Genomic DNA, 57,671 nt, shown 5'->3' with positions numbered 1-57,671 from the left:
AGGCACATTTTATTCAAAATTTAAATACAATGTAACCGTGTGCGTGGACAATTTATTGATCCCGGTCCCTAATGAATTTTTAGAAGGGTTGAAAACATTGGTTAACCCATGAGAAAACCGCAGTTCTGGCGCGAATTTGAAAAATTCGAAAAACTGCTCGTAGCCAATGCCGTAGTCAAGCGAGAAATCACTCGATTTTGTATCCAGCTGGCCGCCGCCCCGGTTTCGTTTTACATTGGTTTCCAAACCCAAAGTAAAGCCGGCAAGCATATACATTCTGGAATTTACCCTGCGTAAGGATTTGTATTTCAACAACAAAGGAATCTCAATCCAGGTCGATTCACGCTTTTCAATCTTTTCGATGCCATTAGGGTAACTGTACTTGACATTCCGGTCGTATAGGGAGACCGAAGGCGTGGTGCGGATGTCGAAATGGTCCGTCAGAAATGCATTGACGATAAAGCCCATGCGGAATGCCGCGTTGGTTGGGGATTGGATTACGAAAGCGGAGTCTTTGGAGACAAAATCGTTGCTGTGCTTGATATTGAAGCGGGTGAATGGCACGCCGAAAAGGATACCGTAATGGATAGGCTTGTCATCGTAAAATTCCAAATGACGGCGCCTATACCCTATTCCCTGTGATTTCACTTCCTGAGCCGCCATCAGCAGCAAAAGAATGCCTAATATTATTTTTGCCCTATGTAAATCGAACAAATCCCGAAGGTAAGTGTAATGCATTTGGTATTGATAAAACCTGCTTTTTTATAGATTTCAAGAAAAGCTTCCCCATCCGGAAACGCCTGAACAGACTCGGGCAGATATGTATACGCCGAACTGTCTTTGGAAACGCTTTTACCGATCAATGGCAATATATATTTGAAATAAAAATTATAAAACTGCTTGAAAGGAAAGGCGCGCGGCTTGGAAAATTCAACCACCACACAAGTTCCGTTTGGCTTCATCACGCGGTTCATCTCGCTCAGTCCGACCAGCAAATTCTGGAAATTGCGTACTCCAAACGAAACGATGATTGCATCGAAATAATTGCTCTCGAAAGACAAGTTTTCGGAATCGCCGCTTTGTAATGTAATGATGTCCTGCTTCCCGAGTTTGGCGATTTTTTCCCGGCCAACAGCCAGCATTCCTTCCGAAATATCAACGCCTATGATCTTTTCGGGCTTTAATGCCAATGCTTCTATTGCGAAATCACCGGTGCCCGTTGCAATGTCCAAAATCACTTTCGGCGCCTGTTTTTTGAGCAGCTTAATGGCCCTTTTACGCCAATAAATGTCCACTCCCGCGCTAAGCAGATGGTTCAGCAGATCGTATTTTGGTGAAATATTGTCAAACATTTCGGCCACTTGCTCCCTCTTGCTGCCCTCTTTGTCCTTATATGGTACTACACTCATTTCGCTCTGCTGTTGATATAACAATTAAACAAAACTAACAGATAAATGTTGTTATTCTGACTGCCTGAATGAGGTTATTCAAATGCCATAGTGACCGAAACCAAAAACCTGCGTCTAAACGGAGAATCAACTCAGGACTAATAGTTAATCGGTTGTCAATCATGCATCAATATTTACTCGCTGCCCTGCTGGTAACGGCCACATTAGCGGCAGAAGCGCAAACGCGGCGCGTGGCTTCGTCCAATGGCATCAGCCAGAAAAAAACTTACGACAGGAATGATTATCAACCCTTTACATTAAGTTGTAATGCCGGATTAACACAGTTTTTTGGGGAAATGAATGAGCAGGATATGCGCAGCATTTCGGGATTTGGTATTGGCAGGGCTTATAACAAACAGGTTTCCCTGCATCTCGATTACCATTCAGGCAAACTGGGCGGTCAGAACACGTATTTTTTTAATTCCTGGTTTGTCAATGCTTTTAATAGCGTGGAAGTGTTTGTAAAATGGAATCTGACGGAACAATTCAGCCATTTTGAGCCGGGTAATGCTGATTTCAGCGTTTATGGAGGGTTGGGTCTTATTCATTTTAATGCCAATGCTTTTGATCTTGACAACAATCAATTGCTCCGTTTTACCAATAGCAAACTGAGCGCACGCAATCCGCATTTCCTGAGATGGGGAAGGCCCAAAAGCCTTCGTAACATTAAAAAAACACGTGAAGGGATGTTGCCATTAGGCACTTCCCTCGATTACAAATTGTTTCAACATTGGAAGATCGGCATTGATTATCGTTTTTATTTTGTGAGGACAGATAAGCTCGATGCAACTTCCGGCGTGCGGCTGATCAATGCGGAGGAAAGTGAATCATATAGTGATACACCCAATGACAAATTCAGTTTTATTGCCGTAACATTGGCCTATCGTTTTAAATTATCCCACTAGCAGAAGTCCATAATGTTCTCAAACGCTGTCAAATACAAACTTTATCCAACATTACTTAACCGTTTCGACCGATTCGAAAAGGGCTATATCACTGAAACGGAGCTTCTTAATAGTGTGAACCGCCTGCCAGTCCCGCAAACGGAAGCGCAGCGGAAAGGTGTTTCATTCGAGGAAGCGGTGATCAAAGGCATTGACGAAGAGGAATTTGACCCTGAAATCCTTTCTCGCGTACGCGCACTCCTGCCCCGGCCGATGCTGAAAACGCAGGTGTATTGCGAATATCAGGTTGAGGATGTGCTGCTTTATGGCTATGTGGATGTGCTTGGCAAGATGGTTGCTGTCGACATTAAAACAACAAGTAACTATCAGCCAGGGTGTTATGCAGCAAGCCATCAGAATTTTTACCTTCCTGCATTACGCGGCAAAGGAATCCGCAGCCTGAAATATGTAATTACGGATTTTAAAGATGTTTATCAGGAAGAATATGATCATTCAATGGATTTTTCCGCTCAAATGCTGCAAATCAAGTCCTTCTGCGAGTTTTTGGAAACTCACCGGGGTGAAATTACGGATTTGAGGATTTTTGGAAATTGAATTTTCTTATTCTTACAAGTTTTCCTGGTCAAAGATGAGGCAATACGCCCACTATGCTTGATCCTGGGAGAATGTAAGGGTAACCGTTGTTACCTGCTCCACGGATTCCATCAACAGTCTGATTTTCAGAAGCGACGTAATTTCCTTCACAAGAATCAGTCCGATTCCCAGTCTCTCGGCCATACCCAGCGGCGGGTATGCACCATCTGAACCTGCATTAGAATTCAGCCATTGCATAATGTTATCGGGGACAGTATTACCGGTGTTTTGAAGCATGACCAGGGCTTCGTTCCCTTTTACCGAAGCGGCAACCGTTATTTTCCCGTTTAGCGTGTGTTTGTTTGCATTGTCAATCAAATTATGCAACACAATCCCCAAAAGATTCGGGTTACTGGATATGTGAATGGATGGGTCAACATCTATATCAAGCCCATTGCCATGTGTCCTGATAATTCCCTCGAACAAATCCGCCTTATCCTTTACAAGCTGTGCAAGATTTACCTGTTCGGTTATAGCCAGCTTCTGATGAACTGGAAGCTTGGTAAAGTCCAGCAGGTTTTCCACAAAACCCATCATCGTTTCCAGTGATTTGTGCAGTTCGGTGCTATATTCATGTATAGGCGCGTAATCTTTCGCGTCCGCCAAACGGGAAATTTCTTTGGAAACAACTATCAGAAAGCCAAATGGCCCGCGAATGTCATGGGTAATGGAGGCGACCAGGCGTGATTGGATATATAACTGATGTTCAAGATCTTCCTGCGATTTTTCCAACGAGATTAATGCTTGCTGAAGAGCCTGGGTGCGTTCCATAACGGCCTGCTCGAGAAGGCGGTTTTCAATTTTAACTTTTTCAATAGCGAGCCGCTCAAGTTCCTTCCGCTGAAAGCGCGTTTCCGCGTCTCTTTTAAGAAAATAGGCCGCCGGGATCAGGATAACGCTCATAAGAATGCCACGGCTGCAAAGCATGAGGATTTTGATCCCTAATGGGTTTGGCGCTGTCCTGAATGGAAAATCTTTGAAAATGGGGTTGAATGTAAAATAAAACACATTCGAAAGCACACAGCAGCATAGCAATGAAAGAACTAACCCTGCCCAGCGCCCTTGTTTTTGTTGGATATAATTGATGCAATACCAGCAAGCGAGGCTCATAAAGAAGATGACAATTTCCGAGCCGATCAGGTTTACCGGGTCATTCCACTGCCCTTCTGACAGGCGGGCAGGCAAAATAAAAACAGGGATTGAAGCCGCAACGATTATGCCTGCCTTGTGAAGATTTTTATGCATTCAAAAATGACTAATTTACTTACGCCAACTTTGACCGTGTTCTACGATCGGGACCAAAGTTAGCAATTACACCCAGCGGTTGTACGATTCCGGCTGGATGCGGAGCGGCTTACGTAAATCGGAGAGGGATTCCTTATGGGCGGCTACCGTCTGGCGGCTGCTCATAAGGCTTCCCTCTCCGATAATTAATGTTTAAAAAACAATCAGTTATAACCTGGATTCTGTTTGAACTCGTCTTTATTCGTAATCGCATCCAATTGCACTTGCGGAATCGGGCGGAGATTATGGGTTTCTTTAATGTTCGCTTTGGCGTCCATGTTGTATTTCTGAACATAGCTTACCAGTTTACCAGTCCGTTTCAAGTCGTACCAGCGGAGCAGTTCGCCTGCCAGCTCGCGGGCGCGTTCGTCGAGGATGAAATCAATGTTCAGGTCTTTGGCTGCGACCGTCATACTCGCTTCTTTACCCGGAATCGCACGTTTTTTGCGCAGATCGTTAATGTAAGTCAGCGCTTCGGCAGGATTTGTCTTCATCAACGCTTCCGCGGCAATCAGATATAGTTCGGCGATCCGGATCACAAACCCGTCGCGTGCGCTCCATTCCTGGTTGGCCGTCAGGCGGGTTGGGTCCATTAATTTGCTCATTTGAATAAACTGAGACCTTAACAGCAGCGATCCGTCTTCCTTATACATGGTGTTGCGGTCGAAGATTTTGTAACGACCTGCCGCGTTTGCAATTTGTGCGGGCGTAGCCACCGTTTTCATGAAAACCATGGATGTGTCGCCAAAAGCCATCTTAGGATAACCATTCACCGTTCCGGCTTTCAGATTGGCCATATTAGCAAGCCAAACCGTCTGAAAAGTGCCTGCATAGCGCTGATCGACCTTTTCGTCAAACAAATCGAGCAAATGCAATGTGGGCACATAGCGCTGGTAAGGACGCCCGTACGCAACCGACCGCTCCATCCCGGGCTGCTTATCGTACACCATAATGTAATGCAAATGGCTGTTATTGCCCTTGCCCGCGGCCGCATCATAATCCCCGTTCATGGTGTCGTCATTGGTGTAATTCACGTAGTAAACGACCTCGGAATTAGTGCCGCCTTCGGAATTTTTCATATCCCAAAGCGATTTAAAATCAGAAAATAAGGCATAGCGACCCGATGCAATCACTTCCTTGGCCAATGTGGCCGCCAACGCATACATCTCAGCATTGTTGGTCGAACTCGCACGGGTAAGGGCCATTCTGGCTTTGAATGCTTTTGCCACGTCCTGCGTAACGCGGCCGTTTGTCGATTTCGCGGGCGCCAGATTTGCGATTGCAATGTCCAGATCAGCAAAAATCACCTTATAAAAATCCTCTACACTCGACCTCTTTGCAGTAGTAACGGCACCTGCAGTTGGCTCTGTTTGCAGCACTACATCGCCCCAGGTTTCGGTGATGAGCCACAAGTAATGTGCCCGCAAAAAGCGCACTTCGCCTTCATATTGCTTGTTCATCGCTTCCGACAAAATCGGCGCGGGGAGCAGCTTCAATGCTGTGTTACAAGTGTTTAAGGCTTTATATAAATGTCCCCAGTAATCCTTCAAATTCGTTTGAGCACCATTCAGATCGACAGTATAATCCGAAATCTGATTGGCCTTGTTATCACCGCCGCGCAGGAAGAGATCGGTGCCGGTTTCGGCAAATGCGGATGGAAATTCTTTGCCATACCAGAGTCTTGTACCTGAATAAGAAGCATTTACGGCTGCTGTTATCCCCAGTTCCGTCTGGAAAAAAGGGTCTTCGGTCAGGCCGCTTTTATTGGTTTCGGAAAGATAGTCTTCGCAGGAAGTGAGCCCCACGAGCGAAAAAGCCACGAGTAAGGCCGTTAATTTTATTTTCATTGGAATGTCTGTTTTTGAATTAAAAATCAATGTTTACACCAAAGATCATCTGCTTCACCAGCGGGAAATCCAAATTGCCGCCGCGCTCCGGATCGTAATCCTTGATCTTGCTGAAAGTGAAATAGTTTTGCAGCGTTCCATAAACCCGAACCCGGCCCACTCCGATCTTTTTGGTCAAAGCCGAAGGAATGTTGTAGCCCAACGACACATCCCGGATTTTCACGAACGAGCCTTTGACATAACCCAAAGTGGACTGATACAAATAATTTGTGGTTGAGTATGAGCTGTTTGGCCTTGGAAAAGCATTGGTCGGATTTTCCGGCGTCCAGTAATCTACATTCGAAGAGTTTTCCAGTGCACTCGGCTTGTAAGCGCCAGCATTATATTCGTAATTGATATAATGTCCGATGCGGCCGTAGACGAACACGCTGAGGTCAAAGTTTTTGTATTCAAAATGGTTATTGACCCCGAAAGAGAATTTTGGCACATTCGAGAATGTCGTGCGGTCACCCGGATCCACCACGCCGTTGCCGTTCATATCGGCCACTTTTACATCGCCCGGCTTATTTTGTCCAAAATCCAAGGCAGCTTCCTCCTCCCCTAACTGCCAGATGCCGATCTTTTTATAATCGAAAAACACCTTCGTAGGCTCGCCCACAAACCACTTATTAGCTTCATTGCGTGTTACGCCATTATTTAAGGCAATGATCTTTTCGCGGTTCAGCGTGAACGTCCAGTCCGTAGACCAGTTGAATGCGTTGCCGGCAATATTTTGCGTCGTTATTGCAAGCTCAATCCCCTTATTTTCAACCTGACCAATGTTTTCGAGGATTTCGCTGTAACCCGTGTGCGTCGGCAGCAAGCTGGGCAGCAGCAGATCACGCGTCCGTGAGCGGTAAACGTCGATCGTTCCCGAAATCCTGTTTCCGGCCAACCCAAAGTCCAGACCGGCATTCCAGGTGCCCGTTGTTTCCCAGGTTAATGCTGGATTCGGGATCACGCTTGGCCAGTAACCAAATGCCGCGCTCGTCCCGAAAGCATACGCAGAAAGTCCCAAACCGCCTTTTGTAGCATAAGGATCAATGGTCGAATTCCCCGATCTTCCCCAGCTGACGCGCAATTTAAGGTCATTGAAAACCTTGCTATCCTGTAAAAACGGCTCCTCGATCACGCGCCAAGCTCCCGACACGGAAGGAAAATAGCCCCATTTGTTCCCTGCGGCCAAAACCGAAGATCCATCCGCACGCAGCGACGCCTGGAAAATATATTTGTTGCTTAACTTGTAATTAACCCTTCCGAAAAACGATGCAATGGTCGTTTCCCGCAACCGGCTGCCGATGGCTTTGGAAATGGTGTTGGAATTGAGGTCGTGGTAAGAAGTGATCGGCGACGCCTGGTTGTTGCCGGAAGATGTGTATTCCTCATATTTGGTCCCCAGCGAACTCGTTCCTAACAGGCCCTGGATCTGATGATTACCAATGGTTTTGTTGTAATTTAATGTGTTCTCCCAGGTGTAATTGAAGTAATTATTGATCTCAACCCCCGAGTTCGAGTTACGGCCCGCATTCGCAACCGTGTTATAACCTTTGTAATATCCGCGACGGAAGTCCCTGAAATCCAGACCGATCGTTGATTTCAAAAACAGATCATTCGTAATTTTCACATCCAGGTAAGCCGAAGAAAACAGGCGTTTGTCCACAATGTTGTTTACAAAAACGCCCGGCTGCTCGTCGGCCAGCGGCGTAAATTGCGCGCTGTAACCAGGCGCAGGGTTCAGGATCAACGTGCCGTCATCATTAAAAGCCTTCGCAATAGGAAGAATTTTGTTGGCCATATTCAGCGGATTATCGCGCTTATCCTGATTTTTGTAAGAATAAATCGCGCTTAACCCCACCCGAAAACGGTCATTCAAGCGATGATCCACGCTGATCTTACCATTCAATCTGCGATATACATCATTGAGCAGCAGGCCCTTATCTTTTTGATAACCAAATGACGTCGAGAATGTCGTTTTTTCGCTGCCGCCAGTGAGGTTGATCTCATAATTCTGCATTAAGCCGTTGTGGAAAATGTAGCTTTGCCAATCTTCAAACTGCTTATCCTTAATGTATTGCAATTCGGTAACCTGGAAAATATCTTCATCCTTCCGGTAAACATCGCCGTTTGTGGTCCGGTAAGCCTCCCGTTTTTGCTGCGCATATTCCTCCCCGTTCATCATCCGCGGATACAGCGCCTTTTTGTTCATCGACACATAGGAATTAAACGACAGCGTCGACTTGCCCGACGAGCCCTTTTTCGTGGTAATAATGATGACCCCATTCGCACCGCGCGTTCCATAAATCGCAGTTGAAGCCACATCTTTCAAAACCTCGATCGACGCAATGTCCGTGGGGTTAATGTCAATAAAAGAACCGTAAGGAATCCCATCCACCAGCACAAGCGGCTTATTATCAGCCCGTAACGACCTATTTCCGCGTAAAACAATGTTAATATCCGCACCCGGCTGACCAGAGCTCTGCGTAATGTCGATCCCTGAAACCTTCCCCTGCAACGACCTCAGCGCATTTGTAGTCGGAATCGCCGTAATATCCTTCGCCTTCACCGACGTAATCGCCCCCGTCACATCACTTTTCTTCATCGTTCCGTAACCCACGACCACAATTTCTTCCAGCGCCTTCGTATCCGCCAGCAGTTTCACATCGATCACCGAGCGGTTACTCACCTCAATTTCCTGACTGATATAACCCACATAAGAAAAAACGAGCGTCGCGTTTCCGGCTGGGATCGTGATTTTGTACAAACCATTTGCATCCGTCGTAGCGCCCGTCGTCGTTCCTTTCAGCAAAATACTGACGCCAGGAAGCTCTTCTCCATTATCCCCCGTCACTTTGCCCGAAATGTCCAAAACAGCATTCGGCCCTTCCTTCCCAACTGTCAAAACCACCGGATTTGCCGCGATATGGGCATGGCTTCCCGCATAAACCTGCTGACTACCAACCGGTAAGACTCCATACATGAGCACCAGCCCCAGGGCCGATACGCTTTGTAGTTTTCTAAACATACATCATAACAGTTTATATTATTCTATTTATTAATGCAAAAGTGACATTCAAAAACGGGTACAATTCTGCCGAAAAAAGCGGTTCGAAGCGTGTGTCTGGAAATGAATTTTCAGGTGAATGACGAAGCGGATCGGAATATTAATAATCGAAGAAATTATTGATTATCTTTTTCACGGACGCCGCCTTCGCTAAAAGGAAGGTTAGCGTTTAGCAAGAAATGCCAAAGGTTTTGGACAAATATATTTATGCAAACGATGTCGGGAACGATGCCAAAATAGAATCGAACCGTTTTTTTGTTGGACAATTCACGATTTTTTAATCAATTTTTAATGAAGGCAGGCAGTTTGTGTCCGGAGGTAAATTGGATTAAATTGATAATAGCCGAGCAAAATGGAAATCCCAGAGGGATGCAATATTGGTAGTAACAAAAATAATGGCGATGCAAAGTCAAATCCCGGAGGGATGCGACGGCTTGCACGATGTTGCATCCCTCCGGGATTTCTTTATTGTTTATGAACACGTTTGGCTACCGCACTGCGGCTACCAATATTGCATCGCTCCGCGATTTGCTTTATACCAGATATACGAATTAGGCAATGTTCAACGGATAATTACGATTCCATCTTCATTCAGACATTCTTCCAAAAATATTCTCCCAGATTCTATCGAAAAATCAAACACAAACCGCCTCGCCAATCCCGCATCCGCAAATTGCACCACCGTTTCCAACATTAACTCCTGACTCGCGGAGTCGACGACGAATGCTGTAATGCGAACGATTTCCTGGTTTTCGTCGCTGCGATCACGGTGCAGGCAGATTTGAGTTTCTGGTTTGGGAAGAGTTAGAATTTTGAAGTTCATGTGTGCTGCTGAATAAAATGCTTGTCTATTATTGGACTACAAAACTAAGTTGGATAAATGAAGCATTGCACAACCGATATGTTGTATAGTCAAAGTGGATAACAACTTTTGCGGCGAATAAGTCTCATTATCTCCGCAAAAGATGCGGTGATTAGTTTGCTATGCGGGCAGAATTGCCCGGTCGATCGCCGACATGCAACTGGCGCGCTCGGATGAAAGCGCGCAGCGTTTTTATAGCATGTCGGCTCAAATCCAGCAGAAACGCAAACATTATTACGACATCCTCGAAAAAACGCAAAAAGGCGATCTGGACATTACGGAATGGCTCGAATGGTTTTTGCATTGCCTGGATGGAGCATTAGAAGCGACGGAAACGACTCTGAATGCGGTGCTTAACAAAGCAAAATACTGGAAGCTATTTGCAGAAAAGAATTTAAATGATCGCCAAAAATTAATGCTCAATAAACTTTTGGACAGGTTTGAAGGAAAGCTCAACACGTCCAAATGGGCAAAAATCGCGAAGACCTCCCCGGACACCGCGCTCAGAGACATTCAAAATCTGGTTGAACAGGGCGTTTTAGAAAAGGAAGATTCTGGCGGACGAAGCACGAGTTACCGGTTGTTGGAGTTATAAAAGCTAAGAATAATCTGTACTATTAATGGTTATGATTTAAATAAGATAGATTTGACAAGTTGTACCAACAAAAAAGCCGCTGCGATTGCTCGTAGCGGCTTTAAGTTGTGGTGATGGACGGAATCGAACCGCCGACACAAGGATTTTCAGTCCTTTGCTCTACCGACTGAGCTACATCACCAGGCTCAATTGGTTCCCTTTGGGACTGCAAAACTAGAAGTTTGGTTTTGCTTTGCAAACTATTTGCTGAAAAATTTCTCAATTTGTTTGTCGCAACAACCTACTCCCTTGATAATCTTTGTTTTACGGGCATAGCCGCATATTTTATCTTAAAAACATTTGCACCGACTTACATTTTTACCATATTTGTTAAGGTATGCTTGCATACTAATGATGTGTTTAAATGATTCGAAATGGCGATATTTCAGCAAATCTTATTTATAGCCGTCTTGGCAACAGTCGCATTGCTGGCTTATCGGCGGGTTACGCTGATCCGGTCTACGATTCTGCTGGGCAAGCCGGAGGACCGCTCAGATAGTCCCGGAGAAAGGCTTTCTACAATGCTGCGCATTGCTTTCGGGCAAAAGAAAATGTTTGATCGGCCGCTGATCGGCTTCCTTCATTTCGCGGTTTATATTGGTTTTATCCTGATTAATGTTGAAGTCCTGGAAATTGTCCTGGATGGCGTTCTGGGGCAACATCGCGTGTTTGCGCCGTTTCTGGGTGGGTTTTATCCGGTGCTGATCGGTTTTTTTGAGGTGCTTGCTGTGGGCGTGCTGGTTGCTTGTGTTATTTTCCTGCTCAGGCGTACGGCGGTTAAAGTGGAAAGATTACAACCTGTCCGCCACCGCGAAATGAACGGCTGGCCTGCGCTGGATGGCAAGCTGATTTTGGTTTTTGAAATTGTGCTCATGATCGCGATCCTGACCATGAATGCTGCCGACCTGGCACTTCAAGACAGGGGAAATCTGCATTATCCGCAAACGGGCGACTTTCTGTTCAGCCAGTTCCTCAAACCGCTTTTTGAAAATTGGAATGAAAATACGCTTGTGATTTACGAGCGGTTTGCCTGGTGGTTTCACATTATCGGCATTTTCGTTTTTGCTGTCTATCTGACTTATTCCAAGCATTTGCACATTGTGCTGGCATTTCCCAACACATATTTTGCAAAGTTGGCGCCGAAGGGAAAAATGGACAACATGCCGGAAATTACAGCTGAGGTGAGGACTATGCTGGGAATTGAAACAGCCCAAACGAGCGAAGCAGCTGTGATTCCTGACCGGTTTGGAGCAAAGGATGTGCCGGATCTTTCCTGGAAAAACCTTATGGACGCGTATTCCTGCACGGAATGCGGGCGCTGTACGGCTGCTTGTCCGGCTAACATAACAGGTAAGAAATTGTCCCCGCGTAAGATTATGATGGACACGCGGGACAGACTGGAAGACGTTGGCAGAAACATGCAGAAAAACGGCGGACAGTTTGTGGATGACGGCAAAAGCCTGATCGGGGATTATATTTTGGTAGAAGAAATAAATGCCTGCACTACTTGCAATGCGTGCGTGCAGGAATGCCCGGTGCTCATTAATCCGCTGGACATTATTTTGCAACTGCGCCGACATAAGGTGATGGATGAATCGCAGGCGCCCGCAAGCTGGAATATGATGTTCCAAAACCTGGATACGAATCAGGCGCCATGGAAATTTTCACCGGGTGACCGTTTTAATTGGGCCGCAGCCCTTGAACCGAAAGAATAAATGAGCGATCTCACATATAAAGTGCCTACAATGGCCGAAATGGCGGCAAATAATGAAGCTCCCGAGGTTCTGTTTTGGGTAGGGTGTGCCGGCTCGTTCGACGACCGCTACAAGAAAGTGACGGTCGCTTTTGTAAAAATATTGAACAAGGCTGGCGTAAAATTTGCTGTGTTAGGCACGGAGGAAAGCTGCACAGGTGATCCGGCGCGGCGGGCGGGCAATGAATTTACATTTCAAATGCTTGCTATGTCCAACATTCAGGTGCTGGATATGTATGGAATTAAGAAGATCGTGACGGCTTGTCCGCATTGTTTTAATACATTAAAAAACGAGTATCCGGAGCTGGGCGGCAATTATGAGGTGATCCATCATTCGACGTTTTTGCAGCAACTTATCGATGAAGGCCGGGTGCGGATCGAAGGCGGGGAAACATTCAAAGGCAAGAAGATCACATTTCACGATTCCTGCTATCTGGGTCGTGCGAATAACATTTACGAGGCGCCAAGGCATGTTTTGGAAGCATTGGATGCCGATCTGGTCGAAATGAAAAGATGCCGGACCAAGGGACTTTGCTGCGGCGCGGGCGGCGGACAAATGTTTAAAGAACCGGAACCTGGCAAAAAGGACATTAACATTGAAAGGATTGAAGAGGCACTGGCAACAGGCGCCGATACCATTGCGGTTGCATGCCCGTTTTGTATGGTTATGATGACGGATGGTGTTAAAAATAAAGAGAAGGAAAGCGCAGTTAAAGTTTATGACCTCGCGGAACTGATCGCTCAGGCCGAAGGGTTATAATGTTGCCCTGCGCACTATCAATTAGTTTTTATTTAAAAATATTGAATCATGTACATTCCATTTAGCGATATCGATTTTCAATCCCGTGTCTGGATCTATCAGGCTGATCGTCAGCTTACTGACACAGAAGTTGGCATTTTGACCGAAACTTTGAAAGCATCACTGGATGGCTGGGAAGCACACGGAAAACCGCTGACAGCCTCGGGGAAGGTGTTCGAACATCGGTTTGTGGTTATTGCGGTGGATGAAAACGATGAGCTTCCAAGCGGCTGCTCTATTGACAAGTCAGTACATTGGATGCAAGCTGTGGGCGGATCGATGAACATTAATTTCTTTGATCGCTCTATCGCTTACTTAGGGGCTGATGATCAGATTCATACCGTGCCGGTTCCGAGCATTAAGCAGGCTGTTACAGATGAAATCCTTTTGCCTTCGACCATTATTTTTGATAATCAGGTAACGACAAAAGCGCAGTGGATGAACCATTGGAAAACGCCAGCGTCAAACTCCTGGCTTAACCGCTACTTTTCCGCGCAATCCAGCGTTTAGGTTTAAATGATTAGTTTTGTCAATTAAACGATAACGGTCCGGAATGAAGTTTTTTTGGTTTGTCTCAATTTTTACGCTCTGCCTTACATTGTCGGGCTGTGATGAAAACGTGGTTTACAAAGCGCACGAGGATATTGATGACGGACTTTGGTATATCAAAAACAAGCCGACCTTTAAAGTTGAGATAACGGATACTACGGCGACTTATAATCTCTATTATCTGCTTCGTAACACGCTGCAGTATCCTTATTATAACATGTATCTGACCAGGAATTTCACCGGTCCGGATCAAAAAGTGATTTCTAATACATTGGAAGAGGTTTATCTTTCCAACGAAACCACAGGAAAACCTTACGGCCACGGGTTAGGAGATCTTTTTGACCACAAAATCCCTTTCCTCAAAAATCATAAATTCCAAAGATCCGGAACTTATACATTCACGCTGACCCAATCCATGCGCCAAAACCCTCTCCCGTTTGTGATGAGCGTGGGTATCAGTGTTGAAAAAGTGGCGGTGAAATAAAGCTTAGATTTCCGGTTTGCTGGCAGGCGGCGTATTCCCGTCAGGGCGGTTGCGGGGTTTGTTGCGATATCTGCGATAAGGTTTTTTCTTAAATTCCTTTTCAACAGTCTGCTCTATAACCGCTTCTTTTTGATCTTCTTTCACTTCATGGACGGGTTCGCCGAGCAAAAATCCGTAAGGTTCCATACTTGGGATCGTATCAAAAATCACTTTTAGAATTGCAGTTACCGGCAAGGCCAGGATTAATCCGGACAAACCCCATAATTGGCCGCCTAAAAACAGCGCGACAATGGCAGCCAGCGGGTTGACACTCACTTTGGAACCCACAATGTTTGGCGTAATAAAATTCCCTTCCAAAAATTGAACAAAGCTCATAATCCCGATCACACCCACCGCATACCAAGGCGAATCCATGGTAACAACGGCTAACAGCGCAGGCAGTACGGACCCGATAAGGATCCCAATGTATGGAATGAGAATCAAGAACCCGGCCAGAAAACCGAAGAAAATCGCGTGCGGAATGCCTAATAGCAGCAATCCAATGCTGTTTAAAACACCCACAATCAGAATCACCAGGAACAATCCCGACAGGTAACTCTGAATCACTTCATATATTTTTTTCAAAAGCGCATTCAGCGATTCGTTAGGCACATTGGTAATGGCTTTATGAACAAAACGTCTGAAAAAATCGCGATAAAGGAGAAAGAAGAATATGTATAGCGGGATTAAAATGAATGTTGAAATAGCGCCGGTGGTGGTAACCAAGGTATTTAACAAAACAGCCCTACCCTCACTCAACGCATTGATCAAATATTTTTTGCCTTCGCTGACCTGCTGGCTGCGGCTAATGTTGAGATAGCGCTCGCCCATTGTAAGTGTTTGATCCAAAATGGTCTCCGCTTTCTCTGTGATCCTGGGAAGTTCTTCTGCGAAACTGCCGATTTGCAAAGACACAACATACACAAGCACGATGATCACCAGAAAAAGGGCAAGAATACTTAGTAGAATGGACCCGATCCGGGGTACGCGATGCCTTTCCAGCCAAGCGCAAACTGGGTGCAGGAGGATAGCGAGCAAAATAGAAAACGCAATGGGAATGATCGTTTCCCGAAGAATAAAGAGGATATAGACAAACGCAATAAGTGCGACCAGTATGCTCGCCAGTTTCAGGTAAAGAGGGGTTTCTTTATCTTTGTTTGGAAGAGGACGTAACGATGAATTCATGAATAAATTAATGTATCTGTGGTTTGCTGTCAAAACTGTGTTCTGTACTTGCCAGCCTGATCATAAGATCAACGATTTCAAGAAAGTACGTTCTCAATACAAAATTAGCAAAATAGGCAAGCTTCCCGCTGTTGCCTCCGAAAGTTCGGGTTTGGCAAATGGCTCGGCGCCTGGCTTTTTCACTACACATAATGATAGCGGCGGCAATGCGGAGCTTTACGAATTCGACCTTTCCGGCAAGCTTATTTCAACAAAAAAAGTCCCTGACTCAAAGAATGTAGACTGGGAAGATGTGACGAAAGATGCGGAAGGCAATTTCTATATTGGTGATTTTGGAAATAACGGGACGCCAAGGGACCAGTTCGAGGTCTATAAATTTGACGAAAAACAGCATACTACCGAAAAAATTTCATTTCGATATGCGGATCAGAAATCGACGGGAAGGATCAACAACAGACCCGCATTCGATTGTGAATCTGTATTTTATTATCAAAAAAATCTTTATCTCCTTTCAAAAAATTGGGATAAAAACAAATATGTCAAACTTTACCGTCTTCCTGCAACACCTGGAAATTACACCCTAACTGCTGTTGACAGCATTGCCATTGATTCGCAGGTTACAGCGGCCGATATCAGCCCGGACGGTAAGACTTTCGCTTTGCTGACTTATGGTAAGATCCTGCTGTTCGGCGTGGAAGGCAACCGCATTGATTTCAGTAAACCACGTGGCTGTTTTCGGTTGGTGAAAAAACAAAATGAGGCGCTCCTGTTTTTGAATAATACCGATATGCTCGTCACAAATGAGCAGGGCGATATTTACCGGATTACTTATAAATGATATTATGTTTCTGTTAACAATGTTGTAATGCATGTAATCTGAATATAACATCTGCTAATTTCGAACTGCGTTTTAATAGAAAAAACATGAGCATTGCTAAATCTGCCGCGTCAGCCCCAAAAGTCCTAGTTGTCGACGACGACTCCGATATCGTTGAACTTCTGGAATATAATTTAATTAAGGAAGGCTATTCGGTGGTTACCGCTTCCAACGGCAAGAAAGCGATCGAAATCGCCAAGACATTTATTCCTGATCTGATCCTGCTCGACATTATGATGCCGCAGCTCGACGGCATCGAAACCGGCCGCATTTTGCGCAGCAACCCGGAAATCAAAAATACTTACATTCTTTTTTTAACGGCCAGGTCGGAAGAGTATTCGGAGGTTGCAGCATTTGATGTGGGCGCTGATGACTACATTACGAAGCCTATCAAGCCGCGGGCTCTGATGAGCCGCATTAATGCATTGTTCCGTAGGGAAGCTCAGAAAGCAGAATCCGGTGATCAGATCGACATTCTGGATTTGACCATTAACCGGAAAAATTATACGGTTACGCAAGGTTCCGAAAAGTCTGTTGTACTGCCTAAAAAGGAATTTGAATTGCTGTTTTTTCTCGCGCAGACGCCCAACAAAGTGTTTAACCGCGACGAATTATTGCAGAAAATCTGGGGTGCGGACATTTACGTTCTCGAAAGGACTGTGGACGTCCATATCAGAAAACTACGTGAAAAATTGGGCGACCGTTACATTAAAACCCTGAAAGGTGTGGGTTATATGTTCAGCAACGAGCAGGAATAACCTTATTTTTCTATAAGATCGGGGTCAATCTCCGGTTCGTCCTTTTTGTCCTTTTCCTTGTCTTTTTTCTTCCTGAATGCGAGCTTAATATTTACTTCACCATTTTCGTCGATCGCCCTCAGGAAGATTTTCGAGCCCTGCTTTTTCTCTTCATTGTTCGGGTCGAGCACGTAGGTTGAATCGCGCTTTTTGAGATTGCTCAGCGGAATTTGAATGTTTATATCCGTTTTCTTACCAAAGCTGTAAATGCCATCAATGTAAAGCGTCACCACATTCGACTCAATTTCCATTGGCGCAATTTCGATCTCCTGCCCACTCAGCTTGAAATCGCTGCGGATGGGCGCGAACTTCACTCGCTCAAAGTTTCTTCGTTTGAAAATGAGTTTTTTCATCTTCATAAAAGGCTCAAAATTGAGAATGTAGGCATTGGTAAGGTCGATGCGCAACAAACCTTTCATCGTGGAGGGAACCAGCCGGACATTGTTATTGAGCCTTGACTCAAAACTGAAATCGGTGTTCAAAATTCCCTTCAGATTTTCATGGGTAAAGGTCTTTTGTCCAAAATTATCAAACGAGTAAAACACGGAATGTACATCCGCATTGGAAATTTTGCCGCGCATGGCCATATGAGGCAGCTGGCTTGCTCCTGAATTGTCCATTTCCCCGGAAACACGCACATTACCGCCTCCAAATGCTTTCATGACAAAATACTCAATGCTGACAGCATTGTTTTTGATCGTAAATTGCCCTTTTACATCCTTGGCATTAAAATTCCTGTAATTCAGCTTCTTAGCATCCAGCTTGGCAACGATCTGCATCTGGTCGATGGCATCGTCGAGCAATTCCACCAGTTTCAGCTTCTTCTTTTTCTTCGTTACCACTTGCCGGGGCGCCAGCAGCGTTTCCAGCCAGTTCATTTTCCAGTTGGGAATGTTAATGTCCACATTAGCCCGTAACGGTTTAGGCGAGCCAAATAAATAAGGGATCAGATCGAGCACTTTTCCCCTGATATAGAGCATATTCTGGCCATCGGAAAAGCTCAGATCGGGGAATACAAATGCCTGTTCGTTGAATGTAACGTCGCCTTTTATTTTTTTCAAATGCACCTGCCGGGGCAGATAATCCATCGAAATGTTGTTGATGGAAACCTTGCCGCTCAGTTTGCCATTAAACCGGTCGCGGTCAGGGTCGTAAAAGTTTTTCAGACTGCCGTCAAAATTGAAATCTATCTTCGCCGTACCGTTTTTGAATCGATAGCGCTTTGGATCCAGAAGCTGGTCCAGGTTCGTGGAATCAGCATCAACGTTTCCAGTGATCCTTGCAACTGGATTCCGGAAATTGGTAATGGCAATGGCCAGCCGGAAAGGGATGCTTTCAAATTTTCCTTTGACATCCGGTGCTGTCACCCGTGAATTGAGCGGTCCGGGTATTTGTGTCGTATCGGCCTGATTGGTGAAGGTGCCTTCTGCCTGCATATCCCTTAAGACGCCCACAGGCAGGCTGTACTGAAAGGTATCCGTCTTGAAATATACGTCAACGTGCGGCTGTACCGTACTGGCTATCCCACCATTTACATGCACCTTTGTATCCACCTCCGTTTGGATGCCGATGGAGTCAAGCTGCTCCTTAATCCTTCTATTCAATAACGGAAGCGCATTTTTGATCGCAATTTTCTTGGCTTCAAAATTGAGCGTAAATTGTTTCGAGGAATCGGCAAAATCAAATATCCCGTTAATCCCGATTTTATCATTGGTAGCACTTTCCAATACAGAAGGATAGATTTTAAGCAGCTTATTTTCGGCGTCATAGGCCAGCGCAACGCCAATCCTCGTTTCCTGATTGATCAGAAAACCACCTTTCTTTGGCTTGAAAGTCAGTTGATTAAATAACACAGACCCGTTCAGGCTGGCATTTGTCGTGGAATCCGTTGTGGTTAAGATATTGGTTACATCATGAAGCAATGCTCCGTAATATTTTTGTTTTAAAGAGTCGGAATAGCTGACGGAAAAGTTAACAAAACGCATGTTGCCCAGCTTTTTCAAGAGCCCGTCGTTTCCGTCTGAGCCTTTTTTCTTCTTTTTCCCAGAATCGCTTTTAAAAATGCTCAAATTGGAATAGCCGTCCTTTTGGACAAATAATCTCATCTTCCCGTTTTCCAGGATCAGGTTTTTAATCTTGATATTCCCTTTATAAAAACCCGCAAGATCAAGCGCAATGTGCATTTGCTCCGCTTCTAAAAAAGGCTTCTGGTGACGCTGGTAAAGGCTGTCGGTAAGCTTAATGTTGGTTAATGTGAAATTCAGACCGAAAGATCCGCTGAAAGGCCTGAACTTGAAGTCTTCAATTTCCAGATTTCCATTCAGGTTCTCGTTTGCAAACTCTTTGGTTTTCTTGAAGATATTATCCCTGTTTCTGTAAACCCATATCTCGACTGCACCGAAAAGGAAGAATGCACAGAGGGCAATTATTCCAAAGATTTTTAAAATTCTTGCAAACATGAAAAGAGGGATTTAACGCAATTAATGTCCGACTTGCCTGATAATAAAAGCGGCATTCGGCATTAAACAAATTATTAATAACGTGCCAGCACATATACGTTTACAACGAACGAATGCAGGTTAATGGTTTCATCCTCGTTATTCAAGCAAAATATAGTACTTTTGCGGACTCTTTTCGAACATTGAGGTTGTCGTTTTCAAACCATTACTGTCAAAAATGCTATTAAGCGAACAGGAAATATTGCGCAGACAAAAGCGCGAAGAATTAATGCGGATGGGCATAGAACCATATCCTGCCGAAGAATTTGTGGTGAATACATATGCCGCAGACATTGCCAAGAATTACGAAAACAATAAGATAGATTATAAGCACGTCACAATGGCAGGCAGGCTTATGGGTTTCCGGATTATGGGAAGCGCTGCATTTGCCGAGTTTCAGGACAGCACCGGACGTGTCCAATTATATTTCCGCCGGGACGATCTTTGCCCGGGAGAAGACAAAACACTTTACAACACCGTATTCAAAAAACTGCTGGACATCGGGGATATCATTGGTATTCAAGGGTTTGTATTTACTACGCAAACCGGAGAGATATCAGTCCATGTACAGGAATTTAAGCTGTTAAATAAATCATTGCGCCCGCTTCCCGTGGTAAAACGCGATGAAGAAGGCAACATTTACGACGGTTTTACCGATCCGGAATTGCGTTACCGCCAGCGTTACGTGGATTTGATCGTGAATCCGGAAGTGCGTGATATTTTTATCAAAAGAGCCCGGATCATTACAACGATGCGATCATTTTTTGATTCAAAAAGCTGGCTTGAAGTGGAAACGCCTGTTTTGCAAAGCATTCATGGAGGCGCTGCGGCGAGGCCGTTTGAAACGCATCACAACTCGCTGGATATGGATCTCTTCCTTCGCATTGCGACGGAATTGCATTTAAAACGGCTTATAGTAGGCGGGTTTGAAGGTGTCTATGAATTTGGAAAACTGTTCCGCAACGAAGGAATGGACCGGACGCACAATCCTGAGTTTACGACGGTTGAACTATACGTTGCCTACAAGGATTACCTTTGGATGATGCAGATGACGGAGCAACTGCTAGAACAGGTTGCCCTGGCAGTGAACGGGAAAACGACCGTTGTATTCGGCGAAACAGAGCTGGATTTTGCCGGCCCTTACCCAAGATTGAGCATTACAGACGCTATCAAGCAATACACGGGCCTGGATGTTGAAGCGCTCGACGAGGATAGCATCCGACAGCAATGCCGCGCGTGGGGAATGGAAGTGACCGAAAGCATGGGTAAAGGAAAGCTGATTGACGAGATCTTCGGCGAAAAAGTAGAAGCGAACATTATCCAGCCTACATTCATTACCGACCATCCCGTTGAAATGTCCCCACTGACTAAAAAGCACCGCACAAAACCAGGCATGGTGGAGCGTTTTGAGCTTTTTGTCAATGGCAGGGAAATCGCCAATGCATATTCCGAGCTGAATGATCCTTTGGAACAGCGCGAGCGCTTTGAAGACCAGCTGAAACTGAAAGAACGTGGTGACGACGAGGCGATGGAAATGGATGATGATTTTCTAAGGGCTCTTGAATATGGGATGCCGCCAAGTTCAGGCATAGGCATCGGGATTGACAGGCTTACTATGCTGCTTACCAATAATTCCAGCATTCAGGAAGTGATTTTCTTCCCGCAAATGCGTCCGGAACGCAGGGTTGAAATGGCGAAGGAGCTGGATTATATCAATGCCGGAGTGCCTGCTGCATGGGTCCCTGCATTACAGAAAATGAACATTCTTACCATCGAACAGCTGAAAGCTGCTAACCCCAACAAGATTTTCAATGATCTGGGCGGGATGCGGAAAAAGCTTAAAATAGATGAAAAAATGCCTTTACTAGATGATGTAAAGGCTTGGATAGCTTAAAGAACAAATGAAAAATGCCACTCTGACCGAGTGGCATTTTTCATTCCTGCAAAAAAAATACGATTATATCTTTTTTACCTGGACAGCGTTTAGTCCTTTTTTCCCTTCAACGACTTCGTATTCCACTTGGTCATTTTCACGGATAGTAAGTCCTCCCAATCCTGTCACATGGACAAAGATGTCTCTGTTTGTGTCGTCTTCAACGATGAAGCCGTATCCCTTAGCTTCATTGAAAAATTTTACAGTACCTGTTGGCATAATGGTTGAATAAAAAAAATTGAAATAAGGTGAAAATACAAGACAATTGTAACCGTTTCAATCAAAAACCCAAAACGCTTAACCAAATAATTGAGGGAGGCTCACTGCATTGGTAAAAGAAACTTTGGATTTTTTCATCAAGACATCTCGATTATAATGAACAAATTACAAAATCTTGAATCACAAAGAAACAAAAATTGTTTGGAAAACAATTTATTTGATTAAAGAATTTGAAAATTTACGACTTAGCGGTATTTTGCCAATTCGCCCTGTTTTTTTGGGTAATTTGAATACCGAATTGTATATGCGGGTAAAAATCCTTAATTATGATGTAATTATTGGAAAATAGGTATGAGCAGACTTCGGTATTACGTTGAGGACCAAATATTTGGTGTATGCGCAAAGTTGGGCGAAAAGCTCAATTTCCCGGCTAGCAGCGTCCGGTTATACTTTATTTATGCCACCTTCATGACCTTCGGTTCGCCGATTATCCTTTATCTGGTGCTTGCTTTCTGGATGGAGCTGCAAAAACACTGGCGCCGTCACAACAGTCCTACGATCTGGGAACTATAATTTTATTGATAGTAATCCCCGTCAACTGACTGAAACGGTGCTTTCCCAGCACAAAATACTCCCAGACAATGCTTCTGTAATAAAGTGGTGCGCGATATGACGTTCTTTTCGTCGTTTTGATAAGCGCAGGAATCATTATATAAAATGCAATGTGCGCCCTTAAAATCGCAACAACGTCGGGCCAGGCACCGGTAGCCATAAACCGCACGCTTGAAATTCCATCAAGTATCAACCGGATAAAAACGGTTTTCCATCTCCTGCCTTTTGGCAAGTTCTTAAAAAGCATGATCAGGTTGTTCCGGTAATTCAGGAATGTTTTGCGCGGGTTGGATTTGTGCAAAGTGCCGCCTCCCACATGGTAAACCACTGATTTGCCGCAATACGTAATGCGATACTGCATATTCAGCAACCGCCAGCAAAGGTCAATTTCCTCCATATGCGCGAAAAACGACTCGTCAAAACCACCAGCGCGGTGGAAAGCTGAGGCACGCACAAAAAGACAAGCACCCGTTGCCCAGAACACATCCTGCTCGTCGTCGAACTGACCCAGATCTTCTTCCCTGGTGTCAAAAATGCGCCCTCTGCAAAAGGGGTAACCCAGGTAATCCATGTATCCGCCGGCCGCACCTGCGTATTCAAAGTGCGTTGGAAGATCGTAGGCGCGTATTTTCGGTTGGCAGGCAGCAATCCTTTCGTCCGAATCCATGAAGGAGATCACCGGTTGTATCCAGTTTTCGGTAACCTCAATGTCGGAGTTCAGCAGGATGTAATAGTCAGCTTCAATGCGTCCTAATGCATCATTATACCCGCCCGCATAACCTTTGTTCTCGGAAATGGTGAGCGTATTTAATGTTGGATATGTGGCATTTAACCAGTCGAGCGACTGGTCTGTAGATGCATTATCAGCTATCCAGACTGAATAGCCTGCTGAATATTTTAAAACGTTGGGAAGGAATTGTTCGAGATGGTGTCTGCCGTTATAATTCAGGATGACAATCGCAACAGTGGGAGCCATTGATGAGGTGGTTATTTCATAAACCCTCCTAAATCAAGCCCCGGAATGTTGGGAAGTACACCATCCGTAGCTTTTTGCAAATGCTCTTTTATTTTTGGTTCAATGTTATCCAATGCTTTATTGACTGCGGCAACAATCAGATCCTGCAACATTTCCTTATCGTCCGGATTGACAAGGTCTTTATCAATATCGAGTCCTATTAATGCTTTTTGTCCGTTTACAGTCGCTTTCACCATTCCGCCGCCTGACTCAGCAACCTGGGTCAGCGTTACCAATGAATCCTGCGCGTCTTTCATGCGAGACTGAAGGTCTTTCATTTTGCCCATGAGCCCCATCATATCCGCCATATTACCAAACATAGTCGTACTAATTAAGTGATGCTTTTATAAAACCTTTTTACCGGAAATGGTTCCTATCGTAAAAGCATAAATGTACCACTTTTTTCAACAGTTTGATTGATATCGTCCACGAAAGTCATTTTGTAAACATACGATCCTTCCGGCGCATTTGCCCCGTTTATAGTCCCGTCCCAGCCGCTTGCAATGTCGTTGGAATGGAAAACAACCTGTCCCCAGCGGTTCATCACCGAGAAGTTAAAGGATTGAAGCTGATTGGATTTAGCTTCCAGAACGTCATTGTAGCCATCACCATTTGGACTGAAAGCCTGCGGCACAAAAACGCCTGCACTCCTTTTGTAATTGGCTACATTGGACAAGCTCTCAAAACCACCCTGCGTGGAATTTGCCCGGACTTTGAAATTGTATTCAAGATCGCTTTGGGCATTCACCTTGACCGTGTAGCTTGAATTCATCTGAACCGGAATCGCCTCTTCCGGCGCGCTCGAACCGACACGGATAACATCATAACCGGAAACGCCTGCAAGAATTGGCGACTCAGTACTCCAGTTGAGCGTGGTTAAGTTCTTTTTGAGTAAAATCGTGCAAATGGGCTGCGAAGCAGGGACTTTTTGACCGCAGGAATTGGTATAGCTGATGCGGTAACAATAAGAAAGCTCGTCAGTCTTAACTTCCGGATCGGAATATTCACTTTGATTAAAAAGCGTAATGATTTTCTTGAACAATGTTGCACCAGCCTCCGCTTTCTCGATGGTCAGGTCGTAAGTGCTGTTGGGACCGGATCCCGGAACACTTGCTTTAATCGTTACAAGATGATCTCCGTCAACAGTTACGGCTGCATCCTTGATCGGTTTGGGAGAAGCAATTTCCGCTTTCACACCAACTGGCGCCGATGTGGAAGTTACGTCATTGATCTTGGCAACAACCTGATATTCAGAATAGCTGCCGCATTCCACGTCTTCATCCGTGTAAGTAATGTCATTAATGGAGGTGAAAGTTTTTACAATGGTCCCATCGCGTAAAAGATCATACGATGTAAAATCAGTCGCATCCGGATATTTGCTCCATGTCAGGATGTTTTTCCCATCTTCCGATTTTCCTGAAAGCGTCATGCTGCTGTAAACACGGCTGTCATTTTTACCCGAACAAAGATCCTCAGAAGAGAGCTTCACCTGATAGGCCTGTGTCGTAACCATATTTTTCACATCAAAAGGCTGTACGCCGCCGGATGACCGTCTTCCTGCTGATGTATAGGTTGAATTATTTGTACTATAATTGATATCTGTATAAACACCGCTCAAACCCTGGTAAACGATCCGTAGCGTGCCGTCCCCCCGCATTTCAACCGATTTGATGGCGATATCATTAAGCTGAGCCTGCTGAAAAGTGATAGGAAGTGACGTCGCACGGCCGGCAGCGCATCCTTTTCCTACATATAGTCCTGTAATCAATGCTGTCGGATTACTGCTTACATCGGCATAACTGTGTTCTATCACGAGTGGGCTTCCTTTTTTCCAGATGTCCGTCTTTCCATCTCCCCATTCTATTTTTACCTCGTCATAGGCGCTCAGGATGACATCGTCGGTGAGGCTTAGAAATATCTTTCCACCACCGCACGAGGAATATTGCGGTGTGACAACGCGGGTCTCGAAGACTTTAACACTTTGACAAGCGTAGAACTGTCCGGAGGATACGGCCCCCTGCTGTAACATAGTGTAAGTGCCTGGAAGAGAATATGTAAAACTGGGGCCATTCTGTATTTTTGGAGATTTTCCGTCATAAGAAGCGTCATAACCAACCAAAATTGGGTTCGGGACCGTATTTGTCACCCTAACTACGAGCGGCGCACAGCCTTCCGACTTGTCCATTGTGAAACCGCCCCCTCCGCGGTCGCAAAGTCCCTGGGCTTGCAGTGTATTACCAACTAAAATGAAGAGGAAGAAAAGTGATAGTAGTATTAATCTCATAAGTGTGCAATGTTATAACATGACTTTTTTAGAGACTCCATATTAATAATGGAGTGTTATCAAGAAGTGATGGTTGTAAAGGGTCTGCAAAAATAATCTATTTCGGGCGAGAATGCCGCTTACTATTTTAACGGGATTGCATCCAAAGTATTATTCTGATTTACAAGCCAATAAAAAAATCCTATCGGATCAATAAAAAGCTCCCATTTCTGGAAATTTGATTCCCTAATGCATCGGTCATCTCGATTTTGTACAAATAATAACCTCCCGGCGCTTTCCCGGTTTTAATGTTCCCATCCCAACCGTCTGCAATGTCATCTGTTTGAAACACAACCTCACCCCAACGCGAAAAAACAGACATACTGAATTTGGATACAAAATAAGCTTTCACTTCAAACCGTTCGTTGTGGGCGTCACCATTCGGTGTGAATGCGTCCGGGATAAGCACAATAGGGTCTCTCCGCAGCGAGAGGACGTTTGAGTAACTTTCCATATTTCCGTCTGCGGACCGGGCCTTTACCTGAAACGAAAATGCCGACTGGGAGCCGATGTCAAGCATATGACTGGTTTCCAATTGCTTCGGAATCTCATCCTTAACAACCCCTGCATTGTCGGTTTGAATCAAATCATAAGATCCTATGCTGGCAGTAAACGGAGCGTCAGCATTCCAATACACATCAGAAATGCGGTTTTGAAGTAAAATTGAGCAGATCGGCACGCTGGGTGCAGGCGATTTCAGGTTGCAGGCATTTTCGTAAGTAAACCGATAACAATACGAATTCTCATTTGGATTGACGTCGATGTCGTCAAACAACAGACTTTGGTTGTCCGGTTGGGAAACTTGCTGAAAATCCTGGCTTCCTAATGCAGTACGTTCGATAATGAGGTTGTAGCTGCTGGTGAGGCCTTCACCGACCAGTGCGACCTGGGTGGAAATCGTCTTTTCGTCTTTGACTGTTACACTGCCGTTTGTTATCGTCTCAGGCAATGCACTTTTAGGGGCAATGCTGAAAGGTGTGGAGTATGAACGGACGTCATTTTCAATGATGGCAACAATCTCATACTGATAATTAGTCCCGCATTTTACATCCGTATCGAGATAAGAAAGCTGTTCTGCTGATGAAAAAATCACAGAACCGTCGCGTTTTAACTGATATTGAATTAAATTATCCGTGTTGGGATAATGCTCCCACGCCACAGAAATGATCTCATCCAATGACACCAAACCTTCCTTAACCACCATGCTGCTGACAATCGGGCTGTCTATCAGGTTATCACAAAAATTCTTGGACGACAATTTAAAACGGTAAATCTGCCTGGCGTTCAAACCCGAAATGGTTGCCGATTGCGCGCCGTCCGACTGACCGCCTTTGCCAGTTGATACGAATTGCCCGTCGCCCTTATCAATCCAGATCTCTGTCGCTATGCCTTCCATGCCATCATAAAGGATCTTTGCCTCGCCGGAAGCAAGCATTTCCACACTTCTGATCCTGATTTTAGCAAGTGCCTGCGGTGCGGTTTCTTTGGTTAATGTGGTTTTTAATGTCTGGCTGCAATTCCCCGAAGTATGTTTTCCTTGCACAGTGATAGCAGGAATGTTCCCGGCAGATGCATATTGATGATCATAAAAAAGCCTCCCGCCATTCTTGATATTTACGGACTGACTTTTACCATCGCCCCAATTGATCTCGATGGCGTCATAAGCCTGTGCAATTGCATCATCAACCAGCGTAAGCCGCACCCGTCCGCTGTTACAAGTCATCAGATCCGCCTTGGGAGCGCGATTTTCCTTGACTATAACTTCTTTGCAAAGACTGAATCCCGCCACATCTTTTATACTGCCGTATTGCAGAATGGTGTAATTCCCGGGCAGATCATAAACATGGGAAAGCTCAAAGGACCAGTCCTTTTCCTCTGGCGGTGAAGTACTGTTTTTGTCGAAGTTATAGGCGTAGGTTACGTTTTCTGCATTAACCATCTGATTGGTAATGTTCACTGTCAGTGGCGCGCAGCCTTCGGCAGGCGTGACGAGAAATTTACCGCTTGAACCACAGAAGCTTTGTCCGGATACGTTTTTATTAATAAACAAACATGCGCTTAACAGGAACAATATCAGTAGATTAATCTTCATAGGTGAGTAAATTTATTTCAAAATGACGGACGGGACAGTTCCTGCGCATCATTGAAACGGATAAGCCAAAAGCTTTGTTAGCATGCAATGGAGGTTCAAAAATAGAACTTTTCAACATTAAGCATGTACCTTTGCTGAGTAAAAACGAGTTTTTGTCTAAAACTATTTTTCGTCAACCTGATTAATGAATAATAATAGCATTCCAATAGTTCTGGATTCCATAGATGAGGCCATAGAGGCTATAAGAAGAGGAGAAATGATCATTGTCGTTGATGATGAAGATCGTGAAAATGAAGGCGATTTTATCTGTGCCGCCGAACTCATAACCCCCGAAATTGTCAATTTTATGGCCCGTGAAGGCCGTGGATTGATCTGCGTTCCTATCACCGAAGAGCGCTGCGCCGAGCTGAACCTCGAAATGATGGTCGGCACGAACACGGCATTGCACGAAACCGCATTTACTGTGTCAGTGGATTTGCTTGGGCATGGCTGCACCACAGGAATTTCTGCCAGCGACCGTTCCAAAACGATCAAAGCATTGGTTGATGCGGATACATTGCCCGAAGATCTGGGTCGTCCGGGACATATTTTTCCATTAAAGGCCAAACAAGGCGGTGTTTTGAGAAGAACAGGCCACACCGAAGCTGCGATTGACTTTCCAAGGCTTGCGGGTTTGGCACCAGCCGGGGTTTTGGTGGAGATATTGAATGAGGACGGCTCCATGGCCCGTTTGCCTCAGCTCAGGGAAATTGCCAACCGTTTTAACCTTAAACTGGTTAGTATCAAGGACCTTATTGAATACCGACTTCAAAAAGAGTCTTTAATAAAAAGAGAAATCGGCGTGGATATGCCTACCAAATGGGGCCATTTCGATCTGATCGCTTACCGCCAGATCAACACCGGCGATTTGCATCTGGCATTGGTAAAAGGAACCTGGGAAAAAGATGAGCCTGTGCTTGTCCGCGTACATTCATCCTGCGTTACTGGCGATATTTTTGGCTCGTGCCGCTGCGACTGCGGTCCCCAGCTGCATGCTGCTATGGAAATGGTGGACCGAGAAGGCAAGGGCGTGATCGTATACATGAACCAGGAAGGACGTGGGATCGGGCTTTTGAATAAATTGAGGGCATATAAACTGCAAGAAATGGGCAGAGATACGGTTGAGGCCAATCTGGAACTCGGTTTTCCTATGGACGACCGCGATTACGGCGTTGGAGCCCAAATCCTCCGCGACCTGGAAGTGACAAAATTGAAACTGATTACCAACAATCCTAAAAAGCGCGCCGGCCTGATTGGTTACGGGCTTGAAATTGTGGATTCGGTGACCGTTGAAATCCCTTCTAACCCGCACAATGAAAAATATCTTTTGACAAAAAGAGATAAAATGGGTCACAATTTGAGCAACCTTACCATTCCGGTTAATAAGGGGTAAGGAATGATGTTTCAGTCAAGTCATATCTAATATTTGTACTAATAGCGGCAGAATTTTAAATGGATATCAATCAGGTTTTTGAAGCATTTAACACCTTGCGTGTACTGGTTATCGGAGATGTAATGCTGGACTCTTATGTCTGGGGAAAAGTAGAAAGGATTTCCCCCGAAGCCCCGGTTCCGGTTGTTAATGTTCAAAAGCGCGAGTATCGCCTCGGCGGTGCCGGCAATGTCCTTTTAAATGTACAATCGCTTGGTGCGGAAGCTATTATATGCACCGTAATCGGCACGGACAGCTCAGGCGATCTGCTAAAAAACAGTTTGAAGGAAAAAGGCCTGAATTGTGAAGGCTTAATTCGCAGCGAAAGCCGGATCACGACCATTAAGGAGCGCATTATTGCAGGTTCTCAACAGGTTGTCCGCATTGATACGGAAACCGACAGACCCATTTCCGCCATTGAAACCGAAAAACTTATTGCCAAAGCCAAAGAGCTGATTCCGAGCAGTAATGTGATCATTTTTGAAGATTATGACAAAGGCGTGCTAACCCCTGAGTCCATTTCCGAGATCACTGCATTTGCCAACGAGCACAATGTTCCTACCGTTGTTGATCCCAAAAAACGGAACTTCCTGGCTTATAACAATACGACGCTGTTTAAGCCAAATCTCAAAGAACTGCGGGAAGGCCTGAAAATCGAATTTGACGTTGATAATCCTGAGGAACTTCGTGATGCCGTACGGCATTTGAAAGAAGCATTGCATGTGAAAGGTGCATTAATAACCCTTTCAGAACGAGGCGTAATCATTGATTATCAGGATGAAGTCCACAAACTGCCCGCGCATATCCGGCAAATTGCGGATGTTTCCGGGGCTGGCGACACGGTGATCAGCATTGCGGCATGCTGCGTTGCATTAGGACTGCCATCAAAAACCATTGCTGCGATTTCTAATCTGGGCGGAGGCTTGGTTTGCGAATTGGTGGGCGTGGTGCCCATTGACAAGGAATTGCTCAAAACAGAAGCAATCAACCTCATTATTCCACCCGCTTTTGCATAAGCAACAACCGAGTTGATGAAGTTTTAAATTACCAGTTGATCCCGGACTGTCCTAACCCCATTCTTCTCGTAAATTTAGAAGAAAGCTTCGACCGGCTCGTGATATAGCGAACACTTGCGCCAATGTAAGGAGTCGTTGCGGGTGTGTAAGAAGTAAGATTTTCCCGGGCACTATTGAATGTTTTGATCTGCCGGAAGGTGCTTACACCAGCTTCAACTGACACATTGATGGCCGTAAACAAGTGCGCATTGGCAGAAATCCCGGTTTTGATCTGACGATAATTCTCTCTCCTAAGCATCTTTTCCTCAGGCATCTGTATTTGGAACCCGCCGCTATAACCGCTTAATCCTGCAAGCAAATCCACATTAAACCATTTGGTGGCCTTATAATTGGCATTCGCCATAAAAGGCAGCAACGCGGAAACGCGCCAATGTCTACCCAAACCCTTATTAACCCCAAAAACAGGCACAAAACGCAGCTTTTGGTTATATGCTAAAACAGATCCATACATGATCTGAGTCCGCAAACCCAGAATGTGCATCCGCGCCGCGCCGCCCCAGAAAAAAGGCTGCGGACTGAAAAAAGTCTCATTGGTCTCCGTCATGCCCAACCCGCCCCCATACACCCAAAGCCGGTCCTTAATGCTGGCTTGCAGCCTTATTACACCCAGCGAGAGCGTTTTATACCCATGTTCAGGATTATTTTTTCCATCAACGGTTGGCTGGATCTGGTTGTATTGCGCCAGCATAACTGTGTGCACAGCGCGCAGATCAAACTTTTTCCTCAAACTATAACCCAACTGCACTTCGCTGTGGATGGGAATTATGCCTAAAAAACCGGTTCTCGTCACGCCGTAATCCTGCGTCCCGTTCATGCTGGAAGGCACTGCATAATCTGCTTTTAATGTCAAATTGGGATAAAAAAGGCGGCTTAGCGAGAAATGCTGCGCTTGCGCGGCGCCGAAAAGTAAAAGAAATGAGCAGGTTAGCAGACTTCGGGAATGGATCATGCGGAAAAGTCGGGGTGGCTGATTTTGGCAAATAACGTGAAAAACCGGGGGCTATTGTATTTGAAAGCAGATCCGGCTTGCACGGTGATAGTACAATCAGCGCCAAAGCGGGTAATAACAAGCGCAAATTGCCTTAACTTAAAAACAATGTGAATGAATCCTCATATGAAAACAACATTACTTTTCTTATTCATTCTGCTATCCAATGTTGCCATGGCGCAAACTGCTGAAACTTACGCTGAAAAACTGGGTTACCCGAAAGGGAAAAAAGTGCTGATCATTCATGTGGATGATGTCGGTATGTCTTATGAATCTAACCAGGGCGCGATCAAGGCGATCCGTAATGGTGTTGCCAATTCCCTGAGCGTAATGATGCCTTGCGGCTGGGTGCCGGGTTTTGTAAATTATTGGAAAGAAAACAAAGATCTCGATGCGGGACTTCACCTTACTATGACGTCTGAGTGGAAGGATTACCGTTGGGGACCGCTTGCCGGGAAGCCGAATGTGAAAGGGCTGGTCGATCCCGAAGGTGCAATGTGGCGGAGTGTGGCCGATGTTGTAAAAAATGCTTCCGCCGATGAAGTGGAAATGGAGATCCGGGCGCAGCTGGACCGTGCGCGGGCGATGGGTTTCGAACCCACGCATATGGATTCACACATGGGCACGCTTTTCGCAAAAAATGAATTTCTGGAGCGTTACCTGAAAGTAGGCATGCAGGAAAAAATCCCGGTCATGTTCCCGGGAGGGCATAACACGTCTATCCAGGCCGACGAAAGAATGAGTGCGGAGCGTTTTCAAATGACACAAGCCATTGGAAAGCAACTCTGGGATGCCGGACTTCCTGTGCTGGACGATCTGGAAAACACCAGTTACGGCTGGAAAGGGCCGGAAAACGGCGACAAATCTGAAAAAGCGCTGCAAAAATACAAGACCGACAAATACATCAATGCCATTAAAGCGCTTAAACCAGGCCTGACGATGGTCATTATGCACTGCACAATCCACTCCGACATCTTCCCGCACATTTCGGATTCATGGCCTACTCGTGAAGGCGATTACCTGGCGATGGTAGATCCCGAATTGAAAAAATACATTGAAAAAGAAGGCATCATTCTCACCACCTGGCGCGAGGCCATGCAGCGGAGACAGAAAGTGAAGTGATGAGGGAATCAAATCATTGATTTTCAACCCCAATGTGTGCATACACGATCTTATAGAAGTCGGGTGGCAGGAATGGTTTTACGAGATAATCGGTGAAACCATTCGCTAATGCACGTTCGCGCTCGTCTTCGAATGCAGATGCGGTAAGCGCCACAATGGGAATCTGAGGATCGCGTTTGCGGATCATACTTGTGGCTTCGAAACCATCCATGACAGGCATCCGCAGATCCATGAATATGAGGTCAAAGCGGTCGGAGAAATATTTATCGACCGCTTGCTTTCCGTCCGATGCGAGATCAAAGGGAATGTTCTTTCTTTTTAAAAGACTGGTGGCAAAAATCAAATTCGTGGCATTGTCGTCCACGACCAGCACTTTGGAGCCTTTGTTTAATGCGGGTGTAGGCACCTTTTCTGATTTTGCCGGATTTTCCACGGTAACGGAATAGGGAAGCGCAATTTGAAATGAAAATACAGAACCATCTCCAAGCTTACTCTTAAGCCTCAGCTCTCCGCCAAACAAACGGACCAACTCCCTGGAAATGGCCAACCCGAGCCCCGTCCCGCCATCCTGCCTTTTCACCAGGCTTCTTACCTGTGTAAATATTTCAAAAACATTGGATTGCTGATCTTCCGAAATACCAATCCCTGTATCGGAAACGGCAAATTCCAGCTTGATAATGCCATCGTTCGTACGCTCCAACTCCTTAACCGAGAACTTTACAAACCCCGAATCCGTGAATTTAATGGCATTATGGATCAGATTGTTTATCACCTGGCTCAACCGGACCTGGTCGCCGCGAAGTTGGGGAAGGTTAGGTGAAAGATCTGCTGACAATTCAAGGCCTTTTTCCCGTGCGCGAGGCAGAAAACTGTTATAAAGGTTTTTGAAAAGCTCTTCAATGTCGAACGTAACGGGATGAAGCTTGACGTGATTGGAATTGATTTTATTAAAGTCTAAAATATCATTCACAACCGCCATTAAGTGAATAGAGGAGAATTTCAGCGTTTCTATCAGCTCCATTTCCTCCTCGCTCCGCGATTTATTCTCTTCCAAAAGATGCACTATACCCACAATGCCATTCAGCGGCGTGCGGATCTCATGGCTCATCGTGGACAGGAACTCCGACTTGGCCAATGTTGCATCTTCGGCAATCTGCTTTTGCTTTTCCAGCAGGTCATTTTGCTCGGCAAGCGAAAAAAGATAGAAAAATTCATGTTTGTTACGGCTCTCATGAAAATACATCATGAAGGGAAACAGCATTTGCCCAAGAAAGAAAAACAACCCGCCCTGACTGAAAAAATTGTACAGATAGCCCGGATGGCGGTAATACAATGCCGGGGGGAAGATCGTCATAACGCACACGGTCAGGATAATGCTGTAATGCACGGGCCACCGGAGTACAAAGAACGAGAACATTAAGCCAAGCGTCATGTTCAGGCTGGCACGGTCGTAGGAGGCATGCGGCACTTCGGCCAGGATATACGCATGCACCGGCACCAATGCGAGGTTTGTATAGAAAGATGCTTTCTGAGCGCTTAACCTGCCCGTAAAATGAAGTGTGAGCAAAAAGATGATAACGCCGCTCAGGACCAGTTCTGCCGCCAAAACCTCCGGGAACGCCGGATCTTTTCGCAAAAAATAGAGGATGGATGTAGCAGGATAACCAACCAGATAAGCAACACAAAAGATAATGTTGCCCCACCGCGACTTCAACTCACTTTCTTTTTTCCACAGTTCGTTGAACTCGTTCGTATATGTAGATTTATTCAAGAAAGAGCAATTTAAATGCGCTGATAATAAGGTTGAGACTGTCGGTCGGACAATGATCCAAATTTACATAAATAGCAAAAAATAAGGGCATCCAAATGAATGAATACCCTTATTTCAAGCAATAACTTATTTAATGTTACAAATCAATCGCTTCACCGTAAGCCGCTTCCGTTGCTCCTTTCAGTGCTTCGGACATTGTTGGGTGCGGATGGATTGCACGCATAATCTCATGAGAAGTAGTTTCCAATTTACGGGCTACAACCACCTCAGCGATCATTTCCGTAACATTGGCACCAATCATGTGAGCACCAAGGAACTCACCATATTTTGCGTCAAAGATCACTTTCACAAAACCGTCGGTAACACCTGCTCCAACCGCCTTACCCGACGCCTTGAATGGGAATTTACCTACTTTAATGTCGTAACCAGCTTCTTTTGCTTTTTTCTCTGTAAATCCAACAGACGCAATTTCAGGCTGGCAGTAAGTACAACCCGGAATATTTCCGTAGTCCAATGCTTCCGTTTTGTGCCCTGCAATTTTTTCAGCACAGATAATTCCCTCAGCCGTAGCAACGTGTGCCAAAGCAGGGCCAGGCGTGCAGTCACCAATCGCATAAAACCCTGGAACGCTGGTTTCATACCATTCGTTTACCGTGATTTTGCCTTTATCCGTTTTAATGCCTGTTTCTTCCAGACCAATATTTTCAAGATTAGCAACGATTCCGGCAGCCGAAAGCACGATATCTACTTCAAATGATTTCTGTCCGTCCGGCGTCTTCACAGAAACTTTACAACCGTTTCCGGATGTATCCACGGTCTCAACCGTTGAGTTTACGTAAGTTTCGATGCCCAGCTTTTTGTATTGCTTTGCAATTTCTTTTGATATATCCTCGTCCTCAACCGGAACAAGGTTTGGCAGGAATTCAACCACAGTCACTTTCGTGCCCATGGAAGCATATACATAAGCGAATTCCATTCCAATCGCACCTGATCCAACCACCAACATAGAAGCTGGCTGTTTTTCAAGGCTCATTGCTTTGCGGTATTCGATAACTTTCTGACCGTCGATCTTAATATTCGGCAACTCACGAGCACGCGCGCCGGTGGCGATAATAACGCCTTTACCAGCTGTGTAGTCCGTTGTTTTACCGTCTTTGTCTGTAACTGCAACTGTTTTCTGGCCTTTCACCTTGCCTGTTCCCATAAGGACATCGATCTTGTTCTTTTTCATCAAAAAAGAAACGCCCTTGCTCATGGTATCGGCAACGCCGCGGCTACGCTGGATCACTGCACCGAAATCAGCAGCATACTCACCAACATTGATCCCGTAATCTTTTGCATGCTTAATGTATTCAAAAACCTGCGCACTTTTCAGAAGTGCTTTGGTAGGAATGCAGCCCCAGTTAAGGCATATTCCACCTAAACTTTCTTTTTCAACAATTGCTACTTTAAGTCCTAATTGGGAAGCGCGAATGGCTGCGGGATAACCTCCCGGGCCGCTGCCAATTACTATCACATCATATGCTTGAGCCATTTTCCGGTATTTTTATTGTACGAAATGGGTTGACAAAAATTTCCTGCAAAGTTAAGACGATTTGCCGGAAAGACTACATCTACAACGCCTCGTATTTGCCGTGAAACTGAGGGATATTGCTAATTGTTGTAGCTTTGTTGCCCGCGGCCGGGCCTTGTCAGTCTGAGCGGAGCCGAAGACGCGTTACCAAGGAGTAGCGTGCCTTCGTCTCCGCTCAGGCTGACAGAGAGACTCATAGGCGACGGCCAACAAGACTATTTTCAAACTTAAATTCAAAAAATTCAAATGACTGCAGAGCAATTGAAAGACTTGAAGGCCCGTGTAGAGGCTTTGGGGAGGTATCTTTGACTACGATAACCGAAAAAAACAACTAGAAGATCTTGAACAGCAAACTGTTCAACCGGAGTTCTGGAACGATTCAGAACGTGCCGAAAAAACAATGCGGGAAATCCGCGGATTGAAATTCTGGACCAATGGATACGAAGAATTGTCGCGCCTGCGGGACGATCTGGACACGATTTGGGAATTTTATGAAGCCGACGAAGCAACAGAAGAAGAAGTGGATGAAGAAGGCGTGAAACTTTCCAACAAGCTGGAAGAAGTGGAATTCCGGAAAATGATGGGGGAAGAAGGCGACGAACTGCCGGCTGTGATTGAGATCAATGCAGGCGCAGGCGGAACGGAGTCGCAGGACTGGGCATCCATGCTCATGCGCATGTACATTATGTGGGCTGAGAAAAATGGTTACAAGGTCCGGGAAGTGGATTTGCAGGATGGCGATGTGGCTGGTGTTAAGTCCGTTACATTGGAAATTGATGGTGAATACGCTTACGGAAATTTGAAATCAGAAAACGGCGTGCACAGGCTTGTCCGCATTTCTCCCTTCGATTCCAACGCCAGAAGGCATACTTCGTTCACATCCGTTTACGTGTATCCGCTGGCCGATGACAACATTGAAATTGATGTTAACCTCGCCGACATTACCTGGGACACCTATCGTTCCGGTGGAGCAGGTGGCCAGAATGTGAACAAAGTGGAAACCGCGGTGCGTTTGCATCACAAGCCTTCCGGGATCATCATTGCCTGTCAGCAGGAACGTTCTCAGTTGATGAATAAAGAAGTGGCTATCAGGCTTTTGAAGTCACGACTTTACCAGATCGAGCTCGAAAAACGGAATTCCGCGCGTGCAGAAGTGGAAGCATCCAAGCGAAAAATCGAATGGGGCTCCCAGATCCGCAGCTACGTCCTCGACGACCGCCGCGTAAAAGACCACCGAACCGATCACCAGACATCGAACACAGATGCTGTATTGAATGGTGAGATCAATGATTTTATCAAGGCATATCTGATGGAATCGTAAGATTTCTGAAAACAAAACCTCCTTGCAAGTCCAGGTCGATGGATATGCTTGGAGGTTTTTTTAATCCGCAATCCAAATCTATGTATGGCCTCTGACGTCCCACTCCCCTTCCACAAACTAGGCCGCGGAAACCGCATTCTCCTTGCATTTCACGGCATCGGGCAGGATGGGGCGAGTTGCTTTCGACCTTTTGAGAAGATGCTAGGCGAACGTTATACCATTTATGCTTTTGATCTCTATTTTCATGGGCTGAGTTTGGGGGTTCAGTCAGGGGTTGTTACCAAGCAGTTTTGGGTGGAGCAGGTTCGGCATTTTCTTGAAACGGAGAAGATTGGCAGGTTCGACATTGCCGGTTTCAGCATGGGTGGGCGGTTTGCTTTGGCTACTTTGGAAGGTTTTCCGGAGCGTGTTGATGATGTATTTCTGATTGCTCCCGATGGGGTTTCGGAGCATCCGCTTTATTCGCTGGCGAGCCGCTTTGCTCCTGCACGGGGGCTTTTTCGCTGGTCTATGAAGCGTCCGGAGGCCTTTTTTAAGGTTGCGAATGTGCTTCAACAAGCTGGCTTGGTGAATGCGAGTTTGTATCGTTTTACGCAGCAAGTGCTTAATACACCTGAAAAACGGCAAACCGTTTACAATTCCTGGGTTCATTTCCGGGATTTGCGATTTGACATTTCTGCGCTTTACGAGAAGGCTTCAATCAATAATGTTTCGATTTATTTGTTCGTAGGCCAATTTGATAAACTATTGAAACCCGCAGCCGTCAGGCGACTTGCGGATTTGATTCCTAAAAACCAATATATTCAACTCAAAAGCGGTCATACGCAGCTGGTTGAGCAGGCGGCCTCATGGATTTTTGCTTTATTTAAGTAAATTGAGGAAACTAAACCCGCCGCATGCAGCAAACTTTACCGAAGAATGATACAAACTGGCGCCTGAAAGCCATTATGGGCGGCTCCGCCGGAAACTTGGTTGAATGGTACGACTGGTACGCATATTCCGCTTTTTCCCTCTATTTTGCCAACAGCTTTTTCCCCGATTCCAATCCTACTGTCCAGCTTCTCAACACCGCCGGAATCTTCGCCGTGGGCTTTCTCATGCGCCCGATCGGTGGCTATATTTTTGGTAAACTGGCTGATACGAAAGGGAGAAAAGAGGCTATGACATTGTCGGTTCTGCTGATGTCGTTTGGCTCATTGCTGATTGCATTTCTGCCGGGTTATAACAGCATTGGCATAGCAGCGCCTATTTTATTGCTGGTTGCCAGGCTTTTGCAAGGGTTAAGCGTGGGAGGTGAATATGGAACTTCCGCCACGTATCTGAGCGAAGTCGCTACCAAAGAGCGGCGTGGATTCTATTCCAGCTTTCAATATGTGACATTAATAGGCGGCCAGTTGCTGGCATTGGGCTTACAGCTTATTCTTCAAAATGTATTTCTGGATGATAAGCAAATGCACGAATGGGGCTGGCGCATTCCTTTTGTGGTTGGCGCTGCACTTTCGCTGGTTGCACTTTATTTGCGAACGCATTTAAATGAAACTGAGGCATTCATTGCCAAAGAGGAAACGATCAGGAAAAAAGGCTCTCTGAAAGAGCTTTTGAAGCATCCTAAGGCCATTCTGGTTGTGGTTGGACTTACATTAGGCGGCACACTTGCCTTTTATACATACACCACTTACATGCAGAAGTTTCTGGTTAACACCGTTGGCCTGACCAAATATCAATCGACGATCCTGACATTCTGCTCTTTGTTGATCTTTGCGCTTTTGCAGCCCGTTTTCGGAGCATTGAGCGATAAAATAGGCCGTCGTCCGCTGCTGATTTCGTTTGGTGTGCTGGGGACGATCTTCACTTATCCGTTGCTAAGCACATTAAGCCACACGACGGATATGTGGTCGGCATTTGGCCTGCTTATGGCGGCGCTCATCATTGTGAGCGGCTATACTTCCATTAACGCAGTTGTAAAGGCAGAGCTTTTTCCCGTGGAAGTGCGGGCGCTGGGCGTAGGGCTCCCCTACTCGATTACGGTTGCAGTTTTCGGCGGGACGGCAGAATATCTGGCGCTCTGGGCGAAGAACTTAGGTCATGAAAGTTACTATTACTGGTATGTTACGGGGTGCATATTTATCTCGCTCATCATTTATTTCAAAATGAAGGATACCAAACACACTTCGCTCATCGATTAGAGCCTTGGAAAAGATAAATTATCTCTTGACATAATCCTTTCGAATGTATAACTTTCTGAAAACCAAAACTTTTAGAAGTTATGAACATGATGAACCGAATCGAGCATTGGGGCGATACGCATCATCCGGCATGGCTGGATATAGTTCGTATTGCTTTGGGAGTATTTCTGTTTGTGAAAGGCATCAGCTTTATCAGCGACACCACGCGCTTATCGAAGCTGGTAACAGGACTTGATCTTCATTTGTATACGGTTGCATCTGTGCATTACGTAGCGTTCGCACATATTTTTGGTGGATTTCTGATCGCGCTTGGTTGCCTTACACGCATTTCTGCGATCATTCAAATTCCAATCTTACTCGTCGCGGTATTTTTCGTCAACTTTCGCTCAGGATTTTCTTACCTGAACTCCGAACTCTGGCTTTCCATGATCACATTGATTCTGGTAGTCACTTTCGCCGTTGTCGGTTCCGGCAAGCTTTCGATGGATGAATGGATGAAAATGCACGACCGGTAGCCGTTAGATCAGCTCGGGTGCGGTTTTATACAAATATTTTCTTTTGTATTCCAATGGCGTCATATCCGTCACTTTCTTGAAATGCCGGTAGAAATTGGAAACATTATTAAAGCCGCACTCAAAGCAAATCACTTCTGTCGCCAATTTATCCTCAATCAAAAACCGGCAAGCCTGGCTGATGCGGATTTCTACCAGAAAATCATTGTAAGTCTTCTTGGTCATTAATTTGAAATAACGGCAAAAGGAAGTTATCCCAAGGTTCGCAATGGACGCGACGTCCTGCAAGGAAATGTCGTTTCGGTAGTTTGAGAGCGTATAGGCGTATATTTTGTTAAGCCGCAACGTTTCCGAATCATTGGATTTGTAAAAGGCGTGTGCCGATGCGATGGTTTCTAAATCGGTTGCTTCCGCAAGAATCTTTAATATAGAAAGCAATGCAATCAGCCTGTCCAGGTTTTGCGCATTAACGGCCGCTTTCATCAATGGAATAATCCCCTCCTTTGCTTTGCCTTTAATCAAAAGTCCGCGCCGCGCTTTTTCGTAAAGTTTGGGGATTTGATACGCTTCCGGCAATTGCAGCAATTCACTTCCCAGGCAATTAGGCAAAAAGTGAACAATGATCACCTCCACAGCTGTATTGCTCGAACCCTCTTCAACACGCCAGGTGTGCGGCAGGTTTTCGCCCAGCAGAATGAGCTCTCCGTCTGAAAAATTGCTGATATTATCTCCGATGAACCGCACGCCGGTTCCCTTAATCAGGTAATGAAGCTCCAATTCAGGATGGTAATGCCATACTGTGCCGAAGCCGGAATCTTTGTCGTGGCGGATGCTGAAAGAAGTCCGGGACGCAATCGGAACTTTATGAAAGTGCGGTTTCATTTTTAAATATCTTCTTGACAACATAATGTTGCCAACATTCAATCTAAAAAGAAATTTTTTGGAATATCTATCTACGTTTATCGTAAAAAGTTTAAAATAGTTATATCAAATCCGGCAATTATTTTAATTTACTAAGGTTACTTCTTATGGCTGGTCGAAAATGGCTGATTGACGCTGAAAGAGTGGATCTTGTTCAAAAATCTTTCCTTAGCCGCCGGATTGTTGTAGCGGTTCATCTGGCAAAAGATTTCACTTTTTAAATTTAAAAAAAGATAAGCCTGAAAATTTTCCTCTGCTTTAATGTCAACACGCTGATCCCAAATTCTCGCAAAAACGCTTTCCGTAATCGTTTCAGCCTCTTTTTGATCTTTTAAAATTACTGTGCAGAATTTCACCGCAGGAAAGTAAAAGTATGAGCAAAGTTGCGTGAAAGCAGCCTCATCCCCCTGTTTGATCTGATAAAGAATGTGTTGATTTGGGAAATCCATAGCTTTAAGAATTAAGGGTAGAAATGGTTTTTTATTTAACCAGGTTCTTTTTAAAAATGCTGGTAATGCCTAATGATGCCTGTAAATGCTCCACTTCTTCCAGCAGTTCGTCCATTTGTGACTGTAATGCGGGCGTTAATGCATCCACTTCCCTTCTTGTGTAAGTTGAGATCGGGAAGCCGCGGCGTTTCAGGCTGTACTTGGCAATCGTAGGATAAGCGGAGTGGACAACGTCCATGGAATCTTCCAGAAACTGCTGCACTTCGGCAAGCGCATCCGCTGCCGCCGGATCATTGTAATGCTCACATATCCAGACGACAAGCTCCGGAAAAATATTACCCTGAATGCACGATAGCCCCGCAGCGCCCGCTCGTAGCGATGCCACAGCATTCACCATATACGCATCGTAAAGACCAAACTTATGTCCATCCGCGACTGCTATCCGCCGCTTCACTTCATCCAGATCCAGACTGGTATCTTTATGGTAAATGATGCGGCCCGTCGACATGAGCGTTTCCAGTATTTCACTGTTAATCAACCGTTTGTAAGGAACGGGACATTCATACAGTCCAAGAGGAATGCTATCTGTAAGCGAGATCAGTTCAAGAACGCGGCTGGTAAAAACTTCATCTGATTCTGTTTCTTCGGCCATAAGCCCCGTAATGATGATTACAGCCTGCACACCGGTTGCATATATACGTTTTGTAAATGCCGCCTGCTCGGCTACACTTCCAGGAAATGTGCCCGTTGCAACCACCGGCACGCGGCCATCCACCTGATCTACAACAGTCTGAGTTACATCCAGGCGCTCCTGCTCCGACAATTCAAACATTTCACTTGACAAGCAATTGGCAAACAAGCCTGTCGCACCGGCTTCCAGATACAAGTCTGTTAATGCTCTTAATCCAACATAATCCACCGCTCCTGATTTAAGAAACGGGGTTAACATAACAGGGATGAATCCTTGGGGCAATGAGTCAGAGGAGGGTGTTGCGTAGTTCATGATATTGATGTCGAATGTATTGTGTTAGTGTTTGTCTGCAAAAACTTCTTCTTCCGGCTGCGTTTTGCCTTTCAGCCTCGTCAGCAACATGCCGGTTAAAAATATCGTAAGCGTGCCTACGACCATGATCATATTCTGATGCAGCGGGTTACGCAGATATTCGTATTGGGCGGGAAGTTGTGTAGAAAATGTCATCCAGATAATAACCGCAATGCCTATTAATGTGGCAGTCAGCGCTTCCGTGTTTTTAGTTGATCTTGATACAATGCCCAGTAAGAATAACCCAAGCATTCCACCGGCGAAAATCCCCGAAAGCATCCACCACACATCCAGCACACTTTTCACCCCGATCATGGCAATTCCGGTAATCATTCCCAGCAGTCCGAAAACCGTCGTAGCAATGTATAGCAGCCTTAACGACTCTTTTTGTGTGAGATCTGATTTGATATATTTTTGATAAATATCCACAGAGAAAACGGTTGCCGATGCATTCATGCCTGAGCTGATCGTGCTCATTGCAGCAGACATAATGGCGGCAATAATGAGTCCTAGCAAGCCCACAGGCACTTTATTAACCATAAAATGCGGCATAACCTTATCGCCATAATCGGCTGGGGTCAATGTGGAAGCCAATTGGGCAATGGCCTGGGAAGAGCCGTTCGGTAATCTTTCCGCTGCCACCTGCATGCGTATAATGTTGAGCAGCTCAGGATTGCTTTGGTAGTATGCGTAAAGACAAGATCCGAGTAAAAAGAATATCAGCGAAACGGGCAAATAAAGATAAACACAAAGCCAAACCGAACTGGCTGCCTCTTTAATCGACGAGGTCGTATGATAGCGTTGGACGTAATTCTGGTCCATGCCGAAATTGTTCAGGTTCATGAAAAACCCATATAGCAGCACCACCCAAAACGATGCTTGCGTAAAATCAGGCGCAAAACTCCCCAGACTAAATTTGTCATTGGCCTTACCGATTTCCACGATCTTTGGAAAACCTCCTTCCATTCCTGACACCACCAGGTAAAGAATTACAAATGCGCCCACCGTTTTAATCACCCCTTGCACAACCTCCGTCCAGATCACCGCCTCCATTCCGCCCATTACCGTATAAAGCACTATGCAAATGCCCACTACGATCATGATTGTAGACATGGGGTAACCCGTAAGCGCCTGAAGACTCAATGCAATTCCAAAAAAGATAGAACCCATTCTGGCCAGTTGAGTAAGCAAAAAACAGACTACGGCATAAGTTCTTGCCCAGGGACCAAAACGTTCTTCCAGATGCGTATAAGCCGAAACTGCTCCTGTATTTCTGTAAAAAGGAATGAAAAACTTCGTTGCAACCCAGGCAGCAAATGGCATGGATAAGCTGAAAACAAAGGAATTCCAGTTGCTCCCATAAGCTTTTCCGGGAACGCCTAAAAATGTGTTACTGCTTAAAAAAGTAGCGTAAATGGAGATTCCGATTGCCCAGCCAGGAATTTTGCCCGAAGCCTTCGTAAACTGGTCCGTGCTGTTGTTGTTGCGCGAAAAATAAATGCCGACACCAACCATCCCAACCAGGTAGGCAATAACGATGACGAGATCGACGAATGGTAAGGATTTCATTAAACTTTTCGGACAATTATAACTTTATGACAAAGAAACAGGATCGAACCACTGGATTTATATCGTTTTATGCCTATTTATTGTACGATATTACCAAAGGAGAGCCGCTTTGAAAAGCGTAATGTGATTATTCTGCTATCTTCTTGTCTTTGAAGAAATAACCGATGCCAATTGTCGAGACGACGATGAGGAGGATCAATATAATTTTTGTCGCTAAACCTTCATTAGGATGTTCCAGCAGATAACGAATGTCACGCGCTTCACGGCCCGCCCAAACTGCCAGGACCGTTCGCGGAATCATTCCCAGCGTCCCGCCAGCAATCACTTGTTTGAACCGCGCGCCTGCCATAGCGAAAAAAAGATTGGTAATGGCGAAAGGCAGAACGGGTGAAAGTTTGGCAAAAAATATCAGCCTTAATTCATTTTGATAAAACCTGCAGAGCAGCGAGTTCACTTGCGGGTAAACCTGGATCAGATAGCCGCGAATGGAAGATGCGTGCAGGAAATTAGCAGAAGCGTAAATGATGGCGATTGCGCCCAAATTCAAGCCGAAAAGCAAGGGTAATGCGGTCCATCCCAGGAAATATCCGTAAACCAATGCCAGAAACGTGGGCGGAGTAAGTGCGACGGAGGATGCCAATGTTAATATAAGCGTTGCGATAACCCACCATTCAAAAGGCCAGCTGCGCAGCTGACTCTCATGCCCAACGGCCCAGGCAGTTGCTATGGAGGTTGTAACAAGCGGAACCACCGTCAGCAAGATGCTTATGATGACGGGTAATGATAACTTTTTGGGGGAGGAAGTCTCCAATGCTTTTCTGTTTAACTTTTCAGTTCGTTCCGCGTATAATGATAACCACTTGTTTGGTTAAAAGGTTTTTCCTAATCTTGACTTTATGCCTTGTTCTTCTTGCCACGGATGCACCAATGTTCACGAATAGTATTGCTATTAGTGAACATTGGTGCATCCGTGGCCTTTACACAAAATTCCAAAGAATGAAATTCGCAACAAAAGCCATACATGCCGGCGTGGAGCCGGACCCGACCACCGGCGCTATTATGACGCCCATTTACCAGACGTCCACCTACGTGCAGGAGAGTCCGGGCAAGCATAAGGGCTACGAATATTCCCGCACCCATAATCCCACGCGAACCGCATTGCAAAATGCACTGGCCGCATTGGAAAATGGCAAACACGGCATTTGCTACGCATCCGGACTCGCTGCCACCGACGCGGTGCTGAAATTATACAAGCCCGGCGACGAAATTATCGTCACCAACGACATTTACGGAGGCACTTACCGGATTATGAAACGCATTTTCGAGCCATTCGGAATGGTTTTCAAATTTGTGGATATGAGCAATGTTACAAATGTGAGGAACGCGATTTCTGAGAAAACCAAAATGATATGGATCGAAACGCCCACCAATCCGCTGCTCAAAATCGTGGACATTAGAGCCATAACCAACCTGTGCCGCGAAAAAGGGTTTCACAGCGTTGTCGACAATACGTTTGCCTCGCCCTATTTGCAGAATCCGCTCGATATGGACGCGGATATCGTGATGCATTCAGTGACAAAATATCTCGGCGGGCATTCAGACACGGTGATGGGCGCGTTGATTACCAATGATGACGAGCTGGCTAAGCAATTGGCATTCATTCAAAATGCCAGCGGGGCGGTTCCGGGTCCGCAGGATTGTTTTCTGGTTTTGAGGGGAATAAAAACACTGCATATCCGCATGCAGCGGCATTGTGAAAACGCATTGGAAGTGGCCCAATGGCTCCAAGCGCATCCAAAAGTTGGAAAGGTTTACTATCCCGGGCTGCCCTCGCACCCATCCTATGACCTGGCCAGCAGGCAAATGCGCGGTTATGGCGGCATGTTGTCATTTGAATTAAAAGGCGATGTGTATGAAGAAGCCGTGCGCGTGATGGAAAACCTGGAAGTTTTTTCCTTGGGCGAATCATTGGGAGGCGTGGAATCGCTTTGCACGCATCCGGCTAGTATGACGCACGCCAGCATTCCCAAAGAAGAAAGGCTCAAAACAGGCTTAAAAGACACATTAATCCGCCTCAGTGTTGGAATTGAAGACGTGGAAGACCTGATAGCCGATCTGGAACAGGCCATCGGATAGGTTGTTGTTTGCTTTGCAATCAAAGTTCAAAAACCTTACTTTTGGCATCACATTTTTTTCAGGCACTAAAAAATATAATCATAATGGAATTAACAGGAACGGTCATCGCTTTGCTTCCCGAAGTAACAGGACAGGGAAAAAACGGAGCTTGGCGCAAGCAGGAATTCATTCTGGAAATCCCTTCTCAATATCCCAAAAAAGTATGCATCGCGCTGTGGGGAGATAAAATCGACCAAGCCAACTTGCAGATCAACGACCAGGTAACTGCGTCTATCGACGTGGAAAGCCGCGAATACAATTCTCGCTGGTATACCGAGGTTAAGGCATGGAAAGTGGACAAAGCAGGAAGCGGCAACTCAGGCTCGAACGCAGGCGGTCAGCCATTGCCACCCGTAACCACATTCAGCGAAGACGAATCGGACGATCTTCCTTTCTAAAATCAAGCATATAAAATCCCGGCTCCGCACATTGCTATGGACAGCAAATGATGCAGAGCCGGGATTTTTATTTTTTTGATACTAATTGGATTGATAAGCCATTGACATGGTAAACTTATCGATCATTTCGTGCGGATGCACTTCCAGGATCCGCGCCAGCACCATCACGACCAAAGTGTTGGAAGCAATCTTTCGTGGGATTCCAGCGAAGGCAGCAAACAGATCCACCGTAACAGATTCCTTTTCGTCCAGAAGCTTCATCAGCTTTTCCTCCTTATCACCATACTGAAAACGGATATCCCGCTCGCCTCTTCCCCTGCGCATGATTTCTTTCATTTCCCGGCTAGCCTGGATTGATTTGTCTTCAACGCGGATATAAGCCTGCCTGTTTCCCGTGTTGTCCACCACATAATGCGGCTTATCAATACTTTTGGGAATGGTCAGCACGAGCACATCGCGGTCCGAACTTACCGGGATCCTTTCTTTTTTATAGCTGATTTTGGGATAAATAAATTTGTCGATGGCCTTCGTGAGCGTGTACTCATCTTCCTCTGCATCTTTCAGGCCTTTTATCGTTTTGTCGTCTCCCACCCCGACGAAGAGTTTCCCACCACCGGAGTTAGCAAATGCCACAACTTCACGGACGATCTTTTCCGGGTGATTGGATTTCAACTTGAATTCCAAATGTTCACCCTCACCTTTCTTAACCAACTCTTTCAATAATCGAAGCTCCATCGGTTGGAATGGATAGATATCTACAATATGATAACGCTAACAATTTACATTCCTTTTATCAGATTAAAAAAATAATGCGCAGCAGATTCTGTAAAAGTTTTCGGGCATTGGGACAAAAAAAACGGCACTGGTAAGTGCCGTCCTCTCTATCTAGTATTCATCTTCGTTGAAAAAGAAATCGTCTTTGGTGGGATAATCGGGCCAAATTTCTTCAATGCTTTCATAAGGCTGACCGTCATCTTCAAGCTCCTGTAGGTTTTCAACTACTTCTAACGGAGCGCCTGTTCTGATTGCAAAGTCAATTAGCTCGTCTTTGGTAGCTGGCCAGGGAGCATCTTCAAGATATGACGCGAGTTCGAGAGTCCAGTACATAATATTTTCGCCTATTAATAGTTACTTACTTTTCTGCAAAAGTAAAAAATTTGACATCTTTTAAAAGCTTAAAGCGAAAAAAAACAAAAATAATTGCTTCCCTCAAAATTTAATTTTCCCAATATTACTAATACTCTATTTACCAACCAGTTACAATATTCAGGAAGCCAATAAAGTCGCAGCAGATATGCCTAAGCCTTTGTGTACAATTCCCAGCCACTGTCTTCAATCCTGAAAACCTTTTTGTAATTTTCCCAATCATTATAAAAGCAATATTATGACTATTGAAGTTTGCGCTTATTCTTTGGAATCTTGTATCAATGCACAGGCTGGCGGCGCAGGGAGGATTGAATTGTGCGGCGGACTGGGCGAAGGCGGGACAACGCCCAGCGCAGGCTTGATAGAACTCGTAAGACAACACATTGATATCGATATTTTTGTCATGATTAGGCCCCGTGGCGGCGATTTCGTTTACGATATTTTCGAGGAAGAAATCATGAGAAAGGATATTGATCTGGCTAAAAAATTAGGGGCAAATGGTGTAGTATTAGGCATTTTAACCAGTGACGGCCAGGTCGATGTCACTCGTACGAAATCGCTCGTAGAGCATGCAAAACCTATGAAAGTGACTTTTCACCGTGCATTTGACCTTACGCCGGACCCTGTTAAAGCACTAAAAGCAGTAATTGAAACAGGCGCTGAGCGCATTCTGACATCCGGCCAGAAACCAACCGCAGTGGAAGGCATTGCACTGCTGGAACAACTTTCAAAGGAAGCAGGGGATTCCATCGAAATCATGGCGGGAGCTGGTGTAAACCATGATAATGCTGCCCAGTTAGCGGCGGCTGGTGTGCATTCGCTGCACCTGACCGCCAAGGCATTCCGTCCGGGTCGACAAAAATACTTTCCCGCAGACATTTCTATGGCAGGTGGCATTCCCGACGAACATTCGGTTATGTATGCCGATCTGGCTCTCGTTGAGGCTATTGTGCAAGTAGTTTCCTGATGCCGCGCGACTTTTAAAAGTGCGCCACCCAATTCTCCCTCTATGAAGTATTTGAAAGCTTTTGTTTCACTCGCTGCGACAATTTGCCTTGTTTATTTCCTGAACAAGCCCCTCGGCCCGGCTCCCGCATTAGGCCCGTTTTTGAGTCCGTTTACTGGGTTTGGGCAAAATGGCGACAAGGTCATTGATAAGGGAGGGGAAGAAATCCTGAAACTCAACGGACTGAAAGAGGAAGTGACGATCCGTTACGACGACGCGGGTGTTGCCCATATTTTTGCCAAAAACAACTTTGACCTTTTCTACGCACAGGGCTTTGTAACGGCTAAGGACCGGCTCTGGCAAATGGACTTGCAAATACGCGCTGCCTCGGGGAGACTTTCGGAAGTGCTGGGCAAGGCAACATTGGAAATGGACCAGCAAAGCAGGCGGCTAGGTATGGGTTATGGTGCCGAAGCCAACATTCAGGTGGCTATGAAAGACCTGCAATCAAGGGAAGCGCTGCTAGGGTATACCGCTGGCGTGAATGCGTACATTGACCAGCTCGCGCCGAAAGATTATCCCATTGAGTTTAAGCTGCTGGGTTACAAGCCGGAAGCATGGAAGCCGATCAATACGATGTATATGCTGGAACAGATGACATTAACATTGGCCGGGCGGTCCAATGAGCTGAATATGAGCAATGTCTTGAAGAAGTACGGCGAAAAAGTGGTCAATGATCTGTTCCCGGATTACCCAATGTTCCAGGAAAGCCCTATTATTCCCTCAGGGACGAAGTGGGATTTTGAGCCGCTTCCTATTCCTGGAAAGCCTACAACTCATGCCAACAGCGACAGTCTGGCCCGATTCAAAAAAATTCCCGGTGCATTAACGCAACGTGAAGCGAAACCGGAGGGGATTGGCAGCAATAACTGGGCAGTGAGCGCGGAGAAATCGATCACCGGCTATCCAATACTTGCCAATGATCCACACCTGGAACTCACATTGCCGTCCATTTGGTATCAGGTTCAGCTGCATTCACCGTCGATGAATGTTTATGGCGTGTCGCTGCCAGGTATTCCAAGTGTGATTATCGGTTTCAACCAGCATGTGGCCTGGGGCGTTACCAATACGGATGCAGATGTTTTTGATTTATATAAAATAAAATTCAAAGACGAATCCAGGGCGCAATACTGGCATGACAACCAATGGAAACCGACCAGGAAACGCATGGAGCAAATTCATGTGAAGGGACAGGCGCAGCCTTACGAGGAGGAAGTTATATACACCCATCACGGACCGGTTACAGAAACAGACAACAGCTCGGGAAAACATCCGGAATTAGCCATCAAATGGATTGGACACGAGGCCGGAAATAGCTTTCTTACATTTTATGAGCTGAATAAGGCCAAAAATTATGACGATTACCGCAAGGCACTGACCTATTATGTGGGCCCCGCGCAAAATTTTGTTTTTGCAGATAACAGCAAGAATATTGCGCTTACTGTAAATGGCAAGTTGCCTTTGAAATACAAGGAACAAGGGAAATTTGTGCTTGATGGCACGAATGCATCAGAAGACTGGCAAGGCTGGATCCCGGCAGCACAGAATCCTTATGTGAAAAATCCGAAAAGAGGTTTCGTCAGCAGTGCAAACCAATCCTCCACCGACCCCTCCTATCCTTATTTTATCAACTGGGTTTTCGCTCCTACGGAACGCGGCGTGCGTATTAATGAGCGATTAACGTCCATGACAAGCGCCAATGCCGATAGTTTGAGAATGTTACAAAACGATAATTTCAGTGTTTTGGCAAGAAACATTTTACCGAAACTATTGGAAATATTAAAACCAAAAATATTAACCCCTTCTCAGAAAGCCGCAGCCATCACACTGGCTAACTGGAACTATCAAAACGCACCTGAATCGGTTGCCACCTCTATTTTTGAAGAATGGATGCCATTGCTGCACGCTGGCATATGGAATGATGAATTCGGTGAAAACCTGGAATATCCTACGCGTGACCGAACATTATTTATGATCATCCATGAGCCTGATAAAAAATGGTTCGACAACATTACAACCCCTGAAAAGGAAACGCTGGCCGATCTGACGGTAACCAGCTTTAAAGCGGCACTCGACACCTTAACCAAGCACCACGGACCTATGAGCCAATCGTGGCAGTGGGCGAAGGTGAAAGGAACGGAAATCAGGCATTTGAGCAGAAGTCTTAAACCATTTAATGCACCGCCGTTGAAAGTGGGTGGTGGCCGCAGCATTGTGAATGCCATTACGAAACGGAACGGACCTTCCTGGCGGATGGTGGTGGAGCTGGGGCCTGTGCCACGGGCTTATGGCATTTATCCGGGCGGACAATCGGGGAACCCGGGAAGTCCTTATTATTTGAATTTGTTAAAAAAATGGGAAAACGGGGAGCTTAATGAGCTCATCTATCTACTTGAACCAGCCCAGAAGCATCCGCGTATGACATTCAGTGTAAAGCTTCAAAAACCTTAATGCTCATGAATTTCCTGATCATATTATTGGCGACCGCATTGCTGCAAATTTTCGCCCCGTGGTGGGTTATAGCCATCGTGCCATTTTTGGTTTTCCTAGTCAGGCAAACTAATGCAGCCAATGCATTCTGGACAGGTTTTGCGGCTACTGGGCTATTATGGATGGCTTATGGCTTTTATTTAAACTTTATCTCCGACGGCGCCATGTCCGACCGGATTGCAGGCATATTTTCTTTGCCCAATGGCATATTGCTCCTGCTGGTTTCAGCATTATTAGGCGGGTTAACGGGCGGATTGGCCGGGTTATCAGGGCAGCTCGTGCGCCGGATGTTCATTTCTGCGCCGCCTAAAAGCATATCTTTATAAAACTCCGCGTAATTGTTACACAGCCGCTGATATTCATTGTACTTAAACACAAATTATTATCTTTGCGGCTCGTTCAAAAAACAAAACTCAAAAAACGTGAACAACAATACTTCATTGATTTGGAACATCGTGCTTTCCCTGGCTGTGGCGGTGTTATTCTTTTTACATTTTTCAGGTAAGCCTTCGGGAGATGCAGGTGCAGCAGCAGATGGTGGTGTAGTAGCAGGTCGTAAAACCGTGTATGTTCAGGTTGATTCTTTGTTGAAAAACTACGAATTCTTTAAGGATACAAGAAAAGAACTGGAAAATAAGAACTTCCAGCTTGAAAACGAATTGAATACAAAAGGCCGTTCATTGCAGAATGAAGTTCAGTTTTTTCAGCAGAGAGCACAAACAATGACGCCTGAGCAAGCACGCTCGACAGAGGCGCAATTGATGAAAAAACAGCAGGACCTGGTTGCTTACCGTGACCAATCCGCACAAGCGCTTGGCCAGGAAGAGGCTAAGAAAAACGAGGAACTTTACAAAAACATCCGTTCTTATATTGAGAAATACAACAAAGAGAATGGTTTCGAATACGTTTTGGGTTACTCGCTAGGCGGTGGGATTTTGTTTGCTAATCCATCATTGGACGTAACACAAAAGATCCTTGACGGCCTGAACAAAGAATACAAAGGAAGCAATGCTTCAAAAGCTGATTCTACTAAAAAGAAGTAAGCAACATAAAGTATAAAACGAAAGCAGGCCGCTAAATTGAATTAGCGGCCTGCTTTTTTATGTGCTATACTAAATAACTCGGTGTTAAACTGCCGAAGATGAAAGCTTAGCACCAATATATTCGCGGTTCATACGGGCAATGTTTTCCTGTCCGATCTCCTTAGGACACTCCGCAGAGCATGCGCCGGTGTTCGTACAGTTCCCGAATCCTTCTGCATCCATCTGCGCCACCATTTTCTCTGCGCGAATGCTTCTTTCTGCCTGTCCTTGCGGAAGCAATGCCAGCTGGGAAATTTTTGCAGAAACAAAAAGCATAGCAGACGCATTCTTACAAGCTGCTACACAAGCACCGCAAGCGATACAAGCTGCTGCTGCAAACGCTTCATCCGCAGCCACTTTTGGAATCGGAAGACTGTTGGCATCCTGCGCATTACCTGTGTTTACCGAAACAAAACCTCCCGCAGAGATCACTCTGTCGAACGCATCGCGGTCCACAACAAGGTCCTTAATGACAGGGAATGCCTGTGCTCTCCAAGGCTCAACTACGATCGTATCTCCGTCATTGAACGAGCGCATGTGCAACTGGCAAGTTGTTACGCCTTTCAATGGTCCGTGAGCCCTTCCGTTGATGTACATGGAACACATTCCACAAATTCCCTCGCGGCAATCGTGGTCAAATGCTACCGGCTCCTTGCCTTCCTCAATCAGTTGCTCGTTGAGGACGTCAAACATTTCCAGAAAAGACATATCCGGGGATACATGGTCCAGACTGTAATTTTCAAAATCTCCTTTTGTATTGCTATTGCTTTGTCTCCAGACTTTAAGCTTAATATGCATGTTACCTGCATTCATTGTTGTAATAGTTAACGGTTAGTAATTAACCAATAATATTGAAACAAGCTGATAGCCGGCTGCAAACGACTCTGATCGAATGCCGACAGCCAAACGGCTCCTATTTATAACTCCTTTGGGCAATCTTAATATTCTCGTAAATCAACTCTTCTTTATGCAGCTCCCACTCCTCTTGCGCTTTATGCTCCCAGGCCGACACAAACATGAAGTTGTCATCATCACGCATCGCTTCTCCTTCTTCCGTCTGGTGCTCTTCGCGGAAGTGACCGCCGCAAGATTCTTCGCGCGTCAAGGCATCAATGCACATCAACTCACCCAGTTCAATAAAGTCAGCAACGCGGCCGGCCTTATCTAGTTCAGGATTGAATTCATTTTTGCCTCCCATTACTTTCACATCCTTCCAGAATTCTTTGCGAAGCTCCCGGATTTCAATGATCGCCTGCTTCAAACCCTGCTCATTACGCGCCATACCACATTTGTCCCACATAATCTTGCCAAGACGGCGGTGGAATAACTCAGGAGAAGTTTTTCCCTGGATCGACAACAATGTGTCAATCCGATCTGTAACTTCTTTTTCAACCTTAATAAATTCCGGGTGGTCCGTTGGAATTTTACCAGTTCCAATTTCCTTCGCCAGATAAGCACCAATGGTATAAGGAATTACAAAATAACCATCCGCAAGTCCCTGCATCAGCGCCGAAGCACCCAAACGGTTTGCACCGTGATCAGAGAAATTAGCTTCTCCCAACGCATACAAACCAGGCACTGTGGTCATCAGGTTATAATCTACCCAAAGTCCTCCCATTGTGTAATGCACCGCAGGATAGATACGCATAGGCACCTCATATGGATCCTCACCCGTAATTTGCTTGTACATATCGAACAGGTTGCCGTATTTTTCTTTTACAACTGCCTTACCCCATGTCAGAATATCTTCCATGGATGCATTTACAATGTTGTTTTTGTTCGCTTCTCCTCTTCCGTAACGCTCAACAGCAGCAGCAAAATCAAGAAAAACGGCCAATTTGGATGTTCCTACACCATATCCGGCATCACATCTTTCTTTGGCAGCGCGGGAAGCGATATCACGCGGAACCAGGTTACCGAACGCCGGGTAACGACGTTCCAGGTAATAATCTCTTTCTTCTTCCGGAATCTCATTTCCGGGACGGGCATCTCCTTTTGCTTTTGGCACCCAGATCCTTCCGTCATTACGAAGGGATTCAGACATCAATGTAAGCTTGGACTGATGCTCTCCTGAAACCGGGATACAAGTCGGGTGAATTTGTGTAAAGCAAGGGTTACCGAAATAAGCCCCTTTTTTATGCGCCTTCCACGCAGCAGTAACATTACTGCCCATGGCATTGGTCGATAAGTAAAATACGTTTCCATAACCTCCTGTGCAAAGCAACACCGCGTGGCCGCCGTGACGCTCAATTTCACCCGTAATAAGGTTTCTTGCGATGATACCACGGCATTTGCCATCGATATTCACCACATCAAGCATTTCGTGGCGGTTGTACATTTTCACGGTTCCCATGCCCACCTGGCGCTGTAAACCTGAATATGCACCTAATAACAACTGCTGCCCGGTTTGTCCGGCAGCATAAAATGTCCGCTGAACCTGTGTTCCACCGAAAGAACGGTTGGAAAGCAAACCACCGTATTCGCGTGCAAAAGGAACCCCTGCTGCAACGCATTGGTCAATAATATTTCCCGAAACCTCGGCCAGGCGATGCACATTCCCTTCTCTCGAACGGTAGTCACCTCCTTTAATCGTATCGTAAAAAAGACGGTAAACCGAGTCACCATCGTTTTGGTAATTCTTTGCAGCATTGATCCCGCCTTGTGCAGCAATGGAGTGCGCACGACGTGGGGAATCCTGAAAACAGAATGCTTTTACCTTATAGCCCATTTCCGCAAGCGTAGCAGCGGCCGAAGCTCCCGCTAAACCTGTTCCTACTACAATAATTTCGAGATTACGCTTATTAGCAGGGTTTACGAGAGGAACCGAAGACTTGTATTTACTCCATTTCGTTTCAATCGGCCCCTGTGGTATTTTGGCATCCAGACTAGATGAAGTTGCCATATATTGAATGTTATTTAATCAAAAAGTTAATTGAAAACAGCTGCACTTGATTACAGCCTAATTAATAGACCCATCCCAGGTAAATGGAAATCGGCATCAAAGCAAACAGGATCGGGACAACAATAGAAAAAGCCGTTCCCAGAAAGTTGATCGCACCATTATACTTGATGTGGTTCAGCCCCAAAGTCTGAAATGCACTTTTAAAGCCGTGGAGCAAATGCCAGAACAGCGAAATGCAGCCCAGGACATAAATCAGTACAACAAGCGGATTTTGGAAGATATCCAGCATCATTTGGTAAAGATTCAACTCCTCGCCTGTGGTGAACTGGTTGGTACGGTTAGGGATCCAGAAATGTGCAGTATGGATCACCAGAAATATCAACAGCAATGTGCCTAGCAAACCCATGCTTCTGGAATACCAGGTGCTGTTCGCAGATGGATTGTTTACAGCATACTTAACCGGACGGGCCGATGCATTGTTTTTCCAGAGAATAAGTCCATCCACAATGTGGATCAGGAACCCGGCAACCAAGCCGATCTCAAGCGTCCGTACGATGGGGTTTGTACCCATAAAATGCCCCCAATGCGTAAAGGTTTCCCCTCCGTCATTGTAAAAAATCATAGCATTTATTGTGGCATGAATCACCAGAAAGCTTATCAAAAATAATCCGGTAAGAGCCATCAGAAGTTTCTTACCAATAGAGCTCGTTAACGTTTGTGAAAACCACGACATATGAAAAACGAATCGTTTTAGTGCAAAAAAATTAGGTATATTTAGAACCTTTCAAAGGTATATCACAAACCTAAGCAAGGCAAAAAAACCTTTCCATTTTTGTATAGCAGCCGATTATTTATAATCATTATTAAGAATTACTTAGTATGCTAAAATCATACACATTTTTGACGATATTTTTCGTTCACCTTTCTATAACGGCGATCCATTAATTTACTCGTATGCGTCCTTCTCTACGATTCCTCCCGATACTTTGTTTATTACTCTTGCTATTTGCCACTTTCAATGCGCATGCGACGCACTTCCGGGCGGGAGAGATTACGGCCAGAAGGATCTCGTCACTCACTTACGAAATACGCCTGTCAGCTTATTTTGACGTTTCTGACCGTGGAAGGCAAGCCGCGGAATCGGCCAATGACATCAATTTCTATTTCGGAAGCGAAGGCCCCAGAAAGGTGGACCGGATCAGGGCTACGATACGCAACATTGGAAATAACACCACTTTCAATGAGTATGTTACCATATTCACATTCCCCGCTGCCGGAACCTACGAGATCTCGGCGGAAATGGATAACAGAAACGCCAACACCCTTAATTTAAGAGATGGCGTGCAGACCGACGGAATTAATTTCTACGTGCATACAACACTGGAAATCAACACCGCCATCGGCACAAACCAAACACCGATTCTGTTAAATGCACCCATTGACCTTGCGGCAGTAGGGCAGCGATATATTCACAATCCCAATGCATTTGATGCCGACGGGGACAGCTTGTCTTTCAAATTATTCACTCCCCAAAGTGGGGACGGAAGAGGAAACGGCCTGAACATTCCTTACAAAGACCCCAATATGGTAACCCCTCCGGGCAGAACGGAAGCCGGGGGTTCTCCTGCCACATTCAGTATCGATGCCATAACGGGCGATCTGGTCTGGGATGCGCCCGTGACCAAAGGCCAGTATAATGTTGCTTTCGTGGTCGAGGAATGGCGCGATGGGGTGCGGATCGGCCAGATTGTGCGCGATATGCAGATCCTGGTGGAAGATGCCCGCAATGCAAGACCGACCATTGATCCCCTTCCTGTGATTTGCGTAGAGGCGGGAACACGAATTAATCAGCAAATAAAAGCAGTTGACAAAGACGGGAACCCGTTGATTCTGACCAGTACAGGAGGTGTTTACCAGGGTTCTCTGATCAAACCAGCATTGGCTTCGTTTAATGTGCCGGGACAAAATACGGCTGGTCAGGTGACCGGACAATTCGTGTGGCAGACCGGCTGCGATCACATTCGATTGGAGCCTTATGACGTGCTTTTCAAAGTGGAGGACGCGCCATCCCCCGGAACGAATCCGAGCCTTTTCCGCAAGCTGGTGGATATGACCACGCTCAGCATTAAAGTTTATGGCCCGAAGCCGCTCGGACTAAGAGCCGTAGCAGCCACAGATCCGGCCGGAACTGCTTACCGGCTCAACTGGACTTCTTATAAATGCCCGGTTCCAGGTGCAAGGATCGTTATTTACAGGCGGGAAGGATGTTCGGATATTCCTGTTCAACCTTGTTTGACCGGCATTCCGGCCGGATCTGGTTATGAAGAAGTGGGCAGGGTTGCGGTGGATCAGACGACATTCTTGGACAATGACAATGGTGAAGGACTTCGCGCCGGCATTTCTTACAGTTACAGACTTGTGGTTGAATTCCCTCGGCCGGGAACGAACATTAATGAGCCGGGCAGCTTGGTAGGCGGCGGCGAAAGCATTGCGTCTGATGAGTTCTGCTTGAATTTGCCTATGCTGGCTCCCGTTATTACAAATGTTACTGTTGACTCTACCAGTGAAACAAAAGGGGTTATC

General features: G+C 45.6%; 51 protein-coding genes and 1 tRNA gene (1 of these 52 running past the window's edge). 25 read left to right on the top strand and 27 right to left on the bottom strand.

Features of this window, described 5'->3' with window-relative positions; genetic code table 11:
• Positions 1-9: 9 nt before the first annotated feature.
• Entirely contained in the window at positions 10-663 is a 654-nt protein-coding gene (locus tag LZG74_RS01060; RefSeq protein ID WP_233796319.1) for a porin family protein, read from the bottom strand.
• Positions 664-686: 23 nt separating this feature from the next.
• Positions 687-1,409 carry a bifunctional demethylmenaquinone methyltransferase/2-methoxy-6-polyprenyl-1,4-benzoquinol methylase UbiE gene (gene ubiE / locus LZG74_RS01055; RefSeq protein ID WP_026629415.1) on the bottom strand — a complete coding sequence of 241 codons (723 nt, stop codon included), beginning with the start codon at positions 1,407-1,409 and terminating at the stop codon, positions 687-689.
• Positions 1,410-1,570: 161 nt separating this feature from the next.
• On the opposite strand from ubiE, the gene LZG74_RS01050 reads away from it, so the two are divergent.
• Entirely contained in the window at positions 1,571-2,353 is a 783-nt protein-coding gene (locus LZG74_RS01050) for a hypothetical protein (RefSeq protein ID WP_233794809.1), read from the top strand.
• Positions 2,354-2,365: 12 nt separating this feature from the next.
• Positions 2,366-2,947: a hypothetical protein gene (locus tag LZG74_RS01045; RefSeq protein ID WP_233794808.1), complete on the top strand. Its 582-nt coding sequence runs from the start codon at positions 2,366-2,368 to the stop codon at positions 2,945-2,947.
• A gap of 51 nt (positions 2,948-2,998) precedes the next feature.
• Here LZG74_RS01045 and LZG74_RS01040 read toward each other — a convergent pair whose 3' ends face one another.
• From LZG74_RS01040 to LZG74_RS01025, 4 genes are all read right to left on the bottom strand, one after another.
• Positions 2,999-4,231, bottom strand: a complete 1,233-nt coding sequence (locus tag LZG74_RS01040; protein WP_233794807.1) for a HAMP domain-containing sensor histidine kinase — start codon at positions 4,229-4,231, stop codon at positions 2,999-3,001.
• Positions 4,232-4,434: 203 nt separating this feature from the next.
• On the bottom strand, positions 4,435-6,117 hold the full coding sequence (locus tag LZG74_RS01035) for a RagB/SusD family nutrient uptake outer membrane protein (RefSeq protein ID WP_233794806.1): 1,683 nt from the start codon (positions 6,115-6,117) through the stop codon (positions 4,435-4,437).
• Between the two features lie 19 nt (positions 6,118-6,136).
• A complete protein-coding gene (locus LZG74_RS01030; protein ID WP_233794805.1) occupies positions 6,137-9,178 on the bottom strand; it encodes a TonB-dependent receptor in 3,042 nt (1,013 codons plus the stop codon).
• Between the two features lie 601 nt (positions 9,179-9,779).
• Entirely contained in the window at positions 9,780-10,040 is a 261-nt protein-coding gene (locus tag LZG74_RS01025) for a hypothetical protein (RefSeq protein ID WP_233794804.1), read from the bottom strand.
• Between the two features lie 193 nt (positions 10,041-10,233).
• Here LZG74_RS01025 and LZG74_RS01020 point away from each other — a divergent pair, with 193 nt between their 5' ends.
• A complete protein-coding gene (locus tag LZG74_RS01020) occupies positions 10,234-10,674 on the top strand; it encodes a Fic family protein (RefSeq protein ID WP_233794803.1) in 441 nt (146 codons plus the stop codon).
• A gap of 108 nt (positions 10,675-10,782) precedes the next feature.
• On the opposite strand, the gene LZG74_RS01015 is transcribed toward LZG74_RS01020, so the two are convergent.
• Positions 10,783-10,855 (bottom strand) — tRNA-Phe (locus LZG74_RS01015).
• A gap of 232 nt (positions 10,856-11,087) precedes the next feature.
• On the opposite strand from LZG74_RS01015, the gene LZG74_RS01010 reads away from it, so the two are divergent.
• Genes LZG74_RS01010 through LZG74_RS00995 form a run of 4 tightly spaced genes read left to right on the top strand, consistent with a single transcriptional unit; the run spans position 11,088 to position 14,298 of the window.
• The gene (locus LZG74_RS01010) at positions 11,088-12,428 is read left to right on the top strand and encodes a (Fe-S)-binding protein (protein WP_233794802.1); all 1,341 of its coding nucleotides are present in this window, start codon (positions 11,088-11,090) and stop codon (positions 12,426-12,428) included.
• The gene (locus LZG74_RS01005; RefSeq protein WP_233794801.1) at positions 12,429-13,226 is read left to right on the top strand and encodes a (Fe-S)-binding protein; all 798 of its coding nucleotides are present in this window, start codon (positions 12,429-12,431) and stop codon (positions 13,224-13,226) included.
• Between the two features lie 48 nt (positions 13,227-13,274).
• Positions 13,275-13,775, top strand: a complete 501-nt coding sequence (locus LZG74_RS01000; RefSeq protein WP_233794800.1) for a hypothetical protein — start codon at positions 13,275-13,277, stop codon at positions 13,773-13,775.
• Between the two features lie 43 nt (positions 13,776-13,818).
• Entirely contained in the window at positions 13,819-14,298 is a 480-nt protein-coding gene (locus tag LZG74_RS00995) for a gliding motility lipoprotein GldH (protein ID WP_233794799.1), read from the top strand.
• A 3-nt stretch (positions 14,299-14,301) separates the two neighbouring features.
• Here LZG74_RS00995 and LZG74_RS00990 read toward each other — a convergent pair whose 3' ends face one another.
• On the bottom strand, positions 14,302-15,522 hold the full coding sequence (locus LZG74_RS00990; protein ID WP_233794798.1) for an AI-2E family transporter: 1,221 nt from the start codon (positions 15,520-15,522) through the stop codon (positions 14,302-14,304).
• Here LZG74_RS00990 and LZG74_RS00985 point away from each other — a divergent pair.
• Positions 15,521-16,360, top strand: coding sequence for a hypothetical protein (locus tag LZG74_RS00985; protein ID WP_233794797.1), 840 nt, complete (start codon positions 15,521-15,523; stop codon positions 16,358-16,360). The two genes, LZG74_RS00990 and LZG74_RS00985, sit on opposite strands and share 2 nt — an antisense overlap.
• Before the next feature lie 86 nt (positions 16,361-16,446).
• On the top strand, positions 16,447-17,157 hold the full coding sequence (locus LZG74_RS00980) for a response regulator transcription factor (RefSeq protein WP_233794796.1): 711 nt from the start codon (positions 16,447-16,449) through the stop codon (positions 17,155-17,157).
• A 2-nt stretch (positions 17,158-17,159) separates the two neighbouring features.
• Here LZG74_RS00980 and LZG74_RS00975 read toward each other — a convergent pair whose 3' ends face one another.
• Positions 17,160-19,655, bottom strand: coding sequence for an AsmA-like C-terminal region-containing protein (locus tag LZG74_RS00975; RefSeq protein ID WP_233794795.1), 2,496 nt, complete (start codon positions 19,653-19,655; stop codon positions 17,160-17,162).
• 217 nt (positions 19,656-19,872) lie between these two features.
• Between LZG74_RS00975 and lysS the strand changes: the two genes are divergently transcribed.
• Positions 19,873-21,588, top strand: a complete 1,716-nt coding sequence (lysS, locus tag LZG74_RS00970) for a lysine--tRNA ligase (RefSeq protein ID WP_233794794.1) — start codon at positions 19,873-19,875, stop codon at positions 21,586-21,588.
• Between the two features lie 63 nt (positions 21,589-21,651).
• On the opposite strand, the gene LZG74_RS00965 is transcribed toward lysS, so the two are convergent.
• Positions 21,652-21,846, bottom strand: coding sequence for a cold-shock protein (locus tag LZG74_RS00965; protein WP_026629450.1), 195 nt, complete (start codon positions 21,844-21,846; stop codon positions 21,652-21,654).
• A 351-nt stretch (positions 21,847-22,197) separates the two neighbouring features.
• Between LZG74_RS00965 and LZG74_RS00960 the strand changes: the two genes are divergently transcribed.
• Positions 22,198-22,419: a PspC domain-containing protein gene (locus tag LZG74_RS00960; protein ID WP_026629451.1), complete on the top strand. Its 222-nt coding sequence runs from the start codon at positions 22,198-22,200 to the stop codon at positions 22,417-22,419.
• Here LZG74_RS00960 and LZG74_RS00955 read toward each other — a convergent pair.
• From LZG74_RS00955 to LZG74_RS00940, 4 genes are all read right to left on the bottom strand, one after another.
• Positions 22,400-23,434: a glycosyltransferase family 2 protein gene (locus LZG74_RS00955; RefSeq protein WP_233794793.1), complete on the bottom strand. Its 1,035-nt coding sequence runs from the start codon at positions 23,432-23,434 to the stop codon at positions 22,400-22,402. The two genes, LZG74_RS00960 and LZG74_RS00955, sit on opposite strands and share 20 nt — an antisense overlap.
• 11 nt (positions 23,435-23,445) lie before the next feature.
• Entirely contained in the window at positions 23,446-23,793 is a 348-nt protein-coding gene (locus LZG74_RS00950; protein ID WP_233794792.1) for a YbaB/EbfC family nucleoid-associated protein, read from the bottom strand.
• A 53-nt stretch (positions 23,794-23,846) separates the two neighbouring features.
• Positions 23,847-25,757 carry a gliding motility-associated C-terminal domain-containing protein gene (locus LZG74_RS00945; RefSeq protein ID WP_233794791.1) on the bottom strand — a complete coding sequence of 637 codons (1,911 nt, stop codon included), beginning with the start codon at positions 25,755-25,757 and terminating at the stop codon, positions 23,847-23,849.
• Between the two features lie 181 nt (positions 25,758-25,938).
• A complete protein-coding gene (locus tag LZG74_RS00940; RefSeq protein ID WP_233794790.1) occupies positions 25,939-27,888 on the bottom strand; it encodes a gliding motility-associated C-terminal domain-containing protein in 1,950 nt (649 codons plus the stop codon).
• Positions 27,889-28,072: 184 nt separating this feature from the next.
• Here LZG74_RS00940 and LZG74_RS00935 point away from each other — a divergent pair, with 184 nt between their 5' ends.
• Both LZG74_RS00935 and LZG74_RS00930 read left to right on the top strand, forming a co-directional pair.
• Positions 28,073-29,320: a bifunctional 3,4-dihydroxy-2-butanone-4-phosphate synthase/GTP cyclohydrolase II gene (locus LZG74_RS00935; protein ID WP_233794789.1), complete on the top strand. Its 1,248-nt coding sequence runs from the start codon at positions 28,073-28,075 to the stop codon at positions 29,318-29,320.
• A gap of 59 nt (positions 29,321-29,379) precedes the next feature.
• Positions 29,380-30,375 carry a bifunctional heptose 7-phosphate kinase/heptose 1-phosphate adenyltransferase gene (locus tag LZG74_RS00930; protein WP_233794788.1) on the top strand — a complete coding sequence of 332 codons (996 nt, stop codon included), beginning with the start codon at positions 29,380-29,382 and terminating at the stop codon, positions 30,373-30,375.
• 28 nt (positions 30,376-30,403) lie between these two features.
• Here the strand turns inward: LZG74_RS00930 and LZG74_RS00925 are convergent, their stop codons facing one another.
• Positions 30,404-31,384 (bottom strand): hypothetical protein, encoded by a 981-nt coding sequence (locus LZG74_RS00925; RefSeq protein ID WP_233794787.1) that lies wholly within the window; start codon positions 31,382-31,384, stop codon positions 30,404-30,406.
• Positions 31,385-31,549: 165 nt separating this feature from the next.
• Here LZG74_RS00925 and LZG74_RS00920 point away from each other — a divergent pair, with 165 nt between their 5' ends.
• On the top strand, positions 31,550-32,545 hold the full coding sequence (locus LZG74_RS00920) for a polysaccharide deacetylase family protein (RefSeq protein ID WP_233794786.1): 996 nt from the start codon (positions 31,550-31,552) through the stop codon (positions 32,543-32,545).
• Between the two features lie 13 nt (positions 32,546-32,558).
• Here LZG74_RS00920 and LZG74_RS00915 read toward each other — a convergent pair whose 3' ends face one another.
• Both LZG74_RS00915 and lpdA read right to left on the bottom strand, forming a co-directional pair.
• Positions 32,559-34,316 carry a response regulator gene (locus LZG74_RS00915; RefSeq protein ID WP_233794785.1) on the bottom strand — a complete coding sequence of 586 codons (1,758 nt, stop codon included), beginning with the start codon at positions 34,314-34,316 and terminating at the stop codon, positions 32,559-32,561.
• A 136-nt stretch (positions 34,317-34,452) separates the two neighbouring features.
• Positions 34,453-35,850 carry a dihydrolipoyl dehydrogenase gene (gene lpdA / locus LZG74_RS00910; RefSeq protein ID WP_233794784.1) on the bottom strand — a complete coding sequence of 466 codons (1,398 nt, stop codon included), beginning with the start codon at positions 35,848-35,850 and terminating at the stop codon, positions 34,453-34,455.
• A gap of 285 nt (positions 35,851-36,135) precedes the next feature.
• On the opposite strand from lpdA, the gene prfB reads away from it, so the two are divergent.
• From prfB to LZG74_RS00890, 4 genes are all read left to right on the top strand, one after another.
• Positions 36,136-37,210, top strand: a protein-coding gene (prfB, locus tag LZG74_RS00905; protein ID WP_233794783.1) for a peptide chain release factor 2 whose coding sequence is annotated in 2 segments (ribosomal slippage) — positions 36,136-36,195 and positions 36,197-37,210 — 1,074 coding nt in all. Because the reading frame shifts where the segments join, the coding sequence is not laid out codon by codon here.
• Positions 37,211-37,294: 84 nt separating this feature from the next.
• Positions 37,295-38,083 (top strand): alpha/beta fold hydrolase, encoded by a 789-nt coding sequence (locus LZG74_RS00900; protein WP_233794782.1) that lies wholly within the window; start codon positions 37,295-37,297, stop codon positions 38,081-38,083.
• Between the two features lie 23 nt (positions 38,084-38,106).
• A complete protein-coding gene (locus LZG74_RS00895; RefSeq protein ID WP_233794781.1) occupies positions 38,107-39,396 on the top strand; it encodes an MFS transporter in 1,290 nt (429 codons plus the stop codon).
• Positions 39,397-39,476: 80 nt separating this feature from the next.
• Positions 39,477-39,911: a DoxX family protein gene (locus LZG74_RS00890; protein ID WP_233794780.1), complete on the top strand. Its 435-nt coding sequence runs from the start codon at positions 39,477-39,479 to the stop codon at positions 39,909-39,911.
• Positions 39,912-39,914: 3 nt separating this feature from the next.
• Here LZG74_RS00890 and LZG74_RS00885 read toward each other — a convergent pair whose 3' ends face one another.
• The 5 genes from LZG74_RS00885 to LZG74_RS00865 form a co-directional block, all read right to left on the bottom strand.
• Complete coding sequence (locus LZG74_RS00885) at positions 39,915-40,790, bottom strand: AraC family transcriptional regulator (protein WP_026629464.1); 876 nt, start codon at positions 40,788-40,790, stop codon at positions 39,915-39,917.
• 137 nt (positions 40,791-40,927) lie between these two features.
• Positions 40,928-41,278 carry an RNA polymerase sigma factor gene (locus LZG74_RS00880; protein ID WP_233794779.1) on the bottom strand — a complete coding sequence of 117 codons (351 nt, stop codon included), beginning with the start codon at positions 41,276-41,278 and terminating at the stop codon, positions 40,928-40,930.
• Between the two features lie 31 nt (positions 41,279-41,309).
• Positions 41,310-42,281 carry a dihydrodipicolinate synthase family protein gene (locus tag LZG74_RS00875; protein ID WP_233794778.1) on the bottom strand — a complete coding sequence of 324 codons (972 nt, stop codon included), beginning with the start codon at positions 42,279-42,281 and terminating at the stop codon, positions 41,310-41,312.
• A 24-nt stretch (positions 42,282-42,305) separates the two neighbouring features.
• Entirely contained in the window at positions 42,306-43,889 is a 1,584-nt protein-coding gene (locus tag LZG74_RS00870; RefSeq protein ID WP_233794777.1) for a sodium:solute symporter, read from the bottom strand.
• 127 nt (positions 43,890-44,016) lie between these two features.
• A complete protein-coding gene (locus LZG74_RS00865; RefSeq protein WP_233794776.1) occupies positions 44,017-44,700 on the bottom strand; it encodes a VTT domain-containing protein in 684 nt (227 codons plus the stop codon).
• 185 nt (positions 44,701-44,885) lie between these two features.
• Here LZG74_RS00865 and LZG74_RS00860 point away from each other — a divergent pair, with 185 nt between their 5' ends.
• Both LZG74_RS00860 and LZG74_RS00855 read left to right on the top strand, forming a co-directional pair.
• On the top strand, positions 44,886-46,025 hold the full coding sequence (locus LZG74_RS00860; RefSeq protein ID WP_233794775.1) for a cystathionine gamma-synthase: 1,140 nt from the start codon (positions 44,886-44,888) through the stop codon (positions 46,023-46,025).
• Positions 46,026-46,108: 83 nt separating this feature from the next.
• Positions 46,109-46,462 (top strand): DUF3127 domain-containing protein, encoded by a 354-nt coding sequence (locus tag LZG74_RS00855; protein ID WP_233794774.1) that lies wholly within the window; start codon positions 46,109-46,111, stop codon positions 46,460-46,462.
• Positions 46,463-46,543: 81 nt separating this feature from the next.
• Here LZG74_RS00855 and LZG74_RS00850 read toward each other — a convergent pair whose 3' ends face one another.
• Together LZG74_RS00850 and LZG74_RS00845 are read right to left on the bottom strand one after the other, a co-directional pair.
• Positions 46,544-47,197, bottom strand: coding sequence for a helix-turn-helix domain-containing protein (locus LZG74_RS00850; protein ID WP_233794773.1), 654 nt, complete (start codon positions 47,195-47,197; stop codon positions 46,544-46,546).
• 150 nt (positions 47,198-47,347) lie between these two features.
• A complete protein-coding gene (locus LZG74_RS00845; RefSeq protein WP_013927448.1) occupies positions 47,348-47,569 on the bottom strand; it encodes a DUF2795 domain-containing protein in 222 nt (73 codons plus the stop codon).
• Positions 47,570-47,846: 277 nt separating this feature from the next.
• Between LZG74_RS00845 and LZG74_RS00840 the strand changes: the two genes are divergently transcribed.
• The 4 genes from LZG74_RS00840 to LZG74_RS00825 all read left to right on the top strand — a co-directional run bounded on the left by LZG74_RS00840 (position 47,847) and on the right by LZG74_RS00825 (position 52,147).
• Positions 47,847-48,575, top strand: coding sequence for a copper homeostasis protein CutC (locus LZG74_RS00840; RefSeq protein WP_233794772.1), 729 nt, complete (start codon positions 47,847-47,849; stop codon positions 48,573-48,575).
• Between the two features lie 42 nt (positions 48,576-48,617).
• Positions 48,618-51,065, top strand: coding sequence for a penicillin acylase family protein (locus LZG74_RS00835; protein ID WP_233794771.1), 2,448 nt, complete (start codon positions 48,618-48,620; stop codon positions 51,063-51,065).
• Positions 51,066-51,070: 5 nt separating this feature from the next.
• A complete protein-coding gene (locus LZG74_RS00830; protein ID WP_233794770.1) occupies positions 51,071-51,430 on the top strand; it encodes a hypothetical protein in 360 nt (119 codons plus the stop codon).
• 96 nt (positions 51,431-51,526) lie between these two features.
• Entirely contained in the window at positions 51,527-52,147 is a 621-nt protein-coding gene (locus LZG74_RS00825) for an OmpH family outer membrane protein (RefSeq protein WP_233794769.1), read from the top strand.
• An 84-nt stretch (positions 52,148-52,231) separates the two neighbouring features.
• Here the strand turns inward: LZG74_RS00825 and LZG74_RS00820 are convergent, their stop codons facing one another.
• From LZG74_RS00820 to LZG74_RS00810, 3 genes are all read right to left on the bottom strand, one after another.
• Positions 52,232-52,984: a succinate dehydrogenase/fumarate reductase iron-sulfur subunit gene (locus LZG74_RS00820; protein WP_026629474.1), complete on the bottom strand. Its 753-nt coding sequence runs from the start codon at positions 52,982-52,984 to the stop codon at positions 52,232-52,234.
• Between the two features lie 115 nt (positions 52,985-53,099).
• Positions 53,100-55,088 (bottom strand): fumarate reductase/succinate dehydrogenase flavoprotein subunit, encoded by a 1,989-nt coding sequence (locus LZG74_RS00815; protein WP_233794768.1) that lies wholly within the window; start codon positions 55,086-55,088, stop codon positions 53,100-53,102.
• 61 nt (positions 55,089-55,149) lie between these two features.
• Complete coding sequence (locus LZG74_RS00810; protein ID WP_026629476.1) at positions 55,150-55,821, bottom strand: succinate dehydrogenase cytochrome b subunit; 672 nt, start codon at positions 55,819-55,821, stop codon at positions 55,150-55,152.
• 266 nt (positions 55,822-56,087) lie between these two features.
• On the opposite strand from LZG74_RS00810, the gene LZG74_RS00805 reads away from it, so the two are divergent.
• Positions 56,088-57,671: the 5' portion of a gliding motility-associated C-terminal domain-containing protein gene (locus LZG74_RS00805; RefSeq protein WP_233794767.1), read on the top strand. The gene runs 1,260 nt beyond the window's last position; 1,584 of the gene's 2,844 nt are visible here — the first part of the coding sequence; its start codon is at positions 56,088-56,090; its stop codon lies off the right edge, out of view.

Source organism: Dyadobacter sp. CY327 (assembly GCF_021390415.1).
Taxonomy (GTDB): Bacteria; Bacteroidota; Bacteroidia; order Cytophagales; family Spirosomataceae; genus Dyadobacter; species Dyadobacter chenhuakuii.
The sequence above is the reverse complement of the archived record's forward strand: the minus strand, read 5'-3'. Positions and strand labels throughout refer to the sequence as shown.

Excerpts from the sequence above, each read along its gene's own strand:
- LZG74_RS00830 (WP_233794770.1), top strand. The coding sequence starts at position 51,071 with ATGAATTTCCTGATCATATTATTGGCGACCGCATTGCTGCAAATTTTC.
- LZG74_RS00845 (WP_013927448.1), bottom strand. The coding sequence starts at position 47,569 with ATGTACTGGACTCTCGAACTCGCGTCATATCTTGAAGATGCTCCCTGG.
- LZG74_RS01020 (WP_233794803.1), top strand. The coding sequence starts at position 10,234 with ATGCAACTGGCGCGCTCGGATGAAAGCGCGCAGCGTTTTTATAGCATG.
- LZG74_RS01050 (WP_233794809.1), top strand. The coding sequence starts at position 1,571 with ATGCATCAATATTTACTCGCTGCCCTGCTGGTAACGGCCACATTAGCG.
- LZG74_RS00935 (WP_233794789.1), top strand. The coding sequence starts at position 28,073 with ATGAATAATAATAGCATTCCAATAGTTCTGGATTCCATAGATGAGGCC.
- LZG74_RS01000 (WP_233794800.1), top strand. The coding sequence starts at position 13,275 with ATGTACATTCCATTTAGCGATATCGATTTTCAATCCCGTGTCTGGATC.
- LZG74_RS00930 (WP_233794788.1), top strand. The coding sequence starts at position 29,380 with ATGGATATCAATCAGGTTTTTGAAGCATTTAACACCTTGCGTGTACTG.
- LZG74_RS00975 (WP_233794795.1), bottom strand. The coding sequence starts at position 19,655 with ATGTTTGCAAGAATTTTAAAAATCTTTGGAATAATTGCCCTCTGTGCA.
- LZG74_RS01045 (WP_233794808.1), top strand. The coding sequence starts at position 2,366 with ATGTTCTCAAACGCTGTCAAATACAAACTTTATCCAACATTACTTAAC.
- lpdA (WP_233794784.1), bottom strand. The coding sequence starts at position 35,850 with ATGGCTCAAGCATATGATGTGATAGTAATTGGCAGCGGCCCGGGAGGT.
- LZG74_RS00855 (WP_233794774.1), top strand. The coding sequence starts at position 46,109 with ATGGAATTAACAGGAACGGTCATCGCTTTGCTTCCCGAAGTAACAGGA.
- LZG74_RS00945 (WP_233794791.1), bottom strand. The coding sequence starts at position 25,757 with ATGAGATTAATACTACTATCACTTTTCTTCCTCTTCATTTTAGTTGGT.
- LZG74_RS01025 (WP_233794804.1), bottom strand. The coding sequence starts at position 10,040 with ATGAACTTCAAAATTCTAACTCTTCCCAAACCAGAAACTCAAATCTGC.
- LZG74_RS00890 (WP_233794780.1), top strand. The coding sequence starts at position 39,477 with ATGAACATGATGAACCGAATCGAGCATTGGGGCGATACGCATCATCCG.
- LZG74_RS00820 (WP_026629474.1), bottom strand. The coding sequence starts at position 52,984 with ATGCATATTAAGCTTAAAGTCTGGAGACAAAGCAATAGCAATACAAAA.
- LZG74_RS00995 (WP_233794799.1), top strand. The coding sequence starts at position 13,819 with ATGAAGTTTTTTTGGTTTGTCTCAATTTTTACGCTCTGCCTTACATTG.
- LZG74_RS00985 (WP_233794797.1), top strand. The coding sequence starts at position 15,521 with ATGAATAAATTAATGTATCTGTGGTTTGCTGTCAAAACTGTGTTCTGT.
- lysS (WP_233794794.1), top strand. The coding sequence starts at position 19,873 with ATGCTATTAAGCGAACAGGAAATATTGCGCAGACAAAAGCGCGAAGAA.
- LZG74_RS00810 (WP_026629476.1), bottom strand. The coding sequence starts at position 55,821 with ATGTCGTGGTTTTCACAAACGTTAACGAGCTCTATTGGTAAGAAACTT.
- LZG74_RS00950 (WP_233794792.1), bottom strand. The coding sequence starts at position 23,793 with ATGTTTGGTAATATGGCGGATATGATGGGGCTCATGGGCAAAATGAAA.
- LZG74_RS00900 (WP_233794782.1), top strand. The coding sequence starts at position 37,295 with ATGGCCTCTGACGTCCCACTCCCCTTCCACAAACTAGGCCGCGGAAAC.
- LZG74_RS00835 (WP_233794771.1), top strand. The coding sequence starts at position 48,618 with ATGAAGTATTTGAAAGCTTTTGTTTCACTCGCTGCGACAATTTGCCTT.
- LZG74_RS00920 (WP_233794786.1), top strand. The coding sequence starts at position 31,550 with ATGAAAACAACATTACTTTTCTTATTCATTCTGCTATCCAATGTTGCC.
- LZG74_RS01030 (WP_233794805.1), bottom strand. The coding sequence starts at position 9,178 with ATGTTTAGAAAACTACAAAGCGTATCGGCCCTGGGGCTGGTGCTCATG.
- LZG74_RS01005 (WP_233794801.1), top strand. The coding sequence starts at position 12,429 with ATGAGCGATCTCACATATAAAGTGCCTACAATGGCCGAAATGGCGGCA.
- LZG74_RS00965 (WP_026629450.1), bottom strand. The coding sequence starts at position 21,846 with ATGCCAACAGGTACTGTAAAATTTTTCAATGAAGCTAAGGGATACGGC.
- LZG74_RS00885 (WP_026629464.1), bottom strand. The coding sequence starts at position 40,790 with ATGAAACCGCACTTTCATAAAGTTCCGATTGCGTCCCGGACTTCTTTC.
- LZG74_RS00870 (WP_233794777.1), bottom strand. The coding sequence starts at position 43,889 with ATGAAATCCTTACCATTCGTCGATCTCGTCATCGTTATTGCCTACCTG.
- LZG74_RS00960 (WP_026629451.1), top strand. The coding sequence starts at position 22,198 with ATGAGCAGACTTCGGTATTACGTTGAGGACCAAATATTTGGTGTATGC.
- LZG74_RS00850 (WP_233794773.1), bottom strand. The coding sequence starts at position 47,197 with ATGGAGCTTCGATTATTGAAAGAGTTGGTTAAGAAAGGTGAGGGTGAA.
- LZG74_RS01040 (WP_233794807.1), bottom strand. The coding sequence starts at position 4,231 with ATGCATAAAAATCTTCACAAGGCAGGCATAATCGTTGCGGCTTCAATC.
- LZG74_RS00980 (WP_233794796.1), top strand. The coding sequence starts at position 16,447 with ATGAGCATTGCTAAATCTGCCGCGTCAGCCCCAAAAGTCCTAGTTGTC.
- LZG74_RS01035 (WP_233794806.1), bottom strand. The coding sequence starts at position 6,117 with ATGAAAATAAAATTAACGGCCTTACTCGTGGCTTTTTCGCTCGTGGGG.
- LZG74_RS00840 (WP_233794772.1), top strand. The coding sequence starts at position 47,847 with ATGACTATTGAAGTTTGCGCTTATTCTTTGGAATCTTGTATCAATGCA.
- LZG74_RS00955 (WP_233794793.1), bottom strand. The coding sequence starts at position 23,434 with ATGGCTCCCACTGTTGCGATTGTCATCCTGAATTATAACGGCAGACAC.
- LZG74_RS00875 (WP_233794778.1), bottom strand. The coding sequence starts at position 42,281 with ATGAACTACGCAACACCCTCCTCTGACTCATTGCCCCAAGGATTCATC.
- LZG74_RS00815 (WP_233794768.1), bottom strand. The coding sequence starts at position 55,088 with ATGGCAACTTCATCTAGTCTGGATGCCAAAATACCACAGGGGCCGATT.
- LZG74_RS00860 (WP_233794775.1), top strand. The coding sequence starts at position 44,886 with ATGAAATTCGCAACAAAAGCCATACATGCCGGCGTGGAGCCGGACCCG.
- LZG74_RS00940 (WP_233794790.1), bottom strand. The coding sequence starts at position 27,888 with ATGAAGATTAATCTACTGATATTGTTCCTGTTAAGCGCATGTTTGTTT.
- LZG74_RS01010 (WP_233794802.1), top strand. The coding sequence starts at position 11,088 with ATGGCGATATTTCAGCAAATCTTATTTATAGCCGTCTTGGCAACAGTC.
- LZG74_RS00990 (WP_233794798.1), bottom strand. The coding sequence starts at position 15,522 with ATGAATTCATCGTTACGTCCTCTTCCAAACAAAGATAAAGAAACCCCT.
- LZG74_RS01060 (WP_233796319.1), bottom strand. The coding sequence starts at position 663 with ATGGCGGCTCAGGAAGTGAAATCACAGGGAATAGGGTATAGGCGCCGT.
- LZG74_RS00880 (WP_233794779.1), bottom strand. The coding sequence starts at position 41,278 with ATGGATTTCCCAAATCAACACATTCTTTATCAGATCAAACAGGGGGAT.
- LZG74_RS00895 (WP_233794781.1), top strand. The coding sequence starts at position 38,107 with ATGCAGCAAACTTTACCGAAGAATGATACAAACTGGCGCCTGAAAGCC.
- LZG74_RS00925 (WP_233794787.1), bottom strand. The coding sequence starts at position 31,384 with ATGATCCATTCCCGAAGTCTGCTAACCTGCTCATTTCTTTTACTTTTC.
- ubiE (WP_026629415.1), bottom strand. The coding sequence starts at position 1,409 with ATGAGTGTAGTACCATATAAGGACAAAGAGGGCAGCAAGAGGGAGCAA.